At 54.6% G+C, this 54326-nt stretch carries 65 protein-coding genes and 3 pseudogenes (2 of these 68 running past the window's edge); 13 read left to right on the top strand and 55 right to left on the bottom strand.

Features of this window, described 5'->3' with window-relative positions; all coding sequences use genetic code 11:
• Positions 1–190, top strand: the 3' end of a protein-coding gene (locus C2U54_RS01195; protein ID WP_103177041.1) for a phage portal protein. The gene continues 845 nt to the left of window position 1, outside the view; 190 of the gene's 1035 nt are visible here — the last part of the coding sequence; its start codon lies off the left edge, out of view; the stop codon is at positions 188–190.
• A 353-nt stretch (positions 191–543) separates the two neighbouring features.
• On the opposite strand, the gene C2U54_RS01200 is transcribed toward C2U54_RS01195, so the two are convergent.
• The 10 genes from C2U54_RS01200 to C2U54_RS01250 form a co-directional block, all read right to left on the bottom strand.
• Positions 544–867 carry a hypothetical protein gene (locus C2U54_RS01200; protein WP_103177042.1) on the bottom strand — a complete coding sequence of 108 codons (324 nt, stop codon included), beginning with the start codon at positions 865–867 and terminating at the stop codon, positions 544–546.
• Positions 868–1276: 409 nt separating this feature from the next.
• Positions 1277–3490, bottom strand: a complete 2214-nt coding sequence (locus C2U54_RS01210; protein WP_233210478.1) for a replication endonuclease — start codon at positions 3488–3490, stop codon at positions 1277–1279.
• The gene (locus tag C2U54_RS01215) at positions 3487–4341 is read right to left on the bottom strand and encodes a DNA adenine methylase (protein WP_103177044.1); all 855 of its coding nucleotides are present in this window, start codon (positions 4339–4341) and stop codon (positions 3487–3489) included. The genes C2U54_RS01210 and C2U54_RS01215 overlap by 4 nt, the downstream gene beginning before the upstream one ends.
• Positions 4338–4529 (bottom strand): hypothetical protein, encoded by a 192-nt coding sequence (locus C2U54_RS01220; RefSeq protein ID WP_103177045.1) that lies wholly within the window; start codon positions 4527–4529, stop codon positions 4338–4340. Before C2U54_RS01220 ends, C2U54_RS01215 begins: the two co-directional genes overlap by 4 nt.
• Positions 4530–4751: a TraR/DksA family transcriptional regulator gene (locus tag C2U54_RS01225; RefSeq protein WP_103177046.1), complete on the bottom strand. Its 222-nt coding sequence runs from the start codon at positions 4749–4751 to the stop codon at positions 4530–4532.
• A complete protein-coding gene (locus C2U54_RS01230) occupies positions 4751–4978 on the bottom strand; it encodes a DUF2732 domain-containing protein (RefSeq protein ID WP_103177047.1) in 228 nt (75 codons plus the stop codon). The genes C2U54_RS01225 and C2U54_RS01230 overlap by 1 nt, the downstream gene beginning before the upstream one ends.
• A gap of 69 nt (positions 4979–5047) precedes the next feature.
• On the bottom strand, positions 5048–5419 hold the full coding sequence (locus C2U54_RS01235; RefSeq protein WP_233210479.1) for a hypothetical protein: 372 nt from the start codon (positions 5417–5419) through the stop codon (positions 5048–5050).
• Positions 5416–5613 carry a phage filamentation protein Fil family protein gene (locus C2U54_RS01240; protein ID WP_103177048.1) on the bottom strand — a complete coding sequence of 66 codons (198 nt, stop codon included), beginning with the start codon at positions 5611–5613 and terminating at the stop codon, positions 5416–5418. Before C2U54_RS01240 ends, C2U54_RS01235 begins: the two co-directional genes overlap by 4 nt.
• 7 nt (positions 5614–5620) lie before the next feature.
• Complete coding sequence (locus tag C2U54_RS01245) at positions 5621–6130, bottom strand: phage regulatory CII family protein (RefSeq protein WP_103177049.1); 510 nt, start codon at positions 6128–6130, stop codon at positions 5621–5623.
• 30 nt (positions 6131–6160) lie between these two features.
• Entirely contained in the window at positions 6161–6424 is a 264-nt protein-coding gene (locus C2U54_RS01250; protein WP_103177050.1) for a hypothetical protein, read from the bottom strand.
• A gap of 129 nt (positions 6425–6553) precedes the next feature.
• Here C2U54_RS01250 and C2U54_RS01255 point away from each other — a divergent pair, with 129 nt between their 5' ends.
• From C2U54_RS01255 to C2U54_RS01265, 4 genes are all read left to right on the top strand, one after another.
• Positions 6554–7132: a phage repressor protein CI gene (locus tag C2U54_RS01255; RefSeq protein WP_103177051.1), complete on the top strand. Its 579-nt coding sequence runs from the start codon at positions 6554–6556 to the stop codon at positions 7130–7132.
• Positions 7132–8181: a phage integrase gene (locus C2U54_RS01260; protein ID WP_103177052.1), complete on the top strand. Its 1050-nt coding sequence runs from the start codon at positions 7132–7134 to the stop codon at positions 8179–8181. The genes C2U54_RS01255 and C2U54_RS01260 overlap by 1 nt, the downstream gene beginning before the upstream one ends.
• A gap of 259 nt (positions 8182–8440) precedes the next feature.
• Positions 8441–9121 (top strand): hypothetical protein, encoded by a 681-nt coding sequence (locus C2U54_RS27120; protein WP_139156302.1) that lies wholly within the window; start codon positions 8441–8443, stop codon positions 9119–9121.
• Positions 9122–9403: 282 nt separating this feature from the next.
• Complete coding sequence (locus tag C2U54_RS01265) at positions 9404–9715, top strand: hypothetical protein (RefSeq protein WP_139156303.1); 312 nt, start codon at positions 9404–9406, stop codon at positions 9713–9715.
• Between the two features lie 37 nt (positions 9716–9752).
• On the opposite strand, the gene C2U54_RS01270 is transcribed toward C2U54_RS01265, so the two are convergent.
• From C2U54_RS01270 to C2U54_RS01370, 22 genes and pseudogenes are all read right to left on the bottom strand, one after another.
• A complete protein-coding gene (locus C2U54_RS01270; protein WP_103177054.1) occupies positions 9753–11450 on the bottom strand; it encodes a hypothetical protein in 1698 nt (565 codons plus the stop codon).
• Positions 11451–11453: 3 nt separating this feature from the next.
• A complete protein-coding gene (locus tag C2U54_RS01275; RefSeq protein ID WP_103177055.1) occupies positions 11454–11999 on the bottom strand; it encodes a baseplate complex protein in 546 nt (181 codons plus the stop codon).
• On the bottom strand, positions 11974–12690 hold the full coding sequence (locus C2U54_RS01280) for a hypothetical protein (RefSeq protein ID WP_103180988.1): 717 nt from the start codon (positions 12688–12690) through the stop codon (positions 11974–11976). The genes C2U54_RS01275 and C2U54_RS01280 overlap by 26 nt, the downstream gene beginning before the upstream one ends.
• A gap of 31 nt (positions 12691–12721) precedes the next feature.
• Entirely contained in the window at positions 12722–14923 is a 2202-nt protein-coding gene (locus tag C2U54_RS27945; protein ID WP_327059517.1) for a tail fiber domain-containing protein, read from the bottom strand.
• Positions 14921–15757, bottom strand: a pseudogene (locus C2U54_RS27415) (phage tail-collar fiber domain-containing protein); the annotation flags it as partial. The pseudogene C2U54_RS27415 and the gene C2U54_RS27945, both read right to left, overlap by 3 nt.
• 8 nt (positions 15758–15765) lie before the next feature.
• Positions 15766–16404 (bottom strand): phage tail protein, encoded by a 639-nt coding sequence (locus tag C2U54_RS01290; RefSeq protein WP_103177057.1) that lies wholly within the window; start codon positions 16402–16404, stop codon positions 15766–15768.
• Positions 16397–17581 carry a baseplate J/gp47 family protein gene (locus C2U54_RS01295; RefSeq protein ID WP_103177058.1) on the bottom strand — a complete coding sequence of 395 codons (1185 nt, stop codon included), beginning with the start codon at positions 17579–17581 and terminating at the stop codon, positions 16397–16399. Before C2U54_RS01295 ends, C2U54_RS01290 begins: the two co-directional genes overlap by 8 nt.
• Entirely contained in the window at positions 17578–17907 is a 330-nt protein-coding gene (locus C2U54_RS01300; protein ID WP_047743729.1) for a DUF2590 family protein, read from the bottom strand. Before C2U54_RS01300 ends, C2U54_RS01295 begins: the two co-directional genes overlap by 4 nt.
• Entirely contained in the window at positions 17904–19871 is a 1968-nt protein-coding gene (locus C2U54_RS01305) for a phage tail tape measure protein (RefSeq protein WP_103177059.1), read from the bottom strand. Before C2U54_RS01305 ends, C2U54_RS01300 begins: the two co-directional genes overlap by 4 nt.
• Positions 19871–20041, bottom strand: a complete 171-nt coding sequence (locus tag C2U54_RS28040) for a DUF6890 family protein (RefSeq protein WP_442786162.1) — start codon at positions 20039–20041, stop codon at positions 19871–19873. Before C2U54_RS28040 ends, C2U54_RS01305 begins: the two co-directional genes overlap by 1 nt.
• A gap of 17 nt (positions 20042–20058) precedes the next feature.
• Positions 20059–20319, bottom strand: coding sequence for a putative phage tail assembly chaperone (locus C2U54_RS01310; RefSeq protein WP_103177060.1), 261 nt, complete (start codon positions 20317–20319; stop codon positions 20059–20061).
• 116 nt (positions 20320–20435) lie between these two features.
• The gene (locus C2U54_RS01320) at positions 20436–20801 is read right to left on the bottom strand and encodes a hypothetical protein (RefSeq protein WP_103177062.1); all 366 of its coding nucleotides are present in this window, start codon (positions 20799–20801) and stop codon (positions 20436–20438) included.
• On the bottom strand, positions 20801–21142 hold the full coding sequence (locus C2U54_RS01325; protein WP_103177063.1) for a M15 family metallopeptidase: 342 nt from the start codon (positions 21140–21142) through the stop codon (positions 20801–20803). Before C2U54_RS01325 ends, C2U54_RS01320 begins: the two co-directional genes overlap by 1 nt.
• The gene (locus C2U54_RS01330; RefSeq protein ID WP_103177064.1) at positions 21139–21432 is read right to left on the bottom strand and encodes a phage holin family protein; all 294 of its coding nucleotides are present in this window, start codon (positions 21430–21432) and stop codon (positions 21139–21141) included. The genes C2U54_RS01325 and C2U54_RS01330 overlap by 4 nt, the downstream gene beginning before the upstream one ends.
• A gap of 8 nt (positions 21433–21440) precedes the next feature.
• A complete protein-coding gene (locus tag C2U54_RS01335) occupies positions 21441–21896 on the bottom strand; it encodes a phage protein (RefSeq protein WP_047743718.1) in 456 nt (151 codons plus the stop codon).
• Positions 21893–23020 (bottom strand): DUF2586 domain-containing protein, encoded by a 1128-nt coding sequence (locus C2U54_RS01340; protein WP_103177065.1) that lies wholly within the window; start codon positions 23018–23020, stop codon positions 21893–21895. Before C2U54_RS01340 ends, C2U54_RS01335 begins: the two co-directional genes overlap by 4 nt.
• Positions 23021–23037: 17 nt before the next feature.
• Positions 23038–23724, bottom strand: a complete 687-nt coding sequence (locus tag C2U54_RS01345) for a phage virion morphogenesis protein (RefSeq protein WP_103177066.1) — start codon at positions 23722–23724, stop codon at positions 23038–23040.
• Complete coding sequence (locus C2U54_RS01350; protein WP_103177067.1) at positions 23724–24227, bottom strand: phage tail protein; 504 nt, start codon at positions 24225–24227, stop codon at positions 23724–23726. The genes C2U54_RS01345 and C2U54_RS01350 overlap by 1 nt, the downstream gene beginning before the upstream one ends.
• Positions 24224–24676 carry a head completion/stabilization protein gene (locus C2U54_RS01355; protein ID WP_103177068.1) on the bottom strand — a complete coding sequence of 151 codons (453 nt, stop codon included), beginning with the start codon at positions 24674–24676 and terminating at the stop codon, positions 24224–24226. Before C2U54_RS01355 ends, C2U54_RS01350 begins: the two co-directional genes overlap by 4 nt.
• A gap of 93 nt (positions 24677–24769) precedes the next feature.
• Positions 24770–25474, bottom strand: coding sequence for a phage terminase small subunit (gpM, locus tag C2U54_RS01360; protein ID WP_103177069.1), 705 nt, complete (start codon positions 25472–25474; stop codon positions 24770–24772).
• Between the two features lie 3 nt (positions 25475–25477).
• A complete protein-coding gene (locus tag C2U54_RS01365) occupies positions 25478–26500 on the bottom strand; it encodes a phage major capsid protein, P2 family (protein ID WP_103177070.1) in 1023 nt (340 codons plus the stop codon).
• 53 nt (positions 26501–26553) lie between these two features.
• On the bottom strand, positions 26554–27363 hold the full coding sequence (locus tag C2U54_RS01370; protein ID WP_103180989.1) for a GPO family capsid scaffolding protein: 810 nt from the start codon (positions 27361–27363) through the stop codon (positions 26554–26556).
• Positions 27364–27520: 157 nt separating this feature from the next.
• Between C2U54_RS01370 and C2U54_RS01375 the strand changes: the two genes are divergently transcribed.
• Genes C2U54_RS01375 through C2U54_RS01385 form a run of 3 tightly spaced genes read left to right on the top strand, consistent with a single transcriptional unit; the run spans position 27521 to position 30641 of the window.
• Positions 27521–29296 carry a terminase large subunit domain-containing protein gene (locus tag C2U54_RS01375; RefSeq protein WP_103177071.1) on the top strand — a complete coding sequence of 592 codons (1776 nt, stop codon included), beginning with the start codon at positions 27521–27523 and terminating at the stop codon, positions 29294–29296.
• Positions 29293–30324, top strand: a complete 1032-nt coding sequence (locus tag C2U54_RS01380; RefSeq protein WP_103177072.1) for a phage portal protein — start codon at positions 29293–29295, stop codon at positions 30322–30324. The genes C2U54_RS01375 and C2U54_RS01380 overlap by 4 nt, the downstream gene beginning before the upstream one ends.
• Positions 30321–30641: an ogr/Delta-like zinc finger family protein gene (locus C2U54_RS01385; RefSeq protein ID WP_047743703.1), complete on the top strand. Its 321-nt coding sequence runs from the start codon at positions 30321–30323 to the stop codon at positions 30639–30641. Before C2U54_RS01380 ends, C2U54_RS01385 begins: the two co-directional genes overlap by 4 nt.
• Here the strand turns inward: C2U54_RS01385 and C2U54_RS01390 are convergent.
• Both C2U54_RS01390 and C2U54_RS01395 read right to left on the bottom strand, forming a co-directional pair.
• Positions 30618–30806 (bottom strand): hypothetical protein, encoded by a 189-nt coding sequence (locus C2U54_RS01390; RefSeq protein WP_103177073.1) that lies wholly within the window; start codon positions 30804–30806, stop codon positions 30618–30620. The two genes, C2U54_RS01385 and C2U54_RS01390, sit on opposite strands and share 24 nt — an antisense overlap.
• A gap of 118 nt (positions 30807–30924) precedes the next feature.
• On the bottom strand, positions 30925–32967 hold the full coding sequence (locus C2U54_RS01395; protein WP_103177074.1) for a replication endonuclease: 2043 nt from the start codon (positions 32965–32967) through the stop codon (positions 30925–30927).
• Between C2U54_RS01395 and C2U54_RS01400 the strand changes: the two genes are divergently transcribed.
• A complete protein-coding gene (locus tag C2U54_RS01400; protein WP_103177075.1) occupies positions 32966–33262 on the top strand; it encodes a hypothetical protein in 297 nt (98 codons plus the stop codon). The genes C2U54_RS01395 and C2U54_RS01400 overlap by 2 nt on opposite strands.
• Before the next feature lie 78 nt (positions 33263–33340).
• On the opposite strand, the gene C2U54_RS01405 is transcribed toward C2U54_RS01400, so the two are convergent.
• The 7 genes from C2U54_RS01405 to C2U54_RS01435 all read right to left on the bottom strand — a co-directional run bounded on the left by C2U54_RS01405 (position 33341) and on the right by C2U54_RS01435 (position 36270).
• The gene (locus C2U54_RS01405) at positions 33341–34198 is read right to left on the bottom strand and encodes a DNA adenine methylase (RefSeq protein WP_103177076.1); all 858 of its coding nucleotides are present in this window, start codon (positions 34196–34198) and stop codon (positions 33341–33343) included.
• Complete coding sequence (locus C2U54_RS01410; RefSeq protein ID WP_103177077.1) at positions 34189–34422, bottom strand: DUF2732 family protein; 234 nt, start codon at positions 34420–34422, stop codon at positions 34189–34191. Before C2U54_RS01410 ends, C2U54_RS01405 begins: the two co-directional genes overlap by 10 nt.
• A gap of 66 nt (positions 34423–34488) precedes the next feature.
• Positions 34489–34890, bottom strand: a complete 402-nt coding sequence (locus tag C2U54_RS01415; RefSeq protein WP_103177078.1) for a hypothetical protein — start codon at positions 34888–34890, stop codon at positions 34489–34491.
• Complete coding sequence (locus tag C2U54_RS01420) at positions 34890–35318, bottom strand: hypothetical protein (RefSeq protein ID WP_103177079.1); 429 nt, start codon at positions 35316–35318, stop codon at positions 34890–34892. Before C2U54_RS01420 ends, C2U54_RS01415 begins: the two co-directional genes overlap by 1 nt.
• Complete coding sequence (locus tag C2U54_RS01425; protein WP_103177080.1) at positions 35308–35505, bottom strand: phage filamentation protein Fil family protein; 198 nt, start codon at positions 35503–35505, stop codon at positions 35308–35310. Before C2U54_RS01425 ends, C2U54_RS01420 begins: the two co-directional genes overlap by 11 nt.
• Positions 35506–35514: 9 nt before the next feature.
• Complete coding sequence (locus C2U54_RS01430) at positions 35515–36018, bottom strand: phage regulatory CII family protein (RefSeq protein ID WP_103177081.1); 504 nt, start codon at positions 36016–36018, stop codon at positions 35515–35517.
• Positions 36019–36048: 30 nt separating this feature from the next.
• Positions 36049–36270 carry a helix-turn-helix transcriptional regulator gene (locus C2U54_RS01435; protein WP_059364896.1) on the bottom strand — a complete coding sequence of 74 codons (222 nt, stop codon included), beginning with the start codon at positions 36268–36270 and terminating at the stop codon, positions 36049–36051.
• A gap of 143 nt (positions 36271–36413) precedes the next feature.
• On the opposite strand from C2U54_RS01435, the gene C2U54_RS01440 reads away from it, so the two are divergent.
• The 3 genes from C2U54_RS01440 to C2U54_RS01450 are packed head-to-tail and all read left to right on the top strand — an operon-like array spanning position 36414 to position 38619.
• On the top strand, positions 36414–36995 hold the full coding sequence (locus C2U54_RS01440; protein ID WP_103177082.1) for a phage repressor protein CI: 582 nt from the start codon (positions 36414–36416) through the stop codon (positions 36993–36995).
• A 16-nt stretch (positions 36996–37011) separates the two neighbouring features.
• Entirely contained in the window at positions 37012–37578 is a 567-nt protein-coding gene (locus C2U54_RS01445; protein ID WP_103177083.1) for a PH domain-containing protein, read from the top strand.
• Positions 37579–37581: 3 nt separating this feature from the next.
• Positions 37582–38619, top strand: coding sequence for a phage integrase (locus C2U54_RS01450; RefSeq protein ID WP_103177084.1), 1038 nt, complete (start codon positions 37582–37584; stop codon positions 38617–38619).
• A 219-nt stretch (positions 38620–38838) separates the two neighbouring features.
• Here C2U54_RS01450 and C2U54_RS01455 read toward each other — a convergent pair whose 3' ends face one another.
• From C2U54_RS01455 to C2U54_RS01515, 12 genes and pseudogenes are all read right to left on the bottom strand, one after another.
• Entirely contained in the window at positions 38839–39291 is a 453-nt protein-coding gene (locus C2U54_RS01455; protein ID WP_103177085.1) for a hypothetical protein, read from the bottom strand.
• A gap of 337 nt (positions 39292–39628) precedes the next feature.
• Positions 39629–40618: a glycosyl hydrolase family 8 gene (locus C2U54_RS01465; RefSeq protein ID WP_103177087.1), complete on the bottom strand. Its 990-nt coding sequence runs from the start codon at positions 40616–40618 to the stop codon at positions 39629–39631.
• Positions 40619–40627: 9 nt separating this feature from the next.
• Positions 40628–41095, bottom strand: coding sequence for a cellulose biosynthesis protein BcsD (bcsD, locus tag C2U54_RS01470; RefSeq protein ID WP_103177088.1), 468 nt, complete (start codon positions 41093–41095; stop codon positions 40628–40630).
• Positions 41095–44967: pseudogene (locus tag C2U54_RS01475) on the bottom strand (cellulose synthase subunit BcsC-related outer membrane protein). The gene bcsD and the pseudogene C2U54_RS01475 overlap by 1 nt, the downstream one beginning before the upstream one ends.
• Positions 44968–44980: 13 nt before the next feature.
• Positions 44981–47440, bottom strand: a complete 2460-nt coding sequence (gene bcsB, locus C2U54_RS01480) for a cellulose biosynthesis cyclic di-GMP-binding regulatory protein BcsB (RefSeq protein ID WP_103177089.1) — start codon at positions 47438–47440, stop codon at positions 44981–44983.
• On the bottom strand, positions 47437–49557 hold the full coding sequence (gene bcsA / locus C2U54_RS01485; RefSeq protein WP_103177090.1) for a UDP-forming cellulose synthase catalytic subunit: 2121 nt from the start codon (positions 49555–49557) through the stop codon (positions 47437–47439). Before bcsA ends, bcsB begins: the two co-directional genes overlap by 4 nt.
• Before the next feature lie 22 nt (positions 49558–49579).
• Positions 49580–50386 (bottom strand): cellulose biosynthesis protein BcsQ, encoded by an 807-nt coding sequence (gene bcsQ, locus C2U54_RS01490; protein WP_103177091.1) that lies wholly within the window; start codon positions 50384–50386, stop codon positions 49580–49582.
• Positions 50377–50949, bottom strand: coding sequence for a cellulose biosynthesis protein BcsO (gene bcsO / locus C2U54_RS01495; protein ID WP_103177092.1), 573 nt, complete (start codon positions 50947–50949; stop codon positions 50377–50379). Before bcsO ends, bcsQ begins: the two co-directional genes overlap by 10 nt.
• 460 nt (positions 50950–51409) lie before the next feature.
• Positions 51410–52072, bottom strand: a complete 663-nt coding sequence (locus tag C2U54_RS01500) for a DUF799 domain-containing protein (RefSeq protein ID WP_103177093.1) — start codon at positions 52070–52072, stop codon at positions 51410–51412.
• An 11-nt stretch (positions 52073–52083) separates the two neighbouring features.
• On the bottom strand, positions 52084–52428 hold the full coding sequence (locus tag C2U54_RS01505; protein ID WP_103177094.1) for a DUF4810 domain-containing protein: 345 nt from the start codon (positions 52426–52428) through the stop codon (positions 52084–52086).
• 12 nt (positions 52429–52440) lie between these two features.
• Entirely contained in the window at positions 52441–53118 is a 678-nt protein-coding gene (locus C2U54_RS01510; protein WP_103177095.1) for a CsgG/HfaB family protein, read from the bottom strand.
• Positions 53119–53432: 314 nt separating this feature from the next.
• Positions 53433–53705: pseudogene (locus C2U54_RS01515) on the bottom strand (hemagglutinin repeat-containing protein); the annotation flags it as partial.
• Between the two features lie 63 nt (positions 53706–53768).
• Here C2U54_RS01515 and C2U54_RS01520 point away from each other — a divergent pair.
• The gene (locus C2U54_RS01520) at positions 53769–53906 is read left to right on the top strand and encodes a SymE family type I addiction module toxin (RefSeq protein ID WP_103177097.1); all 138 of its coding nucleotides are present in this window, start codon (positions 53769–53771) and stop codon (positions 53904–53906) included.
• A 38-nt stretch (positions 53907–53944) separates the two neighbouring features.
• Here C2U54_RS01520 and C2U54_RS01525 read toward each other — a convergent pair whose 3' ends face one another.
• Positions 53945–54241 carry a barstar family protein gene (locus C2U54_RS01525; protein WP_103177098.1) on the bottom strand — a complete coding sequence of 99 codons (297 nt, stop codon included), beginning with the start codon at positions 54239–54241 and terminating at the stop codon, positions 53945–53947.
• Positions 54238–54326 carry the 3' end of a ribonuclease domain-containing protein gene (locus tag C2U54_RS01530; RefSeq protein ID WP_197431825.1) on the bottom strand. The gene runs 385 nt beyond the window's last position, so the window shows 89 of its 474 coding nt (coding positions 386–474); its start codon lies off the right edge, out of view — the gene reads right to left on this strand; it ends in the stop codon at positions 54238–54240. Before C2U54_RS01530 ends, C2U54_RS01525 begins: the two co-directional genes overlap by 4 nt.

The raw sequence follows: 54326 nt of genomic DNA on the forward strand, positions 1-54326 counted from the left end.
CCGCATTCCGTTCCAGCTCATGGGCGGCAAGCCTGAAAATATTGCCAGCGTGGGCGACGTTGAGAAGGTAGCAAAGGTGTTCGTCCGCAATGAGCTTATGCCATTACAGGACAGGATCCGGGAGGTAAACGGCTGGCTCGGCGAGGAGGTTATCCGCTTCAAAAAATACAGCCTCGAAACAGACGAATAACCCACCCACAGCCGTCCGCGAGGCGGCTTTTTCTTTCCCCTCGCTCTACGCCCCTCAGACACGCCACACGGCGTGCTCATGTACGCCTATCCCTTTACATCACCCCAACCCGAACGGCGCGACAGCGGCGCAGCAGCGGCGCAAATATTAATTTAATTATCGCGCTCAGCGCGCAATGCTTTCCCCGCCACGCCTGCCCGCTTTATGGGTCGGTTTTAATGCACCTGCATGACCCACAAAAAAGCCCGCCGGGACTGGCGGGCCTGAGCGTTAACGATCCTCAAACGATCATGCAAATTCATGCACCTTATGCACGCATGACTGCAAAACGGGTAATTAGGGGTAAATATTCCCTAAATTACCGGGCAATTATCGTCACTGACAGCACGATTTATCAGGTGTGTAACCCGGCCTAAAACTACCACGTCGTCAAGCGCGTCGCCTTCCAGCGCCTCGCCGTCTGAGGTTATAAAAGAGTGACCGGCGACTTTTGCAAAATGCGTACGCCCGAATGCCTGGATCAGAACATCTGCACCTGGCGGGCATTTTAGTGCGGGGTTAATCACCGCATACCCTGCTGACGTTTCAATAATACGACTGTTAGCTGTGATGCCGCATAAGCTGTTTGGAGTCAGGACAGTCTCTACGTAGTCCTGTGCCGGGCTAGGAAATCCCATAACTAACGCCTCGCTGTGCTCGTTGTTTGAGCCTTGCAGGTGTTAGAAACCAGTTCTAACACCTGCAACGCTCCTTACTCAAAAGGAATGGCAGAGAAGATTACGGAAAACTGCCGGTTGCGTAGTGTGGCGTCGCCAGCTATCTCGGCTATCAGGTTCAGCGCTATTTCCCTGTCTCGCTCATGACAAACACCCTCTGATACCAGTCTGGCAATCAGCTCTACACGTTCCAACCGTACCCGCTCTTGTAAATCGTCCATCATCCCCCCTAACAACTACACTGTATATAATTACAGTATATAAAAAACTGTGGGATGTGAAATGTTTTTTTATCTTTCAATCGGATATCTCTGAGGGAAATTATTAAGCGCAACAATGGTTAACCGCACTCACCTGTAAATTAGCAGCGTTATTTTGCGGCCTTTTCGAGCTGGCGCACCCTGCTCATGATGCTGGCCGCCCTGGCTGAGGCTGGCGTATTAGCAGCATAAACGTCACCACTCGCCGAACCTCTACGCCAGCGGCCACCAATAAACAGCGCCGCGCCGGAAATTAAAGACAGCGCCTCTCCCCGGCTGAGTGTTTCGCCGGTTAAAAGGTGCATTTCGTCAGTTGCCCTGGCTATGGCCGCCGCGTTCTGCTCTGTAACGTGGTCGAATTTTTGCCCGGTAGCCGTTTTTTTCTTCCGCAAACGCTCCGTTAACTGTCTGCGCTCACGCCGGTTTAGTGGCCGGGTGAGATCGATACCGGGATCCGCCACCGGATCCCCCGTACAGTTATTGACAGAACTCCGAGAGGGCGCAGGCGCGCCCTTAACGTCAACGGCCAGGTCAACGGCCCGCTTCGGTACAATTTTCCACTGCACAACGCGGGTCACGATTGGCGAGCCGTCGCCAACCTCGGTGTCATAAACGCCCTTAACACGGACGGTTTCCTCGCCGTAGTCATTGACCGAATCGCTGCTTTCGTACCAGGTGCGCACCTGCAAATCGTCACGGCGTACGAACGGGCCGCCCTGGGCGTTTACATAACCGGCCCAGTCGCCTGCGTCAGCTGCGTCATGCACAAGGGCAAATTCGATACTCAGGCCGCGCGCCGTTTCTGCGTCAGCCATTCGACGCAGCTCGCGGTAAACGGTGACCGGCGCGCCGCCAACAAACTGAAACTGCCGGATGTGCCAGCGGGCCGCCCAGGCAGAAACAGCGGGCGCGGTCTCTTTAAGCGTTTCGCCGCTCTCGTCATCGCGCTCATCGTCCAGGGCGTAGCCGTCGATATTTTTGCTGATGTATTTTGCAACATAGCCAGTTGCGCTCCCTTTGTCGGGGTCAATAGCCTCAGCATGGAAGCGGGCCTTACGGGCTTTATCGCTTTTCAGTTCCTGACGGTCTTCCTTGCAGGCGTATTTGCTGATGATGGCGCGTACGCGGGCCACGTCTTCCGGCAACATGAACATCAGCATATGCCAGTGCGGCGTGCCATCGTGGTGAGGCTCGGCCACTCGGATCCCGAACACGCGGATCTCATCGCGGTGAAGTTTGGCGCGGATTTTGGCCCACAACCCGGTAAGGTAGCGCTGGGTATCCGCCGGGCTGGAGCCGTTCCATTTGGTATTACGGTAACCGGCGCGGGTTGTTGCGTGGAATTTTGACGGGGCGGTGAGGGTGTAAAACTCACCGACATAGCCCAGCTCGTTGCAGATATTTTCAAAGCCACGGATGCGGGTCATCAGCTCACAGCGACGGATCGCCGGATTAGCTACGCTGCCGTCATATTTGTCGATCAGGCTGATGCGGTTGCCTTCCTCGTCTTCCAGTTCCATTCCCTTAAGAAACTCACGCGTGCGGCGTTTCTGCTCACGCCATTCTGTAACGCAGCCCTTGCTTGCGTAAGCCTTGCGAGTCTTGCTGACATTGCCCAGGGCAATTTGCAGATGCTCGCGCCACTCAGCAGCGACACGACGCAGGCGGCCCTGCCACCATTTTTCTGAGGCCATGCGCAGGGTGGCCGGGGCCACATCCTCAGCCGTTACAAATTTAGTGGTGATGCGCTCCCATAGCGGCGGCGCATTCCTGAAATGCCGGGTGATGCGGGCGGCGCAGTGGTAGGAGGCGTGAAGGATTTTTAGGTCACTGCCGGCTTCCACCTCGATGGCGCCCAGTTCGGAAATAATGAAATTCGCGATATCACCGGCCAGCAGATCGATATCGGCTTTTGACATATCCGGCAGGCGGTTAAACCGAGCCGTCATGTTTACCAGGCGGGACGCCATAAAGCGCACGTCAGCGGCGTCAAAATGGCCGCCGAACGCAGCGCCGGAAACGTCTGACTCGATCCCTGTGATGCTGTATTTATTTGAAACCAGCTCAAGGCGTGGCAATGCCTTCCGGGTGAAATTCACCAGAAAGGCATTGGCTCGCGCTAAACCGTGGTGGCGCTCCAGCTCATCAGCCCGGCGGCGCACGTCGTAACGTACGCAGTCCGGCTGTAACTCCAGCTCATGCCGCGCACGCAGCAACGCCGCAATCTGCTGATCGCGGCGGTGCTGTTCTGCGTGTGTCAGGTACGGGCTTGCGATAGCGTCGCGGGGCGCGTTCCATACGTAAGGCAGGGCAACATCACTCACGCCCGCACCTCATGAATGACCGTTCTGTCGCACCCTGCCGCATAATCGACGCCCATCCAGACGAATGGCTTAGAAACAGCGATAACCTCAGCGGCACGCTTACTCTTACCGGCGGCCACACCAACACTACGGGCGGTGGTGATTTTGTGAAGGGTGAAATTACGGTACAGCGAGCCGATCAGAAGCGTGTCGCTGTTGGAGGCAACAACCGGATGCCCTTCTGATGACCGGCGCTCCAGAATAGAGGCCAGACGATACTGGTCATCCTCGCTAAAGCCTGCGGTATGATAACCGGCAAATGTACCGTCATACGGCGGATCGCAGTAAATCACATCACCGGGCAGCAGCTGCGCCAGAGTCTCTTCGTAACCGGCACAGATGAACGTTGCGCGCCAGGCCTTTTTAGCGAAGGCGCGGATTTCATTTTCCGGGAAATACGGCGCTTTGTAGTTACCGTAAGGCACATTGAAATCCCCGGCACGGTTATAACGGCAAAGCCCACGGTAACAATGGCGATTCAGATAAAGAAAGTATGCCGCTTTATCCAAAGGGGTAAGTGAGCCAGTATTAAAATACTGACGGCATTTGTAATAGCCGCTCTTGGTATTGAACTCTGCAAACAGGCGTTCAACCAGATGAATAAAGCCGAGCACATCGTCTTTAATCTGCTGATACATGTTGATCAGGTCAGGATTGATATCCGCAACGAGATAGCTGGGATAACCCGTTTCCATCATAACAGCGCAGGAACCTGCGAACGGCTCAACCAGTCGCGAGCCATCAGGCAGGTGCTTTTCCAAGAGCGGCATAACGGCGGTTTTATTTCCCGCCCATTTCAGGATGGTGCTCACTCTCCACTCTCCTTATAGCTAATTTCCACTACGGAAATAAGACCGCTCACGATCTCGTTAAATCTCGTTGCCGCATCCGTATCGTTAACCGCAAGCATGGATGCCTGAGCCAGAGTCACGATACGCATCTTGTTTAATACTTCTAATGCCCCTTCTCGTTTGGCGCGCTCCAACTCACTAGTTGTCATTCAGACCCCCTTGTAGTGTTTGCCTTTCAGCTCGGCGATTTCCTGACAGGTGACGCAGCACTGCACGCCCGTAATAACAGCGCGGCGAGCAGCAGGAATATCGCCGCCGCACGCCTGGCAGAAGAACGCAGAAGGCGCAGCCGGACGGCTACGCGCGTTGTGGATGTGGCGCTCACGGTTTTCCTGTTCACGCTGCTGTGCAAGATCCATTGAGTCGGCCATTAGTGCAGCTCCTGAGATTCGTTTTCAAAGCGGGCCGCTTCACGGCGCAGCAGTTCGGCGGCTTCTTTGCCGTTCAGCCCCTGCTGGGTGATGTGGATAGCCAGCGACTCAAGACGGATTGAAACGGCGAGCGCGCGGTCTTTACGCTCCTCATTTTTTGCGGCTGTCAGCAATACGGTCAGCGCATCGTTGTCAGCTTTAAACTTGCGGGTTTCGGTATTTCGCATATTCATTTCTCCAGAATTTGGGCAAAAGAATGCCCGGCGGGTTTACGCCATTAATTTCGTTTGGGTTAATTACTCGGGTAGTACGCTTTCATGCAGCGAGAAACGACGGGGTAGAATTTCGCCCCAGCGCGCTATTTCATTCATTGCCTTAATCAGCAACAACCGGCGGGACTGGTCGAAATATTCAAACGGCCTGCCGACCTCATCACTTTTAAACGCGCCTGGCTCGTTGCGGTTCGCCAGCGTCATGACAACGAATTTAAAGTTGTCATCCAGCTTGTTGAAATTACGCAGCGCCCCGTTTTGCGTGGCTTTTAGTTTCTGATGAAACCGGGCGAAACACTCCTCGCCGCTCATTTTTTCCGGCTGCACATCAGCACAACCAGCATTATTAAACGGCATTGCACCCGCGTTCATTGGTGCGGACATGTTATTAATCATATCAACCTCAAAAAAGCTTTAACCCGGCGTTTAAACGACGCGGGGCGCGCAGTACGAAGTTCACTTAATAATGCCGACTGATCGCGACTGGGGTTCCAGCTCTTACGGTCGCTTCCCATGATCCAGCCGTGGCCGTAATGCATGGATGGACTTTGACGAACAAGCAGCGATGCGAATGAAGGTTCATGTTTCATGCTCACCTCACATCAGCCCGAAGGTTGCGCCGATGCCGCTCACAGTATCTACAGCGCCAGCTACCGCAGGGTTACCCTGGATGCGGCATTGCACTGCCATAGCGGCCAGAAACAGGCAACGGATCCCGACGTTGACGCTGGACACCATCGAATTTTTTCGGCACTGCGTCATGCGTTCCGTTGATATTGCCCCTGCTGCGAGTTGGCCCACATCTGCCGTTGCCTTCATGACATAAACCGGTAGCTTTTCACTAGCCAGCTCATTTACCGGCACACACGGCATACAGTGCAGTTGCGCCAGAAAGCCATCAACCAATGTTGAGTCTTCAGTGATATCGGTCAGCAGCATAATTTCCGGGGCTGTCAGTTGATGCGGCTGATCCGGATTTAACTTGTTGCGCAGTGTCTGCGGCTTGATGCCTGCTTTGTCCGCAAGCTCGACCATATTGTGACGCGCTGCAAATGCCTGGCAGGCTGCGTCATAGTGGCGATGTGTGGAAACCTTAAAATCAAACATGCTTCTCTCCCTGAGTTCACATAATGTGAATCACGCACCGATAACGAGTTGGAAACGGGAATGACCTAACACTTTGCGCATCTGTTCTTCTTTCCATCGTGCGTAGTAGATGCGAACCATCCCGCTGGCACGTTTGCGCCCTGGCTTGATAACGCGCGGCTCGATAGGAACACATGGCTGTTCGCCAGTTGTCCAGCGACGGACCGTAGCTATAGAAACTCGCTCTAAAGCAGCAAATTCTTGAGGTGAAACTATCTCGCTAGGGATTTTCACGATTGTAATTTCAGAGGCCATATTGCATCATTCCCAGTTTGCCAAAGATTGCCATTGATTCTCTGCGATTATCACGAAGTATCATCAATGACGGTACACAGTTGTGAAATGTACTTAACAAATGTGTATTGGTCAATAAGGAAATTACAAATGAAGATCAGCGACTACACATTTGAGCCGTTAGCTATCTTGGATAGGATTTGTGAGGTTTACGGTTTTAGTCAGAAAATTCAGCTTGCTAATCACTTTGATATTTCTGCTAGCTCCCTCTCCAACCGCTATACACGGGGCACAATTTCCTATGACTTTGCTGCGGTTTGTGCTCTTGAAACGGGCGCTGATCTCCGTTGGTTACTGACCGGCCAGGGGGAAAGGTATAGTGAAAAGTCAAGCTCACCCGAAGCTGCAAAGATTGAAACATTCACATTAAGTGAAGAAACCCTTACCAAAGATAGCGTATTGAGTATCAGCACTAAGTTTTTCACTAAGCCTCTTGCCGATGGGTTAGGGGTTAAAGCTGATGGCAAATTGTATTTTGTTGATAAAAATATCCCTTTTGCTGATGGCACATGGTTGGTTGATATTGAAGGCGCTATTAGCATCCGGGAGCTAACACGATTACCCGGCAAAAAGCTACACGTTGCGGGTGGCAAAGTCCCTTTTGAATGTAGTTTTGATGAGATTAAAACGTTAGGCCGCGTAGTAGGGATTTATAGCGAGGTTAACTAATGGCCGTAAGGAAAAATCCCGCCGGTGGGTGGATCTGCGAGCTTTACCCTAATGGGGCCAATGGTAAACGTATCAGACGAAAATTCGCTACCAAAGGAGAGGCGCTGGCCTATGAGCAATACACAGTCCAAAACCCGTGGAATGAGGAACAGGAAGACCGGCGCACACTGAAAGACCTGATTGATTCATGGTATAGAGCACACGGTATAACTTTAAAAGATGGCCTCAAGCGTCAGTTAGCCATGCACCATGCCTTTGAGTGCATGGGCGAACCTCTCGCCCGCGATTTCGATGCGCAAATGTTTTCCCGTTATCGAGAGAAGCGCTTAAAGGGCGACTACGCCCGATCAAATAGAGTGAAGGAAGTATCTCCACGCACGCTCAATCTTGAGCTTGCCTATTTTCGAGCGGTATTCAATGAGCTAAACCGCCTCGGGGAATGGAAAAGCGAGAACCCGCTAAAGAATATGCGCCCTTTCCGTACGGAAGAAATGGAGATGGCCTGGCTAACTCATGACCAGATTGCACTACTGCTTTCAGAGTGTAAACGCCATGACAATAATGACTTAAGTACGGTAGTAAAAATTTGTCTTGTTACTGGTGCCCGCTGGTCTGAGGCTGAGGGGCTTAAGAAATCCCAGCTTTCGAAATACAAGATCACCTTTACTAAAACTAAAGGAAAAAAAAACCGAACCGTACCGATAAGCCAGGAGCTTTACAACGCTTTGGTCGAAGATAAAAAAGATGCTAAGGGTAAGCTTTTTAGTGAATGCTACGGGGCGTTCCGATCCGCACTGGAAAGAACTGAAATTGAGTTACCTGCCGGGCAGCTTACCCACGTTCTACGCCATACCTTTGCTAGTCACTTTATGATGAATGGTGGTAATATTTTGGTCTTACAACGAGTGCTCGGCCATACCGACATAAAAATGACTATGCGTTATGCTCATTTTGCGCCCAATCACTTAGAGGACGCAGTTAAGCTGAATCCACTGGCGGTAAGTGGCGATAAAGTGGCGGTAGAAATGAGTAACATTGATAATCCTTGATAGTTTTTGATAACGTAACCGCCTGTTTTTTAACGCAAGTTATTGTTTTTCGGTTGTTGTTATAGGAACTCATAATCGCTTGGTCGCTGGTTCAAGTCCAGCAGGGGCCACCAAATTTATCCTTGAATAACAGCATCTTGAACCATATTCGTATCTTAACCTTCAAATCTTTTCTATCTTAGTGTCGCAAAAGTGTCGCATCGACTTTGCTGTTTCGCAGTACGATGAGCTTTTCATTCGCATGTGTATAGGTGTTCTGATGGAAGATCTCAAAACAGCCAGCGCCAGATTAGTGCTTTCCTCAGTAGGTTTGATACTACTGCTTGGCGGATGGGCATCTTTTGCAAATGAAATACCTATCGGCAATATGGGTTTGAAATTAACCTCTCTTTATGTAGCTCCTTTTCTACTCTGTGGGTTTTGGCTTTATAGCTGGCAACGATTCTTCGTTCTGGCGCGCCACAGTAATAAGCCAGATATTGATAAGCTTCTTTTATCTAGTATAAATACTGCTTGCAACGCTAATCAAAACGACTTAATCAGGAGCGTATTCCGCCCTCAAAACTTCAATCTCAAGTTACCAGTCATGGTCCGAAAATGGGGACGGTCAAGTGTCTACATTCCTGGAGATGCTAAGGCAGACTATGTTGTTTACAATCGTTCCTTCGCTAGAAGAGACTTCATGTTTTGTTATTTAGGGAATGATATAAATGATAACGCCCTTTATGTTCATTTTGGTCCAAAAGCATCAAATATCCAGAATGGCACCCTCAGACCAAACTCTCTTGGTTATTGGAAGTGCATTAGTTTCGAACTCAAGCATTTAATTAATAACTCATTCAAGCTTCCTCTAATAGGTGCGCATTATTTTCCGCACATCTTTGCCTGGTCAACTTTGGTATACCTATCGGTCTGGATTTGTAGATACAGCTTCTCATAACGTGTCTTAAAAAAACTGATACGAATTTAACTAGAAGCTGCCTCTTGATGAGATAACCTAGATTCTGACTGCCCATCAACACATCGAAATTATTCTTCGTCACACACTCTTACGCGCTTTTCAGTTTTGGAAATCGGCGGTAAACCCCCGCAAGCCGCGCCAGCACTGACATTTCCGATTACGGCTTGCTCTACGCGCCCGCGAAATTTGATCGTCTCAAGTCATGTAAAATTAAAAATTCTCTTTGATATCTACTAGTTAGTTTTTTCTCTAGATCCTTTTTTGATCCTTATAACTGAAAAAAACTGGAAATGTTTGCAATTTTTTCAGTGCTGGTTTTCCGCGAAGCCGCCAGCTGTGGCGTGCTCTGGCGGGCTGGTTTGTAGAAAATTAAAACTGAAAAATTTCTACGATCCAAAAACCGCAGGCGGGTGCGGTGTAGTGCCGTTTTTGTCTGCGCCACGTTTATTTTGTGGCTGCACCGCTGCGCCAGCCCTGCGGCGTGCCTCTGATCGTTTCGTGGTATTACATGCGGGTGGGTTGTCTGCTGATGCGCTCATGGCGCGTTATGGTGCGTCTGGTGAGAAGGCGTAAAAAAGCCCGCGCATTGGCGGGCAAAAGGTGCATTCATTCAGGCAATTATCTGTTCGTACTTTCCTCGTGTTACGCCTGCCTTGCTGGCCGTTTCCGTAAAGGCACTGGCCTGGTTTGGTGCGCCTGTTCCCGGGTGCGTATGTCCGGCGCACTGCTGCGCCAGTTCTGCCAGCAGATCGATGGTATCCAGCAGCATGGTGAGGGTGTTGGTGCTCCCGTTTCCGATATGCACCGTATCGCCAATAATCTGCTGACCTGCGGCCACGCTCTTACGCAGGGCGGCAATCTTCTCTGTCAGCGCACCGCCCGACTCAATATCAATATTCCCGGCCACCTTGCTGGACTGCCGGCCTTCAACATCCGTTTCAGCATCGCCTTTGATGCTGGCCAGATAGTTACCTCCTGCAGCCATCGCATAATCGCCCGTGGTGATTTGCTGGATCACTCCGGCCATCAGTGTGGCCGTGCCGATCACCGTTGTTTTATCGGTGGCTTTGATGGTTGTTTCCCGCGTCACCAGTTCACGGGTTTCCGTATCAGCGGTAACGCTACGTGTCATTGATGTTTCACGAATAGCCTGATCGGTCTGCCGCTCCCAGTCGCCGCCCTGGGTAACGCGCTGCGATACACCATCACGTTGCTGCTGCAGCTGTTCGCCCGGTTTCACATCCGGCAGGCTCGTCCCTTCCGGCATGGTCTGGCGCACAAACGGCTTATCCGGGCGCCCGCCCGTAAATCCGACTTCTACCAGGGTGCCTTCCGGCGGAAACTGAAACATACCCGAATCATTACCGGCCATCGGAACCGGCAGCGGCACGGCAGAGTAAACCGGGGTTGTACTGTCCGGGTTGCCGTCTGCGTCAAGCAGCTGCACATCCACCGCATAACGCGGGCGATAGGGATCAGCAAAATTCCCGCTGGAAACGGGCTCACTGGCTGCGACCACCCGCGCCATCTTCGGCACATGCAGGCCGCTGGCCAGCTCCGGGTAATGGCTTTCAATCTGTCGCTGCATCGCTGTTTTTTGCAGTGGTTTCCCCGTTGCCTTGTTGCGCGGCGTCCAGGTGATCGCCATTGTGTCATTGGTCAGCGCAACCCGTGTCAGACGTTCGCCGTTCACCTCCACGCCCGGACGCAGGGACTGGATCAGTGGCAGCGTCATCGTATTGCCGCCCGCCGCGCCCTGGCTGAACTCATGCGGGATTTCAACCGGACGCCCGGCGAACAGCGCCGCCTCTGCACCGCCTGCGTACATCGACCCGTCAGGCAACTGATACCAGACGTAATCGTTAATACCGAAGGCTTTACCCAGATTGCTCAGCAGCTGGAAGCCCGTACCTGAATGGGTGAAATGCGGGATCGGCGTCCTGCTGTAACTGGCATCCGGGACGGACACAGTGATGCCGCTGTTTTCCGTCAGCCAGGCAGCAACGTCGCGCAGCGTCGGGTGCTGAAATGAACATGGCCACGCCCTGTCAAAGACGCCTGCCAGCTCCCGCACAAACAGACGCATAAACCCTTTTTCAGCTGACTGCGCACGCTCAACGTACCCGGTAAACCAGCGCAGCAGCTGACCGGAATAGCCCACATCAAGGCGCACCATCTTCCCGGTATAGTCCTGATCGGTCTGGGCCGTAATAAAGCCCCGGCCGCAGCTGTTCAGCTCCAGCACCAGATTCACATCGGCCACATGGGTTTCATCAGTGGACAAATAGAGGCGTTTAACTGGTTTCACTTATCACTCCAGGGCATCGTTTACGGGTTTCAGAACCTTGCGTTCAAACCACGTCATTTTTTCATCTGATTCACCCGCGCTTGCGACTCCTGAACCGCCTGCGCCAGCGCCAGCCCCCTGCGCTTTACTGGTTGCGCGGGAAGTTGCAACGGCTTCTTTTTTCTCTGCCACGCTCAGGAACTCGGTCAGGGTAAACGTGACAAGCCAGGACATACGCCCTTCCTGCTGCGGCGCGTCAATCGTCCCGGAAAACGAGGCTTCACGCAGATTGACTGCACGGGCAACATTATTTGCAACCCGGTACACAGTGCGCGCGCCACCTGATCCCGTGGCGTTGGCCAGCTGGAACAGGCGCGTGAGAATATCGATATCCTTAAACGGGATTTCACCAGATACACGCAGCTCCTTGCCTTTTGCACCTTCTTCGGACTTGGCCGTGGATGATGTACCGCCCGACTGGTCTTTATCCGGGAACTGCTGGGAAACGGTGATCCGCATATTTTTAAGCCGGATGGCTTCGCCGTTAAGCGCCAGCGTGATCGCTGTCATGGATCATCCTCCTGATGCTGCTTAGGTCGGAACCGGTCAGCATGATGGCAGCGGTATAAATCGACGACATTGCCGGAATATCTGTGAGCAACTCCCGCACCATCTCAGTACCGCTTCCAGTTGATGTAAACACCCAGGCGCTGGCGCTCTTACCCGCCAGCTCTCCCGCCGCCTCCGCAATTTCTGACAGCAGCCCGGCACGCTGCTCCATAAAATCTACCAGGCTGGCTTTCAATCCTGTAAGGCTTAGTGAACCGACAGCGGCAGCACTGGCAACAGCCGCCGCGGTACTCATGGCTCTCGTTGTTGTCACAGAAAGCGGCAAAGGATCCGGAAGGCTATTCTCAGCTTTAGCTGGTATCTGCATTTTCACCGTTTCAAGCTCTGCTGCAGAACGTGCCAGCCTGGAAACCTGTTTAAACGCCGGAGCCGGGAATACCGCCGTCAGTGGTTCAAGATTTGTCATGAATTCATCATATGTCTGCCCGGCCACCATTAAGACCACTACATCCATGCTATCAGCAAGGCTAACCAACTTTTTCGCCAGCCACCGCACTGCATTATCCGGACTGAGATAGACTCCATTGAGCGTCTGCTGCCCCAGTCCATATACCCACGGATGTGCGGTGACTGTCGTGACGTTATCCGCTGGTACGCCCATCTTCAGCTGTATTATTTTCCTCTCCCACATCATGTCTGCTCCTGTTCGTTAAATTTTCTTGTTAACGAGCCTCAAGAGCAACAAGACGGGAATTGATATCTTTATAGTTGGTCAGCAAGCGTTCAACAGTGCGCCTTTGCAAAGCAGCCTCAAGTATTAAGGCTTCTTCGTAACGGATGCCATAGCGATCACCTGCTTCACGGATGCAGATCATCTTCCCGGTTTCGTACTGTTCCAGTTCCCACTCTTCAGTCACTTCGTTGAAAATTTCACGCGTTAAGACTTCTGGCTCATATTCAGCATCCCACTCGTCGTAGCACAGGAAAGCAAACCGGTGCGCATCCAGGCCGTGGCGAGCGAACGCCTCAACCGCACGCTGGGCGATGATACCAAAGTGCCAACGTGCCCCGTCTTCGCCTTTTGCCTCAATCCGGTCCAGTAGCTGGTATTGAACCAAATCCACTTCAGACCAGGCGTCCAGCATCTTATCGGCGGAGTTATCCTCCATCACGCGTTCATCTGAAGTGATGTCATCGCTTGAATAGCCACGCGCTAGCATTAGTGGCTCACCTTTAGCCCTCCCGTCAGACAGCACAGTGAATGCAGTCTGCGTTGTGCCGCCAGCCCAGGCGTTTGACGCACTACCTAGCGTGTAGGCATTGGTCTGATTTGGCGTCAGAGTGGTTGAACCGACCTGGAGGTAGTTTCCGGAGCCCGTGTCCAGTCGAAGCGTCTGGTTTTGGGCCAGTGAAATAGTCCGTGTCGTGCCGTCCGAATTGAACAGTTTTAACTGGGCTGTGGTTCCTCCACCAACGGCCATAGAAACCGCACCGTCGCACATAAATCTGAAACGGTCGGCTGTAACAAACACTCCGGCAGGGACGGGGATGTCCTTAATGCGCCATTCGAACGTGCCTGACATGGTGCCAAAATACTGACCCAGGGCCGGAGCGTGAACCACGTTACTGTTTGCATCACCGGTAATGGTTGATTTATCCCCAATGGCAGAGGCCTGAGCGAAAATGCTGGTTCGCGCGCCGGGGTGTTTAATTTCCACAAAATTACGGGTGGTGCCCACCTCAAAATTCACGATACCGGATGCGGTATAGTGAGGGAAAATAGAGGCATAATTGTTTTTGGCCGAGTCACGGAAACGCATATGGTACGCAGTCTGCACTCCGCCTATTGAGTTAACACCTGTACACCCTTGCATATAAACATTGTCAAAAACGTTAGCGTCGCCAGTCGTGGTCGCCCCGTGCGCCTGCGTTGCAGCAGAATCGGTATAGTCCGCCATGACGTTGGATATCAGGTTATTATGCCCACCACCGGCCTCAACAGCACTAAACCCCGGCTTGCTGGCCAGAACATTATTGATGATGTTGCCGTTTGGCGTGAGGGACGTCTGCGTCCCGAGATAGACTCCGTTTTCACAATCATCACCGATGACATTTGTCGTGATGTTGTGCCTCGCATCATCCTTGAGCTCAACCGCACCGAATTGAGGATAGCCTGTTGCAATAACGCCATCGACAATTGACTTGCGGTTAAGCGCAAGCAATACACAGCCAGCATCAGCACCGCTAACAGACTTTGTATATTTTCCGCGAATACTTTTAACGATAAAGCCGGTCTGGTACGGAATAGTGTTGTTATACAGAATTATGGAAAAGCCGGTACCTTCAGCCCCTTTAAAATTCAGGTTCTCCAGGGTGACGTCGTTGCCATCCTGAATGTCTAACTGATGCCCCTGAGTGGTGGCAGCGCCGCCTTTACTGGATTCAATATCCAGGTTTGCAATACGTCCACCGTCTGGCTTGCGGAATGACAGGAAATTCCCGGTCGCAGAGACCTGCTTCAGCTTCGATTTCAGGGAACCAATCAGCCTGGCTACAGAAAATAATCCCGGGCTGCATCTGGCGGTACCTTCCGGCACCCGGGCCGGGATACCAAGAACGGAATTGAACGCCGCAGTGTCATCAGCCACCCCGTCAACCTTAGCTCCCCAGCTGCGCACATCACCCTCATCCCGCCAGCGTGACATCTGTAGTTCAGGGTTATTCTCTGCGCCAGCAGGATCAGCTATATCATCACGGAGAGTATCGGCCCCATCCAGCCCAAGCTTTGACAGAACACCGGCCGCATCTGATTCCGCAATCACCTCTCGGGCAAAGTCGCTAATTCCTGTAGTCTTCAGCCTTGAATCTGTATCAAAGAACGGCACAACGTTTGGTTTGATTGGCATCCCTACCAGTTGAGCCATCGTGCCAGCCTGACGAAGATCCACAACCGTGCCATCAGCCAGAATCTCGGCAATAGCAAACACGTAATGTTGTTCATCCCCTGAGACATAATTTACCAGGGTATCCGCCACGGTAATTTTCGTAGCTGGCGCCCAAACGCTGGTCAGCGTTCCGCGCCAGCAAACATCCACCCAGATTTTGGCTGGCCTTGATGCAACCACCACGGCCTGATCAAACAGCAGTTCAGCGCGTAGCCCTTCGATGTAGGCGGCACCCTTTTTAACCAGGTAGTTTCCGTTCTCACCCGATACCAGGAACCCGTCTTTCAGGAAGGAAGCTGCGCCGTAGGTATCTTTGTTCTCCTTGCGGATACGCTCATCAACGCCATTCAGACGCGCAGTAAAGTCAATCTGCCACGTATCTGCAGGTGTGGTGATTTGCGTTTCCGTCGACGCCCCGTTGTATTCCATCAGGAAGGAACGGGTTAACACGTTACCCTGCTGGCCGGACTGGGTACGGATTTTCTTCTGCGACGGCGCATGCACGATCATCGCCACCACACCGCTAGCTTTATTGAGCAGTCCCACCCAGTTAAATTCGAAATCACCCACGTCTGCACCCAGCACCACCGAGTAAACCACGGCGTTGCTGTTCACCATGCCCGTTTTGCTCACGGCCTGGCGATGCACGATTTGCGCCGCAGGTGGCAGTCCTTCGGTGCGGTCGATGGGATCGGTAATATTCAGGTCTGGCACACTGGCAAAAATGAACTCATCCAGCGTAAGCACGCCTCCATTGGCCGCTTCCTGCGCCTTAAGCTCCTCAAAGGCCTGGGTGATAACGGTCTGACTCATAAAAGCACCTATAATTTTGCGCCAAAGACGGCGTTATTTTCGTTATGTGATACAGCGGGGAATACCATGTACTCCCCGTATTCCCTGTCAGTACCGGACACAGACTCACGGGCGCTGTAGCAGATCAGCTCCCCTTCATCCCAACCGGCATTGATAAACAGTTTCAGTGTCGTCATGACCTCGTACTGGTAACGGCGACAGGTTCGCCCGTACTGGCGGATAATCTGGATCATCAGCTCAGTATTCGCCGCCAGCTGACTGTCAGAGACGCGAACCGTGATAATGTCCCAGTCAATACCAGGCTGACGCTCGACCAGCTCCACATACCCGATGCCGAGTCGCTCGAAAATCGCGATAAACCCCGCAACCGACCCGGCATCACGGGCATTAACAAAGGCATACGCCACACGTTTACGGAACAACGCCAGCGGCTCATGTTTAAACCGGGTGATATCCCTGTCCCACGCCAGCAGGTTCAGCAGTGACTCATTGCAGGTCAGCGGATCAAACTGGTTAACTGGCCAGGTGATCCAGCCATATACCCGCGCCCAGAATCGCCGGGCGGCGGCAAGCAGCTTTTTCGGCTCCCCTTCGTTCATCCAGAACGGCAGCGCCAGTGACGCCAGCTTTTTCAGAAAATCAGGCATCCTTCAGCTCCACGGTCAGACTGGACAAACGCGGGACATTCAGATCGCTGACGATATCGGTCAGCGAAAACGCCAGAGAGTCGATCACGGCGTAGGTTTTGTGCAACTCCCGCCCGAGGTTTGAAAATGAAAACCGGTCATACGGCCAGGTACGTTTCACGTCAAAATCACTGTTTTCCCGGAACGCGCTGCGGATCAGGTTTTCAACGCCCGATTGCAGGGCGGTGTATTCATCCACAGCAAGATTTGCCAGGTTCTCCACGTACACGGTCACAGTCAGCTGATGCAGGGTTTCCGGCAGGGGAAAACACTGCATATCATCGCCATGCCCGTGGTGGCCCTGCCCGGTGATATGCTCATTCACCGCGTCAATAAAGGGTTGCGAAATGACCCCCGTATCCAGCAGCAGATAAGCGTTTGCCGTACCCGGCCCCCGCGGCGCGTCATGCTCAAAATAAATGCGGTCAATACTCAGCCCAGCCACGCTGGCAATCATTGAGCGGTAAACAGCATCGGTGTGGTAATTACCCACCAGGTTGAACTGGTTCCGGCAGCGTTCGCGCAGCTCGTCATCGCTCTCTTCATCCGCGCCCGGTGTGGTCAGCCAGTCATCCTCATTGACCACCCGGCTGATGCCCGCCACGGCCACAGGCAAAATACGGTAATAGCCCGGCGCAAGGTTCCAGGCGCCGCCCGTGGCGGAAGCAGTTACCGGGATCAGGGCGCTGGCCATATCGGCGGTAATGGTAAAGTCCGCCGTAGTGGCCAGCTCGTACACCACCCCGTTAATGCGCTCAGTCTGGATACGCGTTCCCGCCTTCACCGTGACCACGGCGCGGGCATCCATTTTGTAAAAACGAATGACGCCCTGGGCGGCAACAGCGGGTTTCGGCGTCACGTTCACCGCCCACGCCAGCAGTCGCAGCAGCTGACCGGATGCCGTGGCCACGAACATGTTCGCCAGCACCGTGGATACCAGGACGTCCTTGAGCCACAGAACGGGCGTGGTCACGATGGCAGTGATCAGCCGCCAGAAGGGCGACATGCGGGAGGTATTGGTAATCAGCCCCTCTTCTGCCGCGATGGCGTTGAACTGCGTGCGCAGCTCCTCCGCCGTGGTCGGCATTCCGCTTTTCTTCACCACTTCGTTAAAATCAACATCCGGCTTCGTTGTCATAATTCCGCCCTAACCGATACCGAACCAAAATCCCATGTACCCGCAGTGATCCACAGGCGCTTTGCGCTTTCCTCTGTGATCACCACCGTTCCCGGCTCTATTCGCTCATCGCTTTCAATAAGTAATTCCAGCCGGGTTAAAATATCTCCGCGCATGGTCGGACTGCGCTCAGCAATTAATTCAGTAGCAAGACCGCTTTCGAGAATTGAATGCACAATGTCCTGCCCGATACTTTGTTTGTTATTGCAAAGCACAGGCTCATTACCGGAGTTAAGAACGAAATTCCGACCCTCAATCAGTAAATCAATATATAAAAGTTCACTCATTGCAGTTCGCTCCATTCCGCAAGTTGTCCCGGCGTCATTGCTTCCTTCGGATAAATATTTACCTGTCCGTAATGTTTGCTCTGGTCAGTCACTGATTTAGCGTTGCTGTTAATGGTTTTGCTGATACCACCTTTATCAACACCCGTTAGATTCCCGCCCGTGGATAATGTATTTTGCGTTAATGGCTGCTCGCTATTGCCTCCGGCAAGCGAAATATCCACGCCCGGAATTTTATTCAGCTTTTCTACAATCCAGTTCCATGAGTTTAAAAACGTGGCTTTGATGGTATTCCAGACATTGTCGAATAAGCCGACAATGCCGCTTGCCATACCCGTCAGTGAATCCAGCGGAGAAAAACCGGTAAGCAGAGCCACAAAACTGTTCCAGCCATCGGCGATTGACTGCCATGCACTCTGGAACACTCCAGCCACCCAGATCACGGCTTCGGCAAGCACCTTAAACGCCGCGGTATTCATCACTGCCGCTTTGATGGCTTCCCAGTTCTTAACCAGCAACCAGCACCCGGCAACCAGCAGGGCAATCGCGCCGATGATCAGCAGTACCGGCCAGCTCATCAGGTTGATGCCGATCCCGGCCATTACCGCCGCCATGCGTACGGCAAGCAGGGCACCGCGCAGAACGGCCAGCCCGGCATTCCACACGGCGACGGCCTTTGTGGACAACCAGACTGCGGCGGTGTAAAGCTTCGTCACTGACGTCAGCGCCGCCCAGATCCCGCGCAGCCCGGTCATCACGAAGAACGACACCCCCATAACAACATTCGCCAGGGCCCCGGCTGCGGCCATGCTTAACACCGCAAGCGTCACATACCCCACGACGCGGGCGATATTCGGGAACATCTGCATCCACTTCACGAAGGTGGCACCCATATCGGCCAGCTTATTCAGCAGCGGATACAGCACGGGCAGCAGCGTCAGGCCAATCACGGTCTGCGCGGCATTCAGGATGGCCACAAACCTGTCCCACGGCTTGACCATTTTCGCGGCCATTTCCTGGGTACGTTTCAGACCGTCAGAACCGCCCAGCTCAGTGATGTTGCGCTGCAGCGAATCAATATTGCCGTAGAGCTGCTTCACCACCGCCGAACTGTCACCGAAGGCGTCATCCAGCTCTTTTTGCGCCTTAAGGTTGCCCTCCAGGCTCTTTCCGTATTTGCCCTGCAACTTGATGAGCATGTCCGGCATCGAGAGCATATTTCCCTGCGCGTCCTTAAAGGACAGCCCCAGCTTTTTAGCACCTTCCACCGCGCTGTTCATAAACGACTCATAGGCACCGCTGGCCTCAGATCCCAGGCTGCGGCTCAGTTGCCCCAGCACGGCCAGCTGCTCATCGATCCCGATATTGAAGTTATTCCCGACACCGCGCGCGCCTTCCATCAGGTCTTTAATCGCGCCCATTTCCACGCCGAACCGCTGGCGCATCACCGTCATTTTTCCTGCCAGCTGCTCGGCAAACTGCACCTTGCCCAGGCGGTCAGCGTCGCTTTTAAAGTTGGCGAACATCTGCCCCATAAACTCAGAGGTATCCTGAGAGGTGGCTTTCATCGCAAAGGCCAGGGTATTGGCGACCTTGGTCATCTTCGGCAGCTCTTTCGCCGTCAGACCGTCAATTGCTCCGTTAATCTGCGCCGTAGAGTTGACGAACTCGACGGCGCTTGCCCCATAAGTGGCGCTGAACAGCAGCGCATCACGCCGGACAGATTCTAGCGCCGTACTGTCGATACCCCGCGCCGAGGCCTCATTAAGCGCATCAAACATTTCAATAGCCGGGGACAGTGCGCCGCGCACGGTCTGCGCGACGCCCCACGTGGCCAGCGCGCCCACGCCAATACGTTTAAACGCATCCTTTGATTTATCTGCAAAATCCGTCACCGACGTCTGCGCCTGTTTTAACGGGCGCGTTAATTTGTCGATCAGGCTTAATGTAAAATCCAGTTGTCTCATTATGAGCCTTTAAACGCGGTTCCAATTCCATTAGCCACCGCTACTTTCATATTTTCCCAGTAGCGGTTATCGAGCCAGACGGCAGCGGCGATATCATCAATATTATCTTCCCCGTTGGGGAGGTAATGGCGGCGTAATATTACGTACTGGCTGAGTCCATTTGATTCAATCGCATGGACTCGCGCTGTTAGTTTTTTACTTCGATTTCCAGTTCAGGCGCGTAAATTTCATTTACTTTCGCAACCAGCTGCAGCGGCACGCCCGGACGGGTAATAAAGTCTTCCAGCGCCGTTTTACTTTCCGTTGCCACGATACGTTTTAAATAACTGACAGCCGGGGCGACTTTGTTATCCATCGACATATCATTAATGAACTTGTTATAGGCGGTCACGTTTGGCTCAAATACCAGCTCAACACCTGCAATAGCTAATTTAATTTTCTCGCTCATTTATTTTTTCTCTCTGGTTAATTTCATCCACGAGCGTGTTATGTCGCGCCGCGCAGACGGAATATAAATTTTGATAGTTAAGTAATGCCCCGGCGACCAATGCCCCGGTGACTCCCTCAAGGCGCGGCAGTTCCTCCGGGCACTTTGTTTTGAGGTTTTCCTGATAGGGCACGCCCGGCTCTGGCTGCGGCTTCGTTGAACATGCTGACAAACTCGTCAGACACGCACACGTTAGTAAAAACCGGCTTAACCATTTCGGTGCGAATTTCACGCGGCTGCGCATTGGCCAGCGCCTCCAGTTTGTTTTCAAGACTGCGCGCTGACTCACTGGCAATGGTCTGCGTGGTGGCGCGGGTTTTGTTTGCCGCAGCCGTTGCTGCCGTAGTGATCGATAACTCCAGGCTGTCACGTCGCCAGTCAGCGGTAAGCCAGCCCCAGGCGAACGCCACTGCAACCAAAATCAACCACTGACCAGTTGTCATCAGCGCACCCCGTTGTGTTCCAGGCTGAAATGGTTGCCGTCCGGGTTGGACTTGAAGCGCCCGCCCCAGCTGCCGCCCAGCGACTCCCAGTATTCACCCAGCGGCAGATACGCTTCGCTCTTGTCCTGGTACTGGCCGTTAATGAACAGGTTAAAATCTACGGCCAGACGCTGGGTGTGCAGGCTGTTCGCGATCCCGCTGCCCTTCTTCGCATTCAGCGCCGCCTGTTCCGGCGTGCGGTATGCCTCGCCATACGTCAGACGGTAGCCGTGGGTTTCAGCCCACAGCACCAGATTGGCCACCATGATGGTGAACAGCTGCTGTTTTTCGCTCAGTGTCATTGTGCTTCGCTCCCTTCCTTTTTCCCGGCTGCGCGACGGCGCAACCACAATTCAACTGCCTGATAACCCGCAATACCCAGCGCCGCCCCCACCCCCTGAATGGCCAGGGGATTGGCGTTCGGGATTTGAATCAGTACCGCTCCGGCCATCACCGACACAAAGCTGCCAAGGATCACGCGCCCCGCAAAATGGCGCAGCGTGATGGGGTCATCACCAGACAGCACCTTGCCGATGGCAATCAGGGCTCCGATTAACAGCAGTGAAAGGAGGCTTTTTTCATGTTCCTGCATGGGGTGCCTTAACCGATCAGGTTTTCCGTGGCTTCCGCTTCCAGGTACGGGATGCCGTCAATGTTGATAAAACGCGGGTCAGTCACGACAAACTTAAATTTGCGTGTGGATACCGCGCCCCCTTTGGGGTCGATATTCAGGAGGCTGGAGAGATTCAGCTTGCAGCCGAACGCCTCAACCTTGATTTCTTCATCGCCCGCTTTTGCGTAGAACAGGAGATCGAGCGGCGGGATACCGCGCCATGATCCGTTCTGCTGCGCACGCGCCTTGAGCACCGCAACGGCTTTTGTTGCCAGCTCAAGCTCACCCTCTGCCGTCACGTCACCATCAACGTAACCGTCCGGCACGCCGTGCGTGGTGGCCGCTGTCGTGTTGTCGGTAATGTCCAGGGTACACGCCTCAACGTGTACCAGATCGCCGTCCACATAGACGTCAAAGGACATACCTGAAATACGTTTGCTCATGCGCTGGTCTCCGTGTTCTGGTCAAGCAGCAGGCTGATCGTGATTTGCAGCGGCACTTCATACGTGCGAACCACGATGTAAATCTCGACGTGCTTTTTCGTTTTCCAGACGATCTGCACATCCCCGTCCTGCGGTGGCTTCGTTTCGCCAGGGAACAACACCCCGTTAATCTCAGCGGCTTTCGACATTTCCCGCAGCGGGCGCGCAAACAGCGTCTGGTGCGCGGCGATACTGCCCGGCGTGCTGTTCAGCGAACGATCCCCGATTTTGCCGATGGCCAGCAGACGAACCCGGCGCGCCGCCTTATCAGCAATACGTACCGTTTCAATCGACTGGTAATCACCGCCCTCAACGTCCAGCGTGCGCCCGTCAGACCAGTAAATGCCGTCGTAATCGGGATACCACATCGCCACGCTGAAACGCTGCGATTCCAGCGCCTGCAGCGTCGCAATCTCAATCGTCTTACCCGTGCCATCCTTCGGCAGATCGTCACTGCCCAGACTCAGCAGCGCCCCGGTTTTTACGCGCGCCGGGCTGTCAGCAATAGTGACAGCACGGTTACACAGCCGCCCGGCCAGCACGCCCGGCTCGTTGCCCCAGATACGGGGAACCAGCTGCACCGCCTTTTCTGCAATGCCCGCCTGTAGCGCCGAGAGTCGCGCCAGATATTCCGCCTGGTCTTCATCAGACTGGAAGCCTTCGACGGCCAGCGCGAACCACACCCAGCGGCCAAACTTCGCAATCAGGTTTGAGCGCAGCGTGGCGGCATCGTTGATCGTTGCCTTCTCACTGACGTCATCGCAGAGCACGACACCTTCAACCGAACAGGAAACCTGCGCCGCGATTACGGCATCCACCCAGTCTTTTTCCGCCGCGTCTTCCGGCAGGGCGTGAACAAACGCCCACCAGTTCTGCCCGGCGTTGGCCTGGGCTGCGATCAGATCGCTTTTCAGCGGCGAATCTTCCTCACCCAGCACGGCATCAAAATCCGTCTGCGCGTTCACCGCGATAGTTTTCCCGGTGTTGGTCGTACCTTTCCCGATAAACAGCGCCGCGCGTTCGACTTCCGTCACCTCGCCCAGCAACTGATTTACCTGGTTCACATCCACTAACGGCCAGGTCATGAATTACCCCTTATGTCCTACGCGTTCACGTCCCAGCCAAAGCCGATGGCCTGCAGCTGGCGCGCCAGCGCCTTGTTAAATTCTTCATCGCTCATGCCGAGGAAGGCACGGGCGGGTAGATCAATCGTCCAGCTGTTTTTCACCGTTTTGCCGAGCAGCTTGCGGATCAGCAATCCGGCCTGGTCGTAACTCATGGTTTCCATCAGCTGCTTGTACGTGGGCTTTACCATCCGCTTGCCCCGCTTCACCTGGTAGCCCAGTAACCGCAGTTTTTTGGCCTGCGACACCGTGGCCATCTTGCCGCTGTTACTCCCCCGTGCCCCGCTGCTGCGGTTAATGCGCATCGTCATGCCGTTCTGCTGCGCGTACCCCACTACCCCGGCCGGAACCGGTGATTCACCGTTGCGGTATCCACCGCCCTGCAGGTACACCCGGACGGCGGCGATTTCCGGCATTTCCCGGATGTGCAGCAGCTTCGGCATATTGCGCAGCATCTTCCCCCTGCGCTTTGTCCTGCGCCCTGGCCACGGCTGGCCATCCGGTGACTGCTGGTTACGGACGTTGCGCTTAGCCGCGGCAATCAGTCCGTATTTCGCCAGACGCCACAGCAACCGCTGGCGCTTTTTCGGCGGCAGTTCCAGGCTGGCCAGCGCCTGCCGCAGTTCGGCCAGCTGCTTTTTATTCAGCTCACCGCCCGCAAACATCAGGCGTCACCCACAGGTGCGCCAGCGGGATCGGTACTGAATACCGTCGCACTGAATGCCGTCAGCACCTCCGGGTCAACGAGTGACCAGCGTTCACCTCGCCACGGGACAGCGCCGTTTTCGTCCTGGCGGATCACCAGTTCTTCAATCAGCGGCATGGTCAGCACCACCACGGCGGTTTCCTCATCCTCCGGGGATACATCCCAGTCCGGTTCGGCATCCGTGATACCCAGCTCATCCATCACGGTGCTGCCGTAGTCATCCAGCCAGGCCTCCATCAGCGAAACCAGCAGCTGCGGCGGGCAAAGCCGGTACGGGAAACGCTCCCAAGCCAGCTGCGCGCTGTAGCGAATCACCGCCTGTCGGTACTGCCCCAGCCCCAAATCTTTTGCGGCCGGAATAATGCGCATTTCATCAATCAGGCTGGTAAAGCCCTGCATGGCACGCTCAGGCACATTTGCCCGGAAAAAGGCGGTCAGTGATTCCAGCTGTGTTTCACTCATACCTTGCTCACCGTTACCCGTTTCAGCCCTTTCATCAGCCGGATGGTGACGGAGGATTCCGCCAGTAACCCGGCGCGGGTTTCCTCGCTCTCCTGCCCCGGATGGCTGTCACGTCGCCCGATGGTGGCGAACTCTCCCAGCAAATCGGCCTTAGCGCGGGCAAACACCGCTTTGGTGTACTGCGCACAAAGCCCGTTAATCCCGCCCAGGCTGACGCCGGGCACACTGGCCGCCGTCGCATGACCTGCCGCCCGGTGCTTTTCCTCCACAGAGGCCAGCCCCGCATTCACTTCCGTTACCGCCGCCAGTAATGCCTGGCCAACGGTTCCCGCGTCCATATCGGGCGGAATGGCGCGCGCCGCCTGAAAATCTTTCAGGTTCAGATCCGGCCAGAAACCGTTATTGGTCAACGGCTCATTGTTGTAGTAGATCGGATTCCCGCTAAACATGGCTCCCCCGAAAAAGGCGGGCTGACCGGAGTCCACGGCACAAAGCACATCGTGCGTTGCCCTCATCCGCGCCCGCCCGGCTTGCGGTAGTCGTTATTGTTCTTTTGCCAGGCTGCGCAGGCGCGCGGCAATCTGGTTGCGCATCGTCCCCACGCCCACCCGCTTATAAAGTTTCTCCGCCGTCGCCAGCAGCACAGCGGCTTTTTCCAGCGTTTCCGCGTCCTCCACTGCCGTGGCGCGGGGCTGGCCACTGTCATCACGCAGCAGCAGCAGCCCGGCGAACTTGAACCACTTCGCGGTGATTTCTTCGTGCAGCCGCCAGCGCGTGGTGACGTTCTCAAAGGTGCGGGAGAAATACGGCTCGATACTTTCCCCCGCTGCCGCCGTGCTTTCCGCCCAGGCCATGACCGTATCGGCCACGAATGCCGGGAAGGTGCTGCGGATGTTGTCTGGCGTCGGTTGCTGCTGCGCAATGGCGATATCTGCCAGCTCCAGTGCCTTATCCAGATCCCCGGCATCAAACAGCCAGATCACGCACCAGGCAAAGACCGGGTGTGCAAACACGCTGCCACTGTCCAGATACGCCGTTACTGTCGGCATCCACTTCGGCAGCAGCACGTCACGCTTATACGCAACCCGGTCGGAAATCGTCGGCAGGGTACGAAGCCAGGCAACATCCTGATTCAGCGCCTGGATTTGCACATGCAGACTGTCGAGGCTTTCGACGGCCTGACGGCGCTCCAGCTGCTTTTGTACGGCAATCTTCTGGTTGTGGCGTTGCGCAGGTGACAGTGCCATTTATCAGCCCTCCGAAGGCTCGGCCAGCTCACCGATGGTTACGGCGGTTTCGTCAATGGCCGCGTACAGCTCCGGCACTTCGACGGCATAACCTTCGTTTCGCAGGTATTTGTTTTCGTACTGCTTACGGTCATCCACGAACTCAGCTTTACGCTGGCGCGTATTGCGCTGGGTGTAGATATGCAGGTTAGGTAGCATGGTCACGACCATACGTTTACCCGGCATGAACGGTGGCACCATTGCAGGACGCCCGGCGATGGTGTTGCCCAGCATCTGCGCGGCGATTTTTTCCGTTGGCTTGTCAGCGCCCTGGTACAGGCGGAACTGCTCAGCCGCCACCAGGTCAGCGCCAGCCAGCACCACCAGACGCGGGTCAGTACGGAACTGCTGCGGGATTTTGGTATTGATGAGGTCGGACGCCATCGCATCCAGGGAACGGTAATCACCCTGCTCATCCAGCGTGACCGGATCGGTGATGATTTGCTTGCCGCTATCCCACTCTTTCATGATGGCGTGCCAGCCTTTGTTTACGTCTTCACCGTTAGGGTTTTCTTCGTAATTTGTCGTTTTTTCGACGCTTTTACCGTTAAAGCCAATACGCAGCATATCCAGCGCAAAGGCCTGGTTAGAGAAGGTCTGTACCAGCTGGAAAAACTCATCTTCGGTCTTGCCAGAGTTAGCCCAGACAGAAAGCAGATCCCAGCGCAGCGCCGCACAGGAGTCGGTTTCAACCAGCTTATAGTCGTTACCGTCCACACCCACACGGCGGGTAAAGCGCCCGGACTCACTGCGCCCGGTATACAGACCGGATGCACCCACGTTAATCACCTGGCCGGAAAGCTGATCCACGTCCAGGCAGGTAATCATGTTGAGAAGCTCAACAGATTCCAGCAGAGCCAGGCGCAATGCAGTTTCTTTCGGGTCGGTCATGGCAAAATAACGTTCGGTATCAGCAACGCCGTAATCCTTCGCCATGCCCGCGCAAAACGCATTCATCAACTGGCGCGCACGTTCATTTAAATACATAGATATTCCCCGCGTTGACGCGATTAATAATGAAAAGGTTTATTTAAAAGCGATTAAAGGAACTTGAATCCTTTACCTTTATTTTTATCGCCGAACTGACGCTGCGGCATTGTGGTTACTTTTTTATCCAGCTTACTGAAATTTGCCAGAATGGTTGGCAGGCTATCGCGCAGGCTGGCAAATTCTTCGGTATCGACCACTTCCGCAATGGTTTCAATATCGCCCTGCGCCGCTGCAATTTGCTCTTCGACTTTTGACAGACGTTCTTCAATACCATTAAGCGCCTCTGCCAGAGCCTGTAATTTATCGTCACTGGTCGGATCGTCGCCCGGCACTTCTTCAAACTTTTTCTTAGGTTCAATATTGAACAGCTTTTGCCACGGAGTTTTCATTTTCGTTTCCTGCGTAATTTTTCCATCAGAGGACATTGCGCATGCGTAATATCCCTGTTTCGTTAACTTGCGTTTTTCTGAAAAACGCAGACGTGTAGTGCCAACACTTGCCGGGCGGTCAGTCACCGCCAGCCCCTTGAGATACGTCCGGCCGCTGCCGCGCCAGTTCTCTTCCGGTTCAATGGAGAAATAGACCATCTGGCCTTCGCGGTTCGCATGGATCAGGTTCAGATTAGGGGTGAGCTTTGCGTATAACCGGGCAAGTCCGTCCTCTCCGTCCTGCCACATGGCCGCTGCAACTTCGCCACAATTTCCCCAGTCCCGTGAATGCTCAGGCCAAATCATTGCGCCGTAGTGTTCAGCGTTATAGGTTTCCCCCATATCAATGATCCACTCGCGATAAATCTGCCGCTCATCGACCGTATCCCCTTCGGTGGCAATACACAGCCAGTCAGTTTTTAAATGGGACATATTCCCTCGCCTCGCCGTAATTGCCAGATGATTATTGCGAATAAATAACCGGGCATCATCCAGATTAATTCTGGTCAGTTCGGATAAGCGGTTATAAACGAACACCTGCGAATTAAAGCCACCGTTTTTTATAATCAGCCACGGCATAATTAAATCTATGGCTAAATATTCCGAAGAATTAAGAGGCGTTGCCCGCGCACTTTATCTGCGCCGTGCCACTCCTAAAGAAATTGCTGTTGATTTAAATCTGCCGAATGCGCGGATCATTTACTACTGGGCGGAGAAATACCAATGGGCTGACCTGCTGAGCCATGAAAGCACCGAGGAAGCGATCGAGCGCCGCTACCAGCTGCTTGCCGGGCGAAACGAGAAGACCGATCTCGAACTTAAAGAAATGGACATGCTGATTGCTCACGCCACGAAGCTGCGCGCCCAGAGTAATAAGCACAAAGAGAAGCTGGCAGAAAGCCAGGGTAAACGCCGCGACCAGGGCGGCGGCGATGAGGACGACGACCAGCCACGGAAAAAGCGCCAGTACAGAAAGAACGACATTTCGGGGTTGACGCAGGAGGATTTCGACGCGTTTGCAGAAGAAAACCTGTTCGGCTATCAGAAGCATTTGCGCCTGAATATCGCCCAGCAAATCCGCAATATCCTGAAAAGCCGCCAGATCGGGGCGACCTGGTATTTCGCCTATGAGGCGTTTGAAAATGCCGTTATGACGGGCGATCCGCAAATCTTCCTGTCAGCGTCACGCCCGCAGGCCGAGGTGTTCCGCAGCTATATCGTCAACATTGCGCAGCAGTATTTTGGCATCACCCTGACAGGCAACCCGATCCGCCTGAGCAACGGCGCAGAGCTGCGCTTCCTCTCCACCAATAAAAACACCGCGCAGTCCTACAGCGGCCACCTGTACTGTGATGAATATTTCTGGGTGCCGAACTTTGCGAAGCTGAACGAAGTCGCTTCCGCAATGGCCACCCACGACAAATGGCGCACCACCTACTTTTCCACGCCATCTGCCAAAACTCACCAGGCGTACCCGTTCTGGACGGGCGAAGAGTGGAAACAGGGCAGCAAGAAACGCGCCCACGTGCCGTTCCCGACGTTCGACGAACTGCGCGACGGTGGCCGCTCCTGCCCCGATGGTCAGTGGCGCTACGTCATCACGCTGGAAGATGCGATCAACGGCGGGTTTAACCTGGCAAGCATTGACCGCCTGCGCAACCGGTACAACGAAACCACATTCAGCATGCTGTATATGTGCGTATTCGTTGACAGCAAAGACAGCGTTTTCAGGTTCTCCGACCTGGAAGCCTGCGCCGTGGAAACGGACACCTGGCAGGATCACAACCCGGACGCTGCCCGGCCATTTGGTGATCGCCCGGTCTGGGGCGGATTCGACCCGGCGCGCAGCGGCGACCTGTCGTGTTTCGTCATCGTTGCCCCACCCATTCTGGCACCGGAGAAATACCGCGTGCTGCGGGTGTTCAGCTGGAAAGGCATGAACTTCCGCTGGCAGGCCAAGCAGATCGAGAAGCTGTTCCAGCAGTACAACTTCACCTATATCGGCGTGGACGTTACCGGGATAGGCCAGGGGGTTTTTGAGAATATCCAGCACTTCGCCCTGCGCGTGGCCAAACCGATTCGCTATGACCGCAACACCAAAGACCAGCTGGTACTTAAAGCCTGCGACGTGGTGGAGAGCAGCCGCATTGAGTGGGACAAAGACCAGAAAGAGATCCCGGCCAGTTTTATGGCCATTCGACGCACCAGTACGCAGAGCGGGAATGCCATGACCTTTGTCGCAGACCGCACGCAGGAAACCGGACACGCCGAAGCGTTCTGGGCGATCACTCACGCCCTGCATAACGAACCGCTCAACTATGAGAACAAGCCAAAATCCAAATGGGGGCTTAAGAAAGCAGCATGACCAGAAAGAAAAAATATGCCGGGCAACGCGACAAAAGCACACCGCAGCCCACCAAAAAAATGAGCGTTCTGCGCTTTGGCAAGCCGGAACCGGTTCTGACTACCGGCACGGACTACAGCGATGTGTGGTACGACAACGAGGCGAACCATTACACACTTCCCATTGACCGCCTGGCGCTGGCGCAGCTGATTAACCTGAATGGCCAGCACGGCGGCATCATTCATGCGCGCAAGAATCTGGTGATGAGCGACTATCAGGGCGGTGGGCTTAGCCGCGACGAAATGGAAGCTGCCGTGTTTGATTTCATCACGTTTGGCGACGTGGGCTTTGTGAAAATCCGCAATGGCTGGGGCGAGGTTGAATCCATCGCCCCGATGCCCGGCCTGTACACCCGCCGCCGCAAAACAGGGGAATTTGCCGTACTGCAGCAGGGCGAACCGCTGATTTATCAGCCGGATGACGTCATTTTTATGCGGATGTACGATCCGCAGCAGCACATCTATGGTCTGCCGGACTACATCGGCGGCATCCACTCCGCACTGCTCAACAGCGAAGCGGTTATCTTCCGCCGCCGCTACTACCATAACGGCGCACACACGGGGGGCATTCTCTACACCCGTGACCCGAGCATGACCGATGAGGTGGAAGAAGAGATTGAACGCCAGCTGCGTGACAGCAAAGGGATCGGGAACTTCTCAACCATCCTAGTGAACATTCCAGGCGGTGATAAAGAGGGTGTGCAGTTCATCCAGATGGGGGATATTTCAGCTAAGGATGAGTTTGCCAGCGTGAAGAACATCAGCGCCCAGGACATTCTCAACGCCCACCGTTTCCCGGCCGGGCTGGCCGGCCAGATCGCGCAGAACGCCGGAGGGCTGGGCGACCCGGAAAAGGCCGAACTGATTTACAAACGCAGCGAGGTTATCCCGCTGCAACGTCGGTTTATGGAGGCGATCAACAGCGACAAGGAAATCCCGCTAAATCTGCGGCTTAATTTTGCTAACGGAACGGGAAACGGTGCGGCATGAGGAAAAACAGTTTAAAATCCAGGCATCCGAAATCGTTTGGAGCATGGAAAGTGCGAGTATTGAAAATTGAATGCCCCGACTGCGGTTCTAAGGCGATAATCAAAAAAACGAACAGAAAGCACAGGGAAATTGCTGATATTTATTGCGCTTGCGCTGATGTAGAGTGTGGCCACACTTTTGTGATGAACCTGACGTTCTCCCATACGCTCAGCCCAAGCGCAAAATCGGGTGATGCTATGTTACAGCAGCTAATCAGCAAACTGTCACCACAGCAAAAGCAAATGACACTGGACCTACTGAAAACCGCTTCCAACTGAGCCCCCGACGAGGGGCTTTTTTATTTCTTTGCTAATTTCTCCAGCCCATTCACCGATCAACACCAACGCAATTTGCTGTTCCCGACGAGTCACATTCTCAATCAATGCAACCTTCGTTAATAACTCTATAAATTCGGCACGTGCTGCAACTTCTACTAGCTCCATCAGCTTACCCCTGCAGAAATAACTGTATAAACATACAGTACACTCTAAAGCATCTTTTGTGAATAAAATTTTAGGCACGCTGTAAAGTTAAATTTTATTAACCAACGACTTACAATTTCTAACCCCAACCTGGCCACAGCTCTTCCTCTGGCTTTCTTCGCTTCTCTTGCAACCTTCCATGTCGGTAAATCAGTGCTGTAGCGCCAAAAATTAACCCACTACCGCGCAGAAGAATATCCACCTCTTCATCACTTCCAGCAAAACCACGCTGATTCAGTTCCAGCTTTAATCGCCTCCGGGTTCCACCCTCCGTACAGTTATTGACAGAACTCCAAGGGGCGGCGCTGCCGCCAGAAAAACCAGCCTCCGCTGGCGCTTCGGCCAACTTCGCAACCTTCTGCCACTTCATCAGACGTGTGCAAACCTCAGACTCAGGGATCAAAGGCGAATAGATACCCTGAACGCGCTGCACATCCTCCCCATACTCGTTGCCCTGCTCAGTGATTTCATATGCCAGGCGAACAACCAGATCACGACGGGCAACCAGCGCACCACCCTGCAACTGGGTATACGCAGCCCAGTCACCCACATCAGCAGCAGCAAGTACGGCATCCATCCGGCTGTCAGTCAGGCGCTGATCTCCCAGGCGGCGCAGTTCACGCCATACAGTCACCGGGGCACCACCAATTTGCTGGAACTGTCGAATACGCCAGCGGGACGCCCACGCAGAAACGGATTTAGCCATATCACGCAGGCTCTCCCCGGTTTCTTCATCCTGCTCGCCGTCCAGCGCAAAACCGTCGATGTTTTTGCTGATGTATTTGGCGATGTAGCCCGTGGCGCTGCCTTTCTCTGGATCGATAGGCTCAACGTGAAAACGCGCCTTTAGCGCGTTGAGTGATTGCAGTTCTTCGGAGTCAGCTGCACGGGCGTGATAGCAAAGAATATCGCGCACAGCATCGACGTCCTGCGGGCGCATGAACAGCAGCATGTGCCAGTGTGGTGTTCCATCGTGGTGAGGCTCTACCACCCGGAAACCAAAAACGTGAATGCCAGCACGGGAGATCGCTGCCCGGCATTTAGCCCAGACACCGCATAAATATTTCTGGGTATCCTGCGGATTACAGCCGTTCCACTGACCGACAAAGCCACCCTTGCTGTGTACCGCGTGGTAACGGGACGGCGCGGTGATGGTGTAAAACTCCCCAGCAAGCCCCTGCTCGTTGGCGATATCTTCAAAGCCGCGCATCCGCACCATCAGTTCACAGCGACGAATGGCCGGATTGGCCACGCTGCTGTAAACCATGTCTACGAGCGAAACACGATCCCCGTCCTCATTGATCAGGTCGAACTTTTTGAAGAACTCGGTATTACGCTTTTTCTGGTCTATCCATTCGCCCAGGGTTTTGCGTGAAACATACGCACTGGCCGTCTTCTGTACCTGCCCTACGGCAATGGCCAGATGTTCGCGCTGCAGATCCCGGGCACGCTTAAGGCGCAGATACCACCACTCTGGTGCCATCATTCGAAGGATGCCGGAATAGGCCTGACGCTCCGTCAACTTATCCGCTTTGAAGGAACCCCAGTAAGGGGCGGTGAAATTGATGGTCTGTACCAGCTCACCCAGGTGAACGAACGCCCGGCCAACACGCCGCGCAACCTCAGCATCATCCTTTGTGGCACCGTCGAGCGTTTCGCTAAAGTCGCAGAACGCCTGAGACAACCAGGAAGAAACACGCCCGGCCAGCTTTTTTAGCTCCGGGCGGTCAAGGGATGGCAGACGTGACAGTGATTTACCGAAGGGGAGATCGAGAGCATCACCGGCCAGTGCGTACCTGGCTGTAACTTTCCGCAGGCGTGGCAATACGTTCTGGCCGATAGTACGGCGCAGAAACGCATTGGCACGGCGACGGCCGTCTTTTCCATTAAAGATTTTTTCGTAGCGGTTGCCAAAATACCCGGCCAGCCAGTCGGGTATTTCGTGAAGGTATTGTGACCGGAAATCGTAATCATGAGGGTTAACAGCCCACAGGCGACGTTCTGTTATCGTCGCATCCGCTGGCGTGCCCGGCGCAAAGGTTTCACGCCGCCAGGCATTGACGGCGTGATGTTGACCATTAATATCCAGATCTAGGACTTCACTTAACTGGATGATTGACATGAAATCTCGCTACCTCAATGAAAATGAACGGCCACCCTACGACTTAGTAATAACCAAATGGTTGGCAGAGCAGGAAACAGATGTAAGCTCTATCCCTTACAAAATCGCCATGTGGCATGACGAGAGGCTCTATCGGTCATTAACCTGCTCAGGGATGGGTGAATACATAAAAGCTGCTAATTTTCTGGAGTCTCTTGGGCTAAAGAACCTTCTAGCTCCTGACGCCACATTTCGCGGATACGATGCTGTTTTTGTAACTCTTGAGGACTATAAAAAATCGCGTCCAGCTCGTTAGCTGCATTCTCAATACTGGTCTTGCTGGCGCACTTTAGAACAGCACAAGCAACCAGATATGATTCCTGTGAAATTTTCATTAAGCGATTGCCTCTACCACTATGGTTTTAGGGGATTTAAGAATCAGTTCAGCAGCAACTTTCTGGCTTGTTGCTGCTGCGCCAACACTACGAGGGGCATTAAGGCGGGCAACCTCAAAACCGGCATAGAGATAATGAACAGTCTCCACATCGCTGTTGGATGCCACGACACTTATACCCTTCCGCGCCAGGCGCCGCAGCCTGCGCGCCAGCCTACCCTGATCCATATGAGAAAATCCGCCCTCAGTGTAAGCGGTGAAATTTCCCGTCTCTGTCAGGTATGGGGGATCGCAATAGACCACATCGCCATCACGCACCAAATCCAGCGTTTCGGCATAGTGAGCGGTAATGAAGGTTGCGCGCTTTGCCTTTTCAGCAAACGTCCGGACTTCATTTAACGGAAAATAATTAGTCTTGTATTTGCCGAACGGCACGTTGAACTGACCGCGGCGATTATAGCGACACAGGCCATTGAAGCAGTGACGGTTCAGGTACATGAAACGCGCTGCGGCTTCCACGCTTTGATCACCAAAAGCCTTACCAGACATGTTGAACGCGTCCCGAACCGCGTAGTAATAAACAGCGCGGCTCTCTGCCTCACCCAAATAACCAGCAGAGAACAGGATCTCCAGCTCACGGAGAAATGCGTCAGTTTCGTATGCCATGACCTTATAGAGATTAACTAAATCAGGGTTCACGTCAGCGATCAGATATTCGTCATAGTCCGTATTCATCATGACGGCGCAGGAACCGGCGAACGGCTCAACCAGGCGTTTACCTTCTGGCAGATGGGGGAGCAGCTGCGACATGAGGCGCACTTTACTGCCCACCCATTTCAGCGGAGTTTTTATTGCCATGCCGCACCGCCTTTGCTGCAAATGGCCGCAGCCTCTTCACGCAGCAACTCAACAATTTCCGCCGCGCTTAAACCTTCGTTGGCTGCATGGGTGGCCAGCTTATCCAGACGTGTAGAACACAGATCAGCAGCTGCGGCTTTACCTTCTTTCGTGGCTTTCGCCAGCATGGAAAGCAGGTCAGAACTGCTCTTTGCTACGGGTGAATCATTACGTGTCATGTGCATATTGGTTTCCTTAAGGCAAAAGAATCCCCGGCCACCGGATGGGTGGCCAAAAATTCAGAGGTTTATTTAGTGGTAAGAAACGGTAACTGGCGCGGCTGAATAGCTCGGCGCGGGAACCTGATGCAGCTCGTAGGTTTTGCGCCACCATTCCTGGATAAGCGCCTTAACTTCACCAACTCCCAAAGCACCCGCCATGTAAAAAACGGATCGGATACTGGCTAACGCCTCCACCTGGGCATACTGGCTTTCGGTTTCACGGTAAACACTGCACCAGAACGCGGCATTGATCGCGAGCCAGTGACGCTGGATGGTTAAGTGCTCAGTGTCGTTAAAGAAGAACGGATGTAGTGCGACACGACCATGTTTAACAACGCTTTTAGACAAAAAAAGTTGGGTGTAATTATGCGGAACTCCCCAGGCATTCAGTTCCTTGTTAAAAATCCCGCTATCTACTGAAATTACTGGCATTAGTGATTCCCCTGCTGCTGCATTTTCTGAACGATGTGTGGAGCGATAATCATCTGAACCCCGTTTCCACTGCTGACAGGACGGGCTTTTTTGATTGGCCGGCTTGCTGTTCGTGATGAAAAATCGCTGTCACGCAAACTGCCGAAACCCTCAAACGTCATTCGCGCTCTGGAAATACCCTGGCGCAACTGGATCATTGCCCGATAGTCCAGACGTTCGAACAATTCCCGCCAGCTGCACTTACACAAGTGGGCTTTAAAAACGTCCAAACCGGAAGCGACTGCAGCCGCATGTAAAACAACGCCGCGCCATTCCGGGTTCAGTTTGTCCCACCAATCAGCAGCCTCACTGCTGCTACTGAAATATTTGCGGCGGATATTTCTCAACTGCTCCAGCCCGCGTTTTTGCTGCTCGTTATTAATGGCCATAACGTCCTCCACTCAGACGGTGGCTAAGACGCTGCCACCACGGACGACGAGGCAAGCGACCATTGAATTTGTACTGGTGTCCAGGGTTCCAGCGCTGACCGTTTGGTAACTCAATCCAGCCAGTAGTCCCGCTGGACAGCTGCATGGCCGGTGATTGTTCTTTCAGGTAAGTAACGAAAGCTTTCATAGTCATCCCTCACATCAACCCTGTTGCGTTTGTCGTGACGATATCTACGGCAGCAGCAAAGACAGGGGCAGACTGAAAACGAGCCTCAACGGAATAGACGATCAGGGAGAGGCTGCGAATGGCATCACTGGCGCGATCAAGAATCTGGTTTCGGCGCGCCTGGGTCATCTGTTCTGTGGAAACCGCTTCCCCGGCAATTGCGCCCACGCTGGCAGCAGCGGTGAGCGCACAAAATTGCATGTTCCCCATAGTGGCGTTGTTAACCGGGACGGAGGGCTGACAGTGCAGTTGGCGCAGCATGCCATCAAGAATGCGCGGGTCTTCTGTCGCATCTGTGATGGCAATGAGTTCGATAAGGGTCAACTGGTGCGGCTGATCCGGGTTCAGCTTGCAACGCAGGGTTGCCGGGCGCATCCCTACCGATTTAGCCAGCTGCTCAAGGTTATGAGACTGAGCGAAAGCCCGGCAGGCGCTATCAAGGTGATTGTGTATGGATACCTTGTAATCGTACATGATTCACAAATTCCTAATTGCTAGCCTGGATTACGCGTTAAGCGAAACTTCACACTCGCTTAATGCCATCACGGTTAAAGCAGCCATGTTGACCTCAACCAGCCCTTTTTTTTGCGCACCTTTGGGTTTGATTGGCAATTTTCCGTATGAAATCAGGTTCTCAGCGGTGCTGCGGGACATGCCAGTGCGGCGGCAATACTCATCGAGTGGGATGTATGGATCAGGGATCACGATTGTAATGTTGGGACGCATAATGCAAACTCCTTCGGTTACGGATACGCCAATATCCGCCGTTATTAACCAATATTCGTATAAAACTACAACGAGGAGAGCCTAGATCGTATTAAGCGACAAAGCAATACTTTTGTCGTATTTTACGAATCACTGGCTAATTTATGGGCAAATTCTCTTACGGACAAATCAGCCACAGCAGCGATGTGCTCGATAGGGTCATTGATGCTTACGGTTTTACTTCGAAACTTATGCTTGCCGAGCATTTTGATATGGCATCAAGCAGCCTGGCGGGACGATATAAACGCGGCGGATTTCCTGCAGATATGGTGGTTAGGTGCGTCGCCGAAACTGGTGCCTCACTAGAATGGTTAGCTACAGGTCAGGGCAGGAAATTTGATGATGAAGAACTCGACATTTTGAAAATGCCTCGCCGCAAAATCGTTGATGGTCTGATTTACGAAGCCGGGATGTATATGCTGGATAAAGTCTCTTTCTTACCAGGTGTTCCGCTCCCCTCCTCACCGGTATGCATACTTGAGGGCAACAGCCAGTTTATCGTTGATACCTCATTTACCGAGGTTTATGACGATCAATGGCTGGTTGATATCGAAGGCAAAACGAGTATTCGCACCCTCACCCGCATCCCAATAAGGAAAGTAAGGGTCAGTGGCGTAGGCATGGCATTCGATTGTTCAATTGAAGATATAAAAATCTTGGGCAGAGTTGTATTAACCATAAAATAAACATAAGGATTTGAAGATGATTGACTACAAAACAGCATCAAAAGATCAGTTGAAAGAAGAGATGAAGCGCTTAGCGGCTACGGTATCTGACGTACCGTTTGGCACAAAAAAGGAATTCTTCCACCTTCCAGAGATTTTAAACTCCGGCGAGCAACCATTAGCAATTGCTAGCGGGATGATGGACGGAAACACATGGCTTATTACGCTCACCAATAAGCGAGTGATTTTCCTTGATAAGGGTATGCTTTTTGGAGTTAAACAAATTGACATTAATCTCAACAATATTGTGAGTGTTGGCGGTAAAACTGGGCTGTTATTAGGTGAAATTATGATTTCAACCAGCGGCCAAAATTACACTATCAAAAATGTAATGAAGGGTTCGGTAATTCCTTTCACCAATTTAGTGAATGAGACAAGAAACACCCTTAATACCCCGGCGCGGCCACAAAAAGAACCAACCAAAGCCACTCAATCTTTTGATGAGCAAATGTCAAAAATTGAACGCCTTGCCGAAATGAAAGAAGAAGGGATATTGACGGAAGAGGAATTTCAGCAGCAGAAACAGCGCATTCTTAACGGTTAATTTATGACAGTTAGAAAATTAGCCAATGGCCAATGGGTTGCTGATTTTTACACTGTAGGCAGAAGCAACGGAAAAGACGGTAAGCGTGTTCGCAAAAAATTCGCCACCAAAGGCGAGGCGCTGGCGTTTGAAAACTACACCCTTCAAAAAGTGGAGGACGCGCCCTGGCTTGGACAAGGTAAAGACAAACGTCTCCTTTCGGATCTAATCCATCTCTGGTTTGAACGGCACGGGATAACTTTACGGGATGGCGAGAAGCGCAAGAGCACTATGCTCTGGGCTGATGAGTGCATGGGTTCGCCCTTGGCTACAGAATTTACAGCCCAGCTTTTCACAGCTTACAGGGCTAAAAGGCTGGATGGCCATTTTGCCCGAACTAAGCGCGTAACGAAAGTTTCGCCCCGCACCATGAACCTTGAGCACGCTTATTTTCTGGCGGTTTTTAATGAATTGAAGCGGCTCGGTGAATGGGATGCACCGAACCCCTTAGAAAATGTTCGTCAGTTCAGAACCGAAGAAAGCGAGATGGCTTACCTGACTGGTGAGCAGATCGATAAGCTTTTAGAAGAATGCCGCAGCAGTTCCGCAAAAGACCTGGAAATGATAGTGAGGGTTTGTCTATCGACTGGCGCACGCTGGGGAGAAGCTGAAAAGCTCAAACGCAGCCAGATCACTGCAGGTAAAATCACCTTTATAAAAACGAAAGGGAAGCGCAACCGCACCATCCCGTTAGACTCAGAACTCATTGCTGAACTACCAAAGAAAAACGGCGCTCTTTTTAGCCCATGTTATTACGCTTTCAGATCGGCGCTCGAAAGGGCGGAAATTGAATTACCGGCCGGGCAGCTGACGCACGTGCTCAGACACACTTTTGCATCTCACTTTATGATGAACGGGGGAAACATACTGGTTTTGCAAAAAATCCTCGGTCACACCGATATTAAAATGACCATGCGTTATGCCCACTTTGCGCCTAACCACTTGGAAGAGGCGTTAAAGCTTAACCCGCTAAAATGTCGCAAAAGTGTCGCAGCAACTTAAGTTTATTGGACTATATAGGTTGATATTGGTTTTCTATATCACTGATTTTAAACTAAGTTATTGTTTTTACGTTGGTCGTTATGGTTCTCATAATCGCTTGGTCGCTGGTTCAAGTCCAGCAGGGGCCACCAGATTTTGGCTTTAAAATCAAAGAATTAAGCCACTCCAGTGAGTGGCTTTTTTTTACGCTAACACTAATAAGTAGCTTCTAGCACGCTCTCAGTGCGTCCGGTACGGCTCCCTCACATAATCCCGCAAGATATACACCAGATCGTGCAGCAGCCCGGTCAGATCCTCCGCGACTGCGCCCGGCAGCATATTCCCCAGTAACGCCTGATTCAGCGAACGCAGATATCCCACCATCAAACAGGTATCCTGCCAGCAGTCCGGCATGGCGGAATCCGGCAGCTCATCAACGGTGAGCTGGGCAATAAGGTGTGGGGGTAAATCTTCATCACACAGTTGCGCCAGTCGGGTGAGCACGTGCGACAGCCGTCCGCATAACGCCAGACGCGCGGTAATTTCTTTAGTTTCAAGCAGAACTGTTACCAGAGCCGCGCAACGATCCGTGACCTCAAACAGGTCAGCAGAGGCAGGCAGGGGCGAGGTGAGCAAGTGGCGGATAACGCTTTCGTCAGATTCGGGGTAAGTCAGGGTTGGGATCGTAGCCATAAGGCATCCTCCTTGTACGAGAAATAAGATCACCACCAGAGTTCCTACGCTCGGGGGGTGACGCTGACGGAGGTAGGAATGCCGACGTACAAGGGGATCGGCCAGCCTTTCGGCTGCTCCGCCAGCGCCACTGTAATCATATCGGGATACGCGCTGGCAGGACACCAGATCGTGAATCTGGGTCACCTTGTACTAAAGCGGGTTCCTACGCCCGGTTGCAGGTTTCACCGCAACGAGGAGACTCTACGCCCTGCTCTCCCCCACACAAAACAAAAAGCGCCACCGCAAGTCATTCTTGCGAGGCGCTTTCCAGAATCTCACCTTAGGAAGGTAAAACTTACCTTGCCAGCGACACCAGCATCTTCAGACTCGCAGAATAGTAATCCTCCTGAGCCGTGATCTGCGGCTCGCCCGCCGGGAGTTGCCCCATCGCCAGGTCACGCACCGCCAGCAGGCCGCCGTCCATCATATAGGGCGCCGGATCGTTGGTGGTGATGTTCACCCAGGCTGGCGTCTGGGTACGGGAAAAACGTCCCCAGTAGGCGGTATATGGCGCCATCAGCGGGCTGGTTGGCTGATACCACTTCACGTAGAGCGGCACGCGGATCGCATCGTAGCTGAAGCGCGCCGGCCACTCTTTGGCCGGGGTTACGCGCCCGTCGGCGTACAGTGAAACCCAGTCCGCCGGGAGCTGCGTGTTGCCGAAGCGCATTTTCACCAGCAGCTTCTGCCCGTCATTGATCAAATCACGCCACACCGTCAGATGGCTGCGCTTCGCGAAATCCTCCCAGGCCGGGAAGATAAAATAGGAGGGGTTGAGATTCACATGGCTGTTGAGGTTAAAGCCTTTCGCGCCAGGCAGCATCACGCGGTAACCGGCAAAGCTGATCACATTGCGGGCCACCAGCTCTTTGGTGATGGCGTCCGACGCGTTCAGGTAATTGCTGTCATTCCACTGGGTGCCCGCCTTTAACAGCGCCCAGGCGATAAAGGTATCGCCGTCGGTGGCATTGTTTTTATCCATAACCGGATCGGCGGCCACCGGGTTAAAGCGCCAGTAGAACAGGCCCGTCTGTGGGTTTTGCAGATTCTTTTTGGTCCAGCTCCAGATTTTGTCAAAACCCGCGCGATCGTTGTTGCGCACCGCCATCATCATGGCGAAGCCCTGCCCCTCGGTATGGCTCACGCTGTTGTTGCCGGTATCAATGATGCGACCATCCGGCATCAAAAACCGCGCCTTGTAACTCTCCCATGCGCTTCCAGCGAAAACCTGATGGCTTAACAACAGCCCCAGCGCCAGAACCACGATTTTAGTTCGCTGCCACATGGCCGATCCTTATTGATTGTTTTGATATCTGAAATGGATAACCGTAGCCGAGGGGGATGCCTCCCGCCACAGTGAAACGTGCGATTTTCCGCCCTGCTCGCGCAGCCAGCGGGCATAGAGTCCCTCCAGCACCGCGCTGAAGGCGTGGTTCCAGGCCATCTGCTTTGCCTCTTCAGGCGGCACCGGCAATGCCGTATGCACGATGCGGATCGCCGTGTCGCTGGCATCAATATCAATATAGCCCCAGTTAAAGGCCGCCAGCCGGGCGTTGATCTGCTCTTCGAGTTCGCCCACCGTGTGCGCCAGCATCAGCGGGAAGCGCTCGCCCAGGGCGTCGCCCATCTGCACGAGAAAGGCGCGGCTCTGCGCCTCGCCGACGTTCGCCACCATCGTCTCAACCATCACGTGGATCAGTCCAAACCAGCCCGACTGGGACTGTTGATGCTGGTAATAGTGCAAAAGCTGTTGATCGTTCATTACTTGTTCCCCAGAAGGTAGCGGAAGTAGAGGCTTGCGGTGCTTTCATTGTAATCACCGAAGGTGTCATACCCAATCTGCCCGCCGATGGTCATATCTTTGTTGAGTTTGTAGTCCGTGGACGCGCGCAGGTTGTAGCCCAGGCCGTTTTCGCTGTTGCCTTTGTAGAACGCCTCTTTGGCGAAACCACGGGAGACGTAATCTTCCAGCTGGCGCTGCATGGCCGCGTCCGTCGGGAAGTACGGGCTCTCATCCTGGGAGTAAGACTGATAACCAATCGACGCGCCTAACCCCAGGTTCCAGTTGTCATATTTCTGGGTGTAATCCACCGGGAAGGAGACGCTGATATAGTCCTGCGGACTGAAATAGCCCCCCTGCCCGTAGCTGAAGTAGCTCAGGTTTTTGTCGAAGTTCATGTAGTTCATGTTGATGCCGGCTTTCAGCTCGCGGTCGGCGGCGTAGTAAGGGCGGAAATAGACCCCCGCAGAGCCGGTGACGCTGGTGTTGCTCGGCACGTTCTCCCCGACATAGTCGTACACGCCAAACCCGGCGTAGAAACCTGCATCGGTATTATCATAGCTCAGCTGCGCGCTGCCGCCGTTTTTGGTGACCTGGCCCCACTTCTTGCCGCTGTATTTGTCCTCAACGCCAACATAGGAGAGGAGGCTGTCTACCACCGCACGACGCTCGCCGGTAAGCACCAGCTTGAGGTAATCGGTCAGCTGTGGCGACCACTGGATCCCACCCACGACGGTATTCAGATCCTGGCCCAGCGGCGTGGAGCCAACGTCAATTTTGTATTGATCCCCGGTGAGCGCCATCGCCACTTCCACACCCTGAGCGCTTTGCGAGCCCTGGGACGGCACCTTGATTTTGTCGATATTCGGCAGCTCAGGCGGCGTGGTGGTGGAGGCGTTATAGAGCTCTTCGGCCACGCCGCCCTGAATCAGCGCCCCGGTACCAAACCGGCGACTGGATTCATCGAACGAGGTACCCGCATCGAGGCTTATCGGCGTGACGTTAACGTCCAGGCGGGAATCACCGAACGGCACGGTGGACCACTGCAATGGCGCCTTGATCTCGGTGAGCTTGCTGAGCCCATCTTCGCCGTCACGCGCGCGCAGGGAGGTTGATCCTCGCGCCCAGGTGGCGGTTTTATCCACCAGCATCTCCATCATGTTATCCACCTGGCGCAGCGTACCGGCCTGGGCGGTTTCCACCGGCAGATCGGTGCGCACGGTACCCGGCGGCGCGGTCTGTGGATTACGCGCCAGCTGGGCCACCTGCCACGGCATCGCCTGGCCGTAGAGCGACGGCGACGCCGCCACCTCGCCGGTGCTGGAGGTACCCACAAACGGGTTGTCGGCCAGTGCCAGGCCGCCCAGCATTGGGGCGGTTTCACCGGTGTTATTCTGCAGGCCGAGCAGCTTGCCGCGCGCGGTGCGCAGATAGCTCATCGCCTGCTGATGGTTGCCTTCCGCCTCGGAGACCCGCGCCAGCAGCAGCAGGCGCTCCGGCGAACCGTCGTTGGTCAGCCCGGCGCTCAGCTGCTTCGCTTTATCGACATTTTTGCTGGCCAGGGCCACATCGATCGCCCCGGCCCGCGCATCCTGCTGCGGTGTATCGCGGGTCATCAGGTAGTCGTAGACCACCCCTGCCTCTTTATTCATCTTGCCGGACTGATAGACGCGGGCCATCGCAAACATCAGATCGGTGTTCTGCGGATCGTTTTGCATGGCGCGGATCAGCTTGTCGTAGGCCGCGGCATAGTTGCCCTGGGTGCGCAGACGATCGGCCTCGTTGATCACGTAGCCGTTACGAATGCTCGCCAGCTGGGTTGGCGTACTGCGGGACTGCAACTCCGGGCTGGCAAGCCAGGCCTGGGCTTCGCTGCCCAGCCCCGCCTGATTGAGCACCGCCACCTGATCGGCATAATCCCCGGCGTTACCCTGCACGCCGCGGCGCATGTTGTCGTGGACCACGCTCACCGCAGTGGTGACATCCCCGCTCTGGGCCAGCATCCGCGCCAGCTTGCCCGCATCCGCCGGGCTTTGTGGCGGACGCGCCGCCAGGGCTTACAGGGTGTTGGCCGCCGCGGTGCGATCGCCCTGCGCCAGATAGCGCTCGGCGACGTTCATCTGGAGGTTGTAGTTGACCCGCTGCGACAGCTCGCGCATATCGCGATTCTGGCTGGGGGCTGGAATGCGCGACAGCAGGGTTTGCGACTGCTGCCAGGCGTTGTTTTCACTGGCGAACAGCGCGGCAGCGTAGAGTTCGCTGTTGCTGGCGTTCGGGCGGAAGGCCGGTGCCATGGTGTTGGCCGCCTCTGCGTCGCGTCCCTGTTTCTGCAACAGACGCGCAAGATCGAGACGCAGCCAGGGATCGGACGGATAGCGGGCCGTCCCCTGCTGCAACAGCGCAATGGCGCGCTGCGGATCGCCGTTGGCCGCCGCCTGCTGCGCCTGACGACGCAGCGGATCGGTCGGGTTGCCGCCGGAGACGCGCGGCTGGAGCCTCGCCTGCAGGCTGGCCGGCAGGGTTTGCAACATCGCCTGGGCTTCGGCGGTTTTGTTCTGCTCGCGCAGGACGTAGTAGAGGTTTTCCCGGGCCGCGCCGTTGTTCGGCTGCTCGGTCAGCAGGCCGCGCAGGGTCTGCTCCGCCGAGGTGTAATCTTTGTTATGCCGCTGGACGTCGGCGCGGAACAGCTTCGCCGCCGCCCCCTGTTCGCCACTGCGCTGGGCGAGCGGTGCGCTCAGGGCCAGCGCCTGGCTGACGTTACCCTGTTTGTAAGCCGCCTGCGCCTGGGCCAGCTGGCCGTAAAACTCGGCATCCTGCGCCTGCTGCTTGCGCTCCTCAGAGGCGCTTCCGCCCAGGCTTGCTGCACGGTTCAGGTATTGCGCGCCTGCGGCGTAGTCGCCCTTGCGCAGGGCCACGTAGCCCATCCCGGCCAGGGCGTCGGCATCTTCCGGGTTGGTCTTCAGCGCCTGCTCAAACTGGCTGCGGGCGGTGTCGGTATTGCCGCTGTTCAGCGCCACATAGCCTTCGCCTTTTGCCGCCCCGCCGATGCTTTTACGGAAGTAGTCCTGCACTGCGGTATCGGTGGGATGGCGCTGGAGGTAGGTCTGGTAATAGGCTTCGTCACCCGCCTGCGGCCCCAGCCAGAGCAGAGCCTGACGCAGGGATTTATCCGCGTCCTGACTGCCGCTTGCCAGATCCTGGAGAATATCCATCCCCTCGCGGCGGGTGCTCTCCTGATAGGTGAGCACTTTGCCCAGCGCAATTTTGACGTTGTTATCCTGCGGGTACTGCACGCGCAGCTGACGCAGCTCGCTCATCGCCTGCGGATAAAGGGATTTGTCCCCCGCCATGGTCAGATAGTATTCCGGGGCCAGGCTCGGCGGCGGCTGGTTGCCGGTAAACAGGCTCTGCCAGGTGCTAAGCGCGGCGGGAATATTGCCGCTGCGCGCCTGCTGGCGGGCCAGCTCCAGCTGCCCGCGCGGCACCTGCTGCATCTGTTTGGCGTTATCCAGCGCCTGCAGATTTGCATCCTGCGGCGAGACCGCCGTTAAGCGCTCACGCCACTGCGCGGCCCCTTTCATGTCCCCAGCCTGCTGTGACCACAGCGCCATCAGGTAGAGCGCCTGGGTGTTATTGGGGTCCACCATCAGCACTTTTTTCAGCGATTCCATCGCCAGGTTATCGTGAGACTTTTCGTGCCAGTAGTTTGCCTGGTCGAAGAGCGCTTTCAGCGCCGGGTTATTGGCCGACTGCGCGGCATCCGCCGCCTGGGCGCCCTGAAGGCCCCCGAGCGCCAGCCCGCTGAACAGGCAAAGCACAGGCAGATGTCTGGCGGTTTTGTTTTTATTTTCCATAGTGTTACCACCCTTACTCACGATCTGAATCCTGTGGGTTAAGTCGTTTATGCGCGCGTTTTTTCAGTAACGAGTAGAGGCTCAGGCCAATAATCGTCGCGAACAGCAGGCCAAAAATTGCCAGCATGGCGGAGTGCTGCGTGGCATACCACACCACCATCATGTACCAGGGCATCTGGCCGCTCGGGAACTGCGGGCCGACGCGGAAACTGCGCACGCCGTTTTCATCGGTGATGATCGCCGTATCGCCGCGGATCCCGGCGTTGATGCGGGCCGAGTTAAGATCGTTATGCAGACGCGAAAGCTGTTGGTCATTGCTGCCAATCGCCATCACCACCAGCCGCTGCGGGTTCCACTGGGAGCGGAAGCTGACAAAGCCGCGCCAGGATTCGTTCGACGAGAAGTAGCGGTCGGCATCGACGCCCGACGCGTTCCAGTCGCCCTCCAGCAAGCGCTGCGCTTTTTCCAGCATCTTCGGCTCGCGCACCCCAAAGGTGTGTTCGTTGCTGATAAACGGCGACTGGGCCAGCAGCGCGCGGTTGAAGGCGGTTTGGTCCAGCGTGGAGACCGCCAGCACATCGCTGTTGCTCAGGCGCAGCAGGTTCGCCCCGCCAGAGGGCAGACCGAACATCACGCGGTTGTTGTTCAGCGCGGTCCCGGTGGCGTTACCGGAGCGGGCGGCGAGATCCAGCAGCGTGCCAATCTCGCTTTCGCTCGGGTTTTCCGGCAGGAGTAATACCGTCTGCGAGAAGTCCGCCAGACGGGTAAACGGGAACGATGCGCCGACGAAGTAAGAGAGATTTGGCAGCAGCGCGAAGTGGCGCGAATTGCTCAGATCGATGCTGGAATCTTCGTCGATACGGCTCTTGATGTTGTTATTGAGCAGCACGCTGCACGGCGCGGTCTCTTTGGTCTGGATGTTGAAATAGAGCTGCAGCTGGTTGTCGCCGTAAATCAGATAGGGCTCCAGCGGCATGACAAAGTTCTCCTGGCGCGCATCGCCGCCGAGCTTGTGCCACAGCCCTTCCAGCAGGCCCTGTTTGTTTACCGGCAGGTTACGCAGGAAGGTGCCGTTAAAGGTCATCGACAGGTACGAACGCTGTTCGTCGATCCAGCTTTCGGACGGGAAGCGATAGGCTATTTTCAGCGGAATGGTGTCGCCATCCCACATAAAGAGATCCGGTGCGGCACGGAACCCAAGGGTCAGCGGCTCGTGCCAGATGCCGGTCACCGTCAGGCTCTGATCTTTACGCATCAGCTCGCTCAGCAACACCGGGCGGTCGGTGGCGATCCAGCGCGGGGCGTCATAAGGTTTGCTGACCGGGATGTTCTGGGCCTCCACCAGCAGGCTGGTGGTCTGGCCGCTGAACTCTCCGCGGGTCAGACGCCATGCGGCGCTTTTCAGTTGCTGCTCGTTATTGCCCACCACCAGCAGCAGTTTGTAGATCGGGTTGGCCGGGTTATCCACCACCTGGAGCATCGCCCCGTTAGAGGCAGGCAGCGTCAGGCCGCCAATCGACTCGCCCGGTTTGCCGAACAGGATGCCGTTTTTCTCCGGCAGCTGGTCATGCAGGGCGTCAAACGAAATACCGCGGTAGTCCGCTTCGATCCCCAGCCACGAGGCGATCAGCGCCGCCGCGCCCACCTGCTCCGGCAGGGTTTTGGCCGGGAAGGCGAAGGTCAGCGTGGTCGGCGTCATCTGCATCTCATCAAGGAACGGACGCGGGAAATGGCTCAGATCCGCGCCAATGTTCAGCTGCTGCGCCTCCAGGTCGAGACGCGTGTTCGGCATGATGGTGACCTGATAATTGTCCGACAGATCCCGCTGGCACAGCAGGGCGTCGCCGTCGTTGATTTTGAAGCTGATGTTGTTGCGTGACACCACCATCGCCGCCGGGATCTCCAGCTGATAGCTCGACACATTACTGTCGGCAGAGCCCAACGGTACCGTCCCCAGCGGCTGGCCGTTGAGCATCAGCTGCAGGGTGGTATTACGGGCCGCCATCGCCGGAGAGACCTTCAGGTTCAGCTCCAGCTGGGCATTGGTGATCACCTGGTCCGCCGAGAGGGTGAAATCGATTCCCCCCTGTAGCTGCCCACCGCTTAACACCACGCCATTGGGCTGCCCCATCTGGGCAACGGTGATACTGCTGCTGGTGCCAGGGGTGATCCCCATCGGCACCGGAGAAGCAGGAACGGCGTCGGGCGTCACCGGCATGGCATCCGGTGCCGGGCTGGCAGTCGGTTCCGCAGCCGCCTCTGCCGCCGGCGGGGTCTGGAAAGCGGGCAGCGTATCGGGTGCAGGCAGGGAAGCCGGCGCCGCATCCTCAGTGGACTGCGCTGTGTCCGTCGCGGGCGGGAAATCCACCGGCAGCAGCGATTCCACGGTGGTCGGCTCTTCCGCCGTCACCGGCTGCGCCAGGACGCCAAATACAAACAACATCTGCAGCGCTTTGCGGGTCATCCCTTTCATACAGCGGTATCCTCGGTGGCGTTATTCCTGCGCCCTGCATCCTCATGGCGTTGACGACGCTTATTACGACGGTCTTTCCAGGTCAGCCAGAACAGATCAAATACGCTGCGAATAATGATAAACAACGAGCGGAACGGATTGTCCTGCGGCTTAGGCGGGTTGATCCACGCATCGGCGCGGGCCAGCACCACGCGCACCAGCTCGCGGCGGCGCTCCAGCGGGATCTCGGCAAACATCAGGCGTATATACTGCTCATCGTGGGCAATGACGCTCACCGGAATACTGATCGCCCCGGATTGCAGCTGTAGCTCAATCTCTTCGATCTCATCGGTCAGGTGACGGTCGTCCACCACCGCAATACGGCAGCCGCCCATGGAGAGATCCAGGGTATGGCTGCGCGAGGAGATGCCGCTGGCGTAGTGGATCACCGCCGGCACGTTGGCATCGATACGGATCGTCTTACGCGTCTGGCGGGTTTCCCGCGCCACGGCAATGGCCGCCAGCAGGAAGATCAGGCTGTAGATACCCCAGCCGACGTTCAGGGCGATAACCATCGGATCGACGTTGAAATAGTCATGCGCGACGGCGCGCGTGATCCCGGCGACAACCCCTGCCGCCAGCAATACGGCGATGATCAGGTGCGGGCGGACAATGCTGAAGTCGAAATAGCCCACGTCCAGCAGCGCGCCTTTATCGGTTACGTTGAACTTCCCGCGTTTCGGGAAGATCAGGGTAATCACCGTCGGCAGCACCAGATGGAAGGCCAGCACGAGATCATAGATCTCCCCCCAGAAGCTGTAGCGGAAGCGCCCGTTGACCCGCGAGTTCACATAGATGCAGAGGAACAGGTGCGGCAGCATATAGGCGAAAATCAGGCTCGCCGAGGAGTGGATAATGTTCAGGTTAAACAGCAGGTAGGCCAGCGGCGCGGTGAGGAACGCCACGCGCGGCAACGCAAACTGGAACGAGAGCATGGCGTTGAGATAGCACAGACGCTGCTGCCACTTCAGGCCGCGGCCCAGCAGGGGGTTATCGACCCGCAAAATCTGCGTCATGCCGCGCGCCCAGCGGGTACGCTGGATCACGTGCACCACCAGGCGCTCCGTCGCCAGCCCTGCGGCCAGCGGAATATTCAGATAGGCCGATTTCCAGCCCAGGCGCTGCATCTTCAGCGCGGTGTGGGCGTCTTCGGTAACGGTTTCCACCGCAAAGCCCCCAATCTCTTCCAGCGCGCTGCGACGGATCACCGCGCAGGAGCCGCAGAAGAAGGTGGCGTTCCAGTTATCGTTACCGCGCTGGATCTGCCCATAGAAGAGCTGACCCTCGTTAGGAATATCGCGGCCTGCGGAGAGGTTACGCTCGAACGGATCCGGCGAGTAGAAGTAGTGCGGCGTCTGCATCAGCGCCAGCTTCGGATCCTGCAGGAAGGCCCCAACCGTCGCCTGCAGGAAGATACGCGTCGCCACGTGGTCACAGTCAAAGACGCAGATCAGCTCGCCTTTGGTGAGCTTCATCGCGTGGTTGAGGTTGCCCGCTTTGGCGTGGGAGTTGTCGTTACGCGTGATGTACCCTACCCCGACGTTGGCGGCAAACACCGCGAACTCGCTGCGCTTGCCGTCATCCAGCAGATAGATCTTCAGCTTATCCGCCGGATAATCCAGGCACTGCGCCGCCAGCACGGTATCGCGCACCACGTCCAGGCTTTCGTTATAGGACGGAATATAGATATCCACCGTCGGCCACTGCGACATATCATCCGGCAGCGGCACAATCTTGCGCTGTAACGGAAAGAGGTTTTGCAGATAACTCAAAATAATGGTTATCCAGATATAGAGTTCGGCGAGAAATAACCCGATCCCCAGTATGGCCTCAATTTCGGAATTAAAGTGCAGCGTCTGCGTGGCCCGGAACCAGATATATCGTGTGGACATTAACACCGCCACGATCATCATGATTACCGATACGCGGTGATGTTTGCTAAAGCCGAGCAGCAGCAGCGCCCCAATGCTGATTAAGCCGAAGATATACTGCTTCTGGCTATCCATTGGGGTGATAATAATGAGCACGGCGATAGGTGCTAAGACCAATAGCAGTAGATAAAACAGCGCCTTTTTCATAGGACGTCCCTGGAAATTGTCGTCAGAAACTGGAGGTTCTCAGGTTGGCGTGTACGGCGCCGTCCCCCACCTGGATACCCAAAATGCCCGCGATACGCTTACTCACCAGCTCGATATCGAACGCCGCCGCCGAGGTGGCGCTGAAATCCAGTATCGATTGCTGTGAGGCATTGGCCTCAGGCACGCTTTCATCCCGGTTGATCACACCAAGCAGGCGATCGCCGAGGCGTTGCTGTAAGAAGGCGGTGACGTCACGGCTGATATGGCGCCGGTTGTCACTCTGGTTCACCAGGAAATAGTATCCGGCCTTGTTGTTCGGCGGTTCGCCGCCGGTCAGCCGGTGGTTTTCAATGTGTGGCAGCAGTGACAGCGATGCGGTGTCGGCCAGCAGGGTCACCAGGTGCAGATCGGCCAGCGGGGAGATCGCCTTCAGCGCCGGGTTCGGCCCTGGCGGGAAGTCGGCCAGAATAACCAGCCCCGGATAGTTCAGCAGAGAACTTAACCCACGCGCCAGGAAATTGCTGTCGCTGGTGAGGTTATGTTCAAAGATCAGGCGCTGCTCTTCCGTCACTTCACCGTAGGGCAGGACAAACATATTGTTGCCTGCCGTCAGTACCGACTGGCTCCAGTCGGCGGATTCATTGGCGCGGGCAACGTAGCCGCGTCCGTCAGACAACGGCACGCCAAAATGCAGACGCAGCGCGTTCTGTACGTCGAAGTCAATGGCCAGAACTTTACTGCCGGAACGTGCCAGAGCATAAGCGAGGTTGGCCGTGACCGTAGTTTTCCCGACTCCGCCTTTTGGCGAGCAAATACACACTAACGGCATGAAGCGATTCTCTCCAGGAGCGGTTGTAACGGAAGATCTTTCACCGGATGGCTGGCACGTTCAGACGCTTTGGTGGCGAACAGCTGCTCAAAGCGCACCGGCTCTGCAGGTTTAGGCGCAGGGGTAGCGTGCGCAATGGGCACTACCGGCGCAGGCGTAGCACGAAACTCAGGTTGCGGCGCAGGGGCCTCTTTCACCGGCGGCTGGCTTGCCACCTCAGGTTTAAGCTGTTCGAACAGCGAGGGCGCAGGCTGCATCGGCGCCTCTTTTTCGGTGCGGTCAACATTCATGCTTTGCATGATCGACGGCGAGGAAACGGCAGGCGCCTTCGTCAGACTGGCAAAGGCAGCATCCAGCTCACCGGGTTGCACTGCCTGGGGAACCGGTACGGCGACGCTGCCCGCTTTCGCCAGCGCCGCGTCATTATTCACACCTGCCAGCTGGTTGATGATCGCCCAGCCGCTACTGGAAGCCTGCTTGTTTTGCGCAGACAAGTCCTTGAAGTTGATGTCACCGGTGCGCGTTTTATCCTTGAAACGCTGCAAATCATCATAATTTTTCATGGCATTACTCGTGATTTACAAGTCAGTATTATTTGTTTCCTGCATGACTTTGCCAGGGACAACCTTTTTGTGGGAATACGAACGTGTAAAGGGGATCAGTGATTAACAACCGCCATAAAGCATTCCCTTTACGGGTAGTCATATTTGCTTAGTAAATATTCTAATGCATATTACGTAGAGCTAATACTATGTACAAGCTTATCGACAGATCGCGTAATTTCTCCACTTTCTGCCAGCAGCAACCCCTAACATACAGATAAAATATCGCTCCATGTCACCCAGGCGAAAGATTAATCCAGCAAAAATATAGCACGCAAAGCTTAATATCGACATGAAACTATAAGCAGGGTTTATGAAAAACAGGATAAAGGGGTGAGTATGGCGGGTGCACGGCAGCCTGGCGGGTAATGGGAAAGTTGCAGATAAATAATCCCGGCGCAGGGGCCGGGACTGAAGGAGATTACAGGGCTGTTTGTCCGTATTTTGGCGAACGAGGCCCGTACAACAAGCCGCCAGGCCCTGCGCTGAACAGACGGGCGCTGGTCACCTGAGCGACATCATACGCTTTATCGGTTGCCGAATGCGCAATCTGGGTCACCGCCGCGCTGATCAACATACCCAACAAGCCACCGCCAGAATTACTCTGACCCTCATTGCTTGAAGCCGTGGCAATGCCTTTCCACAGCTCTTTCCCGGTGCGTAAATCCACTAACCGCGCCGCTGCGCTCACGCGCGTCTCGCTGCTAATCACCTGGTATGAGGTGCCGTAATCGGTGAGGGTGATGTACATCACCGCATCAGCGCCAAAGATCTCGTGCAGTTTTTTCAGCGGGATCGCGCTGATATCGTCCGGATTGGTCACGCCGTTTTGTTTAAACGTCTCTTCCACCACCGCAACCGGGAACACGTAGTAACCGGACTCGGCAAGCGGCAGAGTGACGCTGCTCAGAAAGCCGTGACTGGCGTTCACGTCCGGAGAGGTATTTTTTGGCGGCAACACCAGGATGCTGCGTGGTTTGCTTTCCCGAAAGGCAGAATAATCAGCGGGCGGCGTCTTATTAGTGGAGCAACCCGTAACGATCAGCGTCAGTGCCAGGGTAAGGAGGGCTGAGATTCCTTTCATGTTACGTCCCTTTATTTTTTCGTGGTCAGGAAATGAATATACGAAGCCGATTCCGGATACTGCGTTTTTTCGGCATTAAATTCGGCCATCGCCAGCTCTCTGTTACCCGTATTGCTGTAGAGCATTCCCAGTTGGGCATGCACGCCGGGTGGAACAGGCTTGCTGCTTGCCCGTGACGCGTCGATCAGCTTCTGCAGGGAAGCAATTTGCTCCTGCGGGCTGGTTTTACCGGTGAAGTAGTCATAGACCGAGGTCTGATAATCCCCCCACGCATAGATCTTTTGCGGCGTATTGGTTGCACAACCTGCCAGGAGCAGTAGTGCTGCGCCAGTAACGAGCTTATTTATAGTTGCCATCATCAATTCCTTTTAATGTGTATTTGACGGGTTCCAGCCACCGTTCTCCGTCCCGGCAACCAGATTATTAACCGCTTCGCGAATGGCGAGATCCAGCACTTTGCCGTTGAGCGTAGCGTCGTAACTGGCGGTGCCGCCAAAGCCGAGCACTTCACGATTAGAGAGCGCGTATTCACCTGCTCCCTGCGAAGAGTAGATCACTTCAGAGGTGCGGACATTGATCACATTCAGGGCCACTTTTGCATAAGCCACCTGTGATTTCCCGCGCCCCAGAATGCCAAACAGCGCCCTGTCGCCGGTCTCCTTACGGCCAAACTCCGTCACGTCACCAGTAATGACATAAGTTGCCCCTTTCAACTGCTGGCGCTGACCACTGATGCCGGACTCGGTTTTAATCTCTTCCATGTTCGCGCGATCCAGCACGTTGAAACGGCCTGTTTGCTGCAGGTGAGTAATCAAAATGGTCCTGGACTGGTTCCCCAGATGGTCGACACCTTCGGAGAATATTCCATTCATATAGCTGGAGCGGTTATCAAATTTCCCAACGGAGATTGGGCTGCGCTGGCCCTGCCAGGCGGTGTTATAGGTGGCGACTTTCGCGACTTCGACGGAACGGGAGGATTCCGTTGCACATCCTGTCAGCAGTAACGCGCTCAGGCAGAGCGAACTGATTAGTCCTTTTGTTATCATGCTATTCAAATTTCCTTATAATAAAACAGGCTAATTAAAAAAATTATTAGCGCCTCTCACTGACAATCATTTTCTATAAATCAAACCATGAGTCACTGGTTTTTTCATGAATACCAAATTGATTACTTCCTGTTATTCTCCTGACGCATATTTTTATTGGGGCATCTATTATGACAGGTGGCAATTTAATTACCTTATGTTGGTAACATTTTCAGATTATTTTGGGGTTTGCTTTTTTTCATTTAACAATAAAGATGCTGTGCCGATTTTTTTTATAGGTGCTGACTATCATCAGGTTGTGCTGTCCGCGTCGCGCTGTTCTGCCTGGATTTATAATCGTTGCTGTCCTGCTGGCTACGCATCAGGAGGTCGCGTCCGATATCGGCCACGATGGTGTTACCGCTCACGTGCACGCCGTCGAGGATGGCATCGCGCCCGCTGGTCATCGAGACCGTGCCGCCGCTGTCGAGGGTAGTTTCCGTCCAGGCAGTACCGTTACCCTTCTCATGGCCCTTCGCCGCATTCACATTGGCAAAGACGCCGATACCGTAGCCGCTGGTGCCGCCACCGATGCTGACCCCCACGCCCGATACGCGGTTTTATGCCCCGCGTTCCATTTTTACCAAAGCTGTTAAAAAGCCTGTATCTGCATGTCCATCTGGTATTCATTCAGCCCCTGCCTGCGACTGAACGGTAACTGGCTGGCAGAAGCGGGATTCAGCACCGACACGCCGGTCATAATCAGCGTTGAGCAGGGAAGACTGATGATCGAACCGGTTAAGGGCTGACAGGTAAAAAGATCCCGGCGCTGAGGCCGGAAATTTCGTTATTTCAGAACATAATCAAATTTATCATCCCAAGAAAATTTAATATCCTGCTGCTTAGTTCGCTCAAAGATTTGAATGATTTTGTCAAAACATACACCAAGACGTTGACTCGATAGTTCCGAATGTAGCCATATTATTTTGACAGGTCTTTCCACATCCGTACTTAACCTATCCCATAACGCATCCAGATTTTTCCCGTAGTATGGGCCAAAATCTAATAGTTGAGCGAGAAGACTGTGAAAGTCAGATTCCGTATGTATATTTTGTCCATCCAATATAATTTCGTTGTCAGTCATTTCCACGTACCTATTGAAGTCGCCGTTCTATAATGATCTGTGGTGATGTAGAGAAGACCATCATCGGAATATAAAAGCCTTGTAC

The organism is Leclercia sp. LSNIH1, assembly GCF_002902985.1.
Taxonomy (GTDB): Bacteria; Pseudomonadota; Gammaproteobacteria; order Enterobacterales; family Enterobacteriaceae; genus Enterobacter.

What these genes read in the sequence shown, in the direction of transcription:
- C2U54_RS01415 (WP_103177078.1), bottom strand. Translation starts at nt 34,890, where the DNA reads ATGCCAGTAATTTCAGTAGATAGCGGGATTTTTAACAAGGAACTGAAT.
- C2U54_RS01465 (WP_103177087.1), bottom strand. Translation starts at nt 40,618, where the DNA reads ATGTGGCAGCGAACTAAAATCGTGGTTCTGGCGCTGGGGCTGTTGTTA.
- C2U54_RS01335 (WP_047743718.1), bottom strand. Translation starts at nt 21,896, where the DNA reads ATGAGCAAACGTATTTCAGGTATGTCCTTTGACGTCTATGTGGACGGC.
- C2U54_RS01420 (WP_103177079.1), bottom strand. Translation starts at nt 35,318, where the DNA reads ATGGCCATTAATAACGAGCAGCAAAAACGCGGGCTGGAGCAGTTGAGA.
- C2U54_RS01245 (WP_103177049.1), bottom strand. Translation starts at nt 6,130, where the DNA reads ATGTTTGATTTTAAGGTTTCCACACATCGCCACTATGACGCAGCCTGC.
- C2U54_RS01455 (WP_103177085.1), bottom strand. Translation starts at nt 39,291, where the DNA reads ATGGCTACGATCCCAACCCTGACTTACCCCGAATCTGACGAAAGCGTT.
- C2U54_RS01220 (WP_103177045.1), bottom strand. Translation starts at nt 4,529, where the DNA reads ATGACAACTAGTGAGTTGGAGCGCGCCAAACGAGAAGGGGCATTAGAA.
- C2U54_RS01500 (WP_103177093.1), bottom strand. Translation starts at nt 52,072, where the DNA reads ATGAAAGGAATCTCAGCCCTCCTTACCCTGGCACTGACGCTGATCGTT.
- C2U54_RS01280 (WP_103180988.1), bottom strand. Translation starts at nt 12,690, where the DNA reads ATGTGGGAGAGGAAAATAATACAGCTGAAGATGGGCGTACCAGCGGAT.
- C2U54_RS01250 (WP_103177050.1), bottom strand. Translation starts at nt 6,424, where the DNA reads ATGGCCTCTGAAATTACAATCGTGAAAATCCCTAGCGAGATAGTTTCA.
- C2U54_RS01410 (WP_103177077.1), bottom strand. Translation starts at nt 34,422, where the DNA reads ATGCACATGACACGTAATGATTCACCCGTAGCAAAGAGCAGTTCTGAC.
- C2U54_RS01275 (WP_103177055.1), bottom strand. Translation starts at nt 11,999, where the DNA reads ATGACAGCGATCACGCTGGCGCTTAACGGCGAAGCCATCCGGCTTAAA.
- C2U54_RS01365 (WP_103177070.1), bottom strand. Translation starts at nt 26,500, where the DNA reads ATGTATTTAAATGAACGTGCGCGCCAGTTGATGAATGCGTTTTGCGCG.
- C2U54_RS01200 (WP_103177042.1), bottom strand. Translation starts at nt 867, where the DNA reads ATGGGATTTCCTAGCCCGGCACAGGACTACGTAGAGACTGTCCTGACT.
- C2U54_RS01390 (WP_103177073.1), bottom strand. Translation starts at nt 30,806, where the DNA reads ATGGAGCTAGTAGAAGTTGCAGCACGTGCCGAATTTATAGAGTTATTA.
- C2U54_RS01395 (WP_103177074.1), bottom strand. Translation starts at nt 32,967, where the DNA reads ATGTCAATCATCCAGTTAAGTGAAGTCCTAGATCTGGATATTAATGGT.
- bcsD (WP_103177088.1), bottom strand. Translation starts at nt 41,095, where the DNA reads ATGAACGATCAACAGCTTTTGCACTATTACCAGCATCAACAGTCCCAG.
- C2U54_RS01255 (WP_103177051.1), top strand. Translation starts at nt 6,554, where the DNA reads ATGAAGATCAGCGACTACACATTTGAGCCGTTAGCTATCTTGGATAGG.
- C2U54_RS01290 (WP_103177057.1), bottom strand. Translation starts at nt 16,404, where the DNA reads ATGCCTGATTTTCTGAAAAAGCTGGCGTCACTGGCGCTGCCGTTCTGG.
- C2U54_RS01350 (WP_103177067.1), bottom strand. Translation starts at nt 24,227, where the DNA reads ATGAGTGAAACACAGCTGGAATCACTGACCGCCTTTTTCCGGGCAAAT.
- C2U54_RS27945 (WP_327059517.1), bottom strand. Translation starts at nt 14,923, where the DNA reads ATGGCTCAACTGGTAGGGATGCCAATCAAACCAAACGTTGTGCCGTTC.
- C2U54_RS01430 (WP_103177081.1), bottom strand. Translation starts at nt 36,018, where the DNA reads ATGTACGATTACAAGGTATCCATACACAATCACCTTGATAGCGCCTGC.
- C2U54_RS01385 (WP_047743703.1), top strand. Translation starts at nt 30,321, where the DNA reads ATGAGGAAAAACAGTTTAAAATCCAGGCATCCGAAATCGTTTGGAGCA.
- C2U54_RS01295 (WP_103177058.1), bottom strand. Translation starts at nt 17,581, where the DNA reads ATGACAACGAAGCCGGATGTTGATTTTAACGAAGTGGTGAAGAAAAGC.
- bcsB (WP_103177089.1), bottom strand. Translation starts at nt 47,440, where the DNA reads ATGAAAGGGATGACCCGCAAAGCGCTGCAGATGTTGTTTGTATTTGGC.
- C2U54_RS01370 (WP_103180989.1), bottom strand. Translation starts at nt 27,363, where the DNA reads ATGTCCCATTTAAAAACTGACTGGCTGTGTATTGCCACCGAAGGGGAT.
- C2U54_RS01435 (WP_059364896.1), bottom strand. Translation starts at nt 36,270, where the DNA reads ATGCGTCCCAACATTACAATCGTGATCCCTGATCCATACATCCCACTC.
- bcsA (WP_103177090.1), bottom strand. Translation starts at nt 49,557, where the DNA reads ATGAAAAAGGCGCTGTTTTATCTACTGCTATTGGTCTTAGCACCTATC.
- C2U54_RS01400 (WP_103177075.1), top strand. Translation starts at nt 32,966, where the DNA reads ATGAAATCTCGCTACCTCAATGAAAATGAACGGCCACCCTACGACTTA.
- C2U54_RS01340 (WP_103177065.1), bottom strand. Translation starts at nt 23,020, where the DNA reads ATGACCTGGCCGTTAGTGGATGTGAACCAGGTAAATCAGTTGCTGGGC.
- C2U54_RS01345 (WP_103177066.1), bottom strand. Translation starts at nt 23,724, where the DNA reads ATGTTTGCGGGCGGTGAGCTGAATAAAAAGCAGCTGGCCGAACTGCGG.
- C2U54_RS01405 (WP_103177076.1), bottom strand. Translation starts at nt 34,198, where the DNA reads ATGGCAATAAAAACTCCGCTGAAATGGGTGGGCAGTAAAGTGCGCCTC.
- C2U54_RS01330 (WP_103177064.1), bottom strand. Translation starts at nt 21,432, where the DNA reads ATGCAGGAACATGAAAAAAGCCTCCTTTCACTGCTGTTAATCGGAGCC.
- bcsO (WP_103177092.1), bottom strand. Translation starts at nt 50,949, where the DNA reads ATGAAAAATTATGATGATTTGCAGCGTTTCAAGGATAAAACGCGCACC.
- C2U54_RS01320 (WP_103177062.1), bottom strand. Translation starts at nt 20,801, where the DNA reads ATGACAACTGGTCAGTGGTTGATTTTGGTTGCAGTGGCGTTCGCCTGG.
- C2U54_RS01300 (WP_047743729.1), bottom strand. Translation starts at nt 17,907, where the DNA reads ATGAGTGAACTTTTATATATTGATTTACTGATTGAGGGTCGGAATTTC.
- C2U54_RS01355 (WP_103177068.1), bottom strand. Translation starts at nt 24,676, where the DNA reads ATGTTTAGCGGGAATCCGATCTACTACAACAATGAGCCGTTGACCAAT.
- gpM (WP_103177069.1), bottom strand. Translation starts at nt 25,474, where the DNA reads ATGGCACTGTCACCTGCGCAACGCCACAACCAGAAGATTGCCGTACAA.
- C2U54_RS01520 (WP_103177097.1), top strand. Translation starts at nt 53,769, where the DNA reads ATGTCCATCTGGTATTCATTCAGCCCCTGCCTGCGACTGAACGGTAAC.
- C2U54_RS01440 (WP_103177082.1), top strand. Translation starts at nt 36,414, where the DNA reads ATGGGCAAATTCTCTTACGGACAAATCAGCCACAGCAGCGATGTGCTC.
- C2U54_RS01425 (WP_103177080.1), bottom strand. Translation starts at nt 35,505, where the DNA reads ATGAAAGCTTTCGTTACTTACCTGAAAGAACAATCACCGGCCATGCAG.
- C2U54_RS01305 (WP_103177059.1), bottom strand. Translation starts at nt 19,871, where the DNA reads ATGAGACAACTGGATTTTACATTAAGCCTGATCGACAAATTAACGCGC.
- C2U54_RS01445 (WP_103177083.1), top strand. Translation starts at nt 37,012, where the DNA reads ATGATTGACTACAAAACAGCATCAAAAGATCAGTTGAAAGAAGAGATG.
- C2U54_RS27120 (WP_139156302.1), top strand. Translation starts at nt 8,441, where the DNA reads ATGGAAGATCTCAAAACAGCCAGCGCCAGATTAGTGCTTTCCTCAGTA.
- C2U54_RS01310 (WP_103177060.1), bottom strand. Translation starts at nt 20,319, where the DNA reads ATGAGCGAGAAAATTAAATTAGCTATTGCAGGTGTTGAGCTGGTATTT.
- C2U54_RS01235 (WP_233210479.1), bottom strand. Translation starts at nt 5,419, where the DNA reads ATGATTAATAACATGTCCGCACCAATGAACGCGGGTGCAATGCCGTTT.
- C2U54_RS01510 (WP_103177095.1), bottom strand. Translation starts at nt 53,118, where the DNA reads ATGATAACAAAAGGACTAATCAGTTCGCTCTGCCTGAGCGCGTTACTG.
- C2U54_RS01525 (WP_103177098.1), bottom strand. Translation starts at nt 54,241, where the DNA reads ATGACTGACAACGAAATTATATTGGATGGACAAAATATACATACGGAA.
- C2U54_RS01260 (WP_103177052.1), top strand. Translation starts at nt 7,132, where the DNA reads ATGGCCGTAAGGAAAAATCCCGCCGGTGGGTGGATCTGCGAGCTTTAC.
- C2U54_RS01505 (WP_103177094.1), bottom strand. Translation starts at nt 52,428, where the DNA reads ATGGCAACTATAAATAAGCTCGTTACTGGCGCAGCACTACTGCTCCTG.
- C2U54_RS01450 (WP_103177084.1), top strand. Translation starts at nt 37,582, where the DNA reads ATGACAGTTAGAAAATTAGCCAATGGCCAATGGGTTGCTGATTTTTAC.
- C2U54_RS01240 (WP_103177048.1), bottom strand. Translation starts at nt 5,613, where the DNA reads ATGAAACATGAACCTTCATTCGCATCGCTGCTTGTTCGTCAAAGTCCA.
- C2U54_RS01225 (WP_103177046.1), bottom strand. Translation starts at nt 4,751, where the DNA reads ATGGCCGACTCAATGGATCTTGCACAGCAGCGTGAACAGGAAAACCGT.
- C2U54_RS01375 (WP_103177071.1), top strand. Translation starts at nt 27,521, where the DNA reads ATGGCTAAATATTCCGAAGAATTAAGAGGCGTTGCCCGCGCACTTTAT.
- C2U54_RS01380 (WP_103177072.1), top strand. Translation starts at nt 29,293, where the DNA reads ATGACCAGAAAGAAAAAATATGCCGGGCAACGCGACAAAAGCACACCG.
- bcsQ (WP_103177091.1), bottom strand. Translation starts at nt 50,386, where the DNA reads ATGCCGTTAGTGTGTATTTGCTCGCCAAAAGGCGGAGTCGGGAAAACT.
- C2U54_RS01230 (WP_103177047.1), bottom strand. Translation starts at nt 4,978, where the DNA reads ATGCGAAATACCGAAACCCGCAAGTTTAAAGCTGACAACGATGCGCTG.
- C2U54_RS01325 (WP_103177063.1), bottom strand. Translation starts at nt 21,142, where the DNA reads ATGACACTGAGCGAAAAACAGCAGCTGTTCACCATCATGGTGGCCAAT.